Raw genomic sequence first — 57,070 nt, forward strand, 5'->3', positions numbered from 1 at the left:
TAACATTCCGAACCCGGAAGCTAAGCCCTCCAGCGCCGATGGTACTGCACTCGGGAGGGTGTGGGAGAGTAGGACGCCGCCGGACAACCATTCCAGTAGGCCCACCCCAACAGGGGTGGGCCTACTGTTGTTCCACACCTTTTTGCTCCTGACGCTCAGTGTGGCCCCCCCGGACGGCGGAGGGGTCCACTACCGGTCCCGCCGGCCGTCGGCGATGTCGTCACCGCCGGGCGCCACGTCCTCATCGGACCGCAGCCGGGGCTAGGAGGCGTCGCTCGATGGAATTCGGGATGAGGCTGCTGCCGTTGGCAGGTGACGGGAAAGTTCGGTACGCAGGGCGCCGGTCCCGGGCCGAAGCAGACCGACCTTGACCGAGTAGACAGGCTGACCGGCACGGATGCGTGAACGAAGCGTCGTGGCGGAAGGAACGACCGCCCCGGCGAGCAAAGTGACCTCGAGGACGGCGAGCGAACGGGCCAGGACGGCGGACCGTCGCCGACTGGATCGCCTGCCATGGGAAGATCGCCGTCCGCCCCCGCTCGACGATCCCCAGCGCCGAATCGGTGACGTCGACCGATGACCAGTTCCTTCGTTGCAGGACGAGCGAGAAGGCGCTGAACAGGACGGCGTAGAGGACACCTGACGCGGCAATGTTCGTCAGATCGGCCGGCGTCCGCCCAGCGACGAGCGACAGCACGACGTTGACGAGTATCCAGGCCAGCAAGCCGATCAGCAGCAGAAGACCGAACATGAGGCGGGCGGACGTACGGAACCTCGTCCCGTCGCTTCCCTCCATGAATGGTCCTCCCGTCGACGGATTCCTCGACTCTAAGCGACGTCTCGTAACTGGGTGAAGGCGTTTCCCAGCGCCGGCCCGGTGGTCAGCCGGTGAGGATGATGTTGTGGAGGTTGGCGATGCCGGAAGCGACGTCGGCCAATGTGTGGGCGGCGCGGCGGTAGTCGCGCAGGATCTTGAAGCACTTCATCCTGGCCAGGGCGTGTTCGACCCCTGCTCGGACGGTTCGGTGCTCGACGTTGAGGGCTTCCTTCCAGTCCGGCAGCGAACTGCCGTCGGTGGGCTTGCGGTACGGCATGATCACCTCGGGGTTGCGGCGGTAGCCGCCGTCGGCCATCACCGGCCGTCCGGCCAACTTCTGGTCGATCCCTGAGGTGCGGTAGACGATCGTGTCGTTGCGGTTGCCGGGCTGCGGGTCGCCGACGGCGATGACCAGGCGGGTGCTGGCGTCGATGGCGACCTGCAGGTTCGTCGAGTACCGGTAGTTCTTGCTCCGGGCGGCCACGCGGTGATCGCGGGTGGGGATCAGCGTCCCGTCGACGATCGCGATCTGCTCGACGGGCCGCTTGCGCACCGGCGCCAGGGCCAGCAGCGGCGCGAGGGTGTCGATGACCCGGTGGGCCGCGGAGTGCGACACCCCGAACAGCGGGCCGATCTGGCGCATCGTCAGGTTCGTGCGCCAGTAGGTTGCCACCAGCAGCACCCGGTCAGGCAGGTCAAGGGCCCATTGCCGGCCCGGCCGGCCGTCAGCGATGGCGTCACCGCCACGCTCGGCGACCAGGCGGACCAGCTTGCGGAACTGGGCGGGCTGCAGCCCGGTGAACGGAAAGATCCACTCAGGGTGGGCTGCGGTGATCACCTGCACCCAGGCATCCTGACCGATCGTCCTCAGCAGACAGACGCCAGGGTTACGAGACATCCCTTAGGGCAGCGGATCACCTCGCCCGCCGCACACGGGTGGGATGAGTACCTGCCTGCTACCCGGCCCCGCCAGACTCGGGCTGGTCGGGCGGTTGATGCCTAGCGTTCGTTGTCGCAGCCCGACGCCCATCCTTCGGGCGGCACTGTTCGACGTCGGCGCAGCGTCGGGGCTAGGTGTCGGATGCTCGGATCGTGCGGAGCAGGAAGCCGGGCAGAGAGAGCTCTTGGCCGCCCGTCTCCGCGGCCACCTCGATCTCCCCGACCTTCGTGCCGACCCACTCCGGCTCGGCGAAGTTGGCCCGCAGCAGCTCTTCGGTCACGCCCCAGCCGTGCCCCGCCGTCCAGGACACCGCCAGCACGAAGACGGTCGCGCCCGGCGCGGCGAGGCCCGGCAGTAGCGCGAGATATTGGTCCATCTCGTCGCCGCCGCGGCGGTGGAGGCTGTGCAGCAGGCCGGAGTCGAACACCGAGTCGAACGGCGCGGACGGCAACGACAGGGCCGTGGCGTCCTGCACCTCGAAGTGCACGGTCAGGCCCTCGCCGGCGGCCTTGGTGCGGGCCATGTCGATCGCTACCCGCGAGATGTCGACCGCCGTCACCTCGTAGCCGCGGCGGGCGAGGGCGATCGCGAGATCGCCTGTGCCGCAGCCGATGTCGAGCACCGTCGGGCCTCGCACCCCGTCGTCGAGCACCTCGGCGAGTGCCGGCTGCGGACCGCGGATCTCCCAGGGCGGCCCGCCCGACTCGGCAGTGTCGCGGTAGAGCTCGTCGTAGTTGATGTCATAGGGCTCGTCGCCGTCGACCTCGGCGCTGCGTGCGGTCACCGCAATCCCCCTGGAGTTCGCCGGCAGGAACCTGAACCCGACCAACACCGGCACATGCCCCGGCAGGACCCGGGTACGGAGACGATCCTACGTCGCGGAGGGTGAAGCAGCCCGCCGCCTCGGTAGCCGGCCCGGGCGTCGACGTCACTCGTTGCTTCGGCGAGCCGCCCGGATCCGTCGGCACGGGCCGCGGTCCGCGCGGCCCGGTGGGCCCGACCCTGGGAGGCTGACGGGCGGGCGGGGCGCGGCGAGCGGCGGGGCGTCCTCCTGGATAGACTGCGCATCGCGATCTATGGGTCCTACGTGGGCCGCCTCCGTGGAAGCCGGCGACAGCCGCGACGCGGTGCTCGCCCACGCCGACCTGGCGCTGTACGAGGCCAAGGAGGCCGGCCGCAACCGGGCCCGGCTCTACCTGCCCGAGCAGTACCGGCACGCGGTGCAGCGGGTCAACGTGGTGACCTGGGTCCGCAACGCCCTCGACGAGCGTCGGATGCACCTCGACGCCCAGCCGATCGTCGACCTGCTGACCGGTGAGGTGGTCAGCCACGAACTGCTCATCCGGCTGCGTGACGGCCGGCAGCCACCGCTGTCGCCGGCCGACTTCCTGCCCACCGTGGAACGCGACGACCTCATCGCCGAACTCGACCGGTGGGTGGTCGCCACCGCCACGTCGGCGCTCGCCGAACCGTCGGCCTGCGTCGCCGGGATGCGGCTGGATGTCAACATCTCCGCCCGGTCCCTGGAGTCGCCCGGGTTCGGCGACTGGGTGGTGGGCCGGCTGCGGGCGGCCGAGGTGGACGCCTGCCGGCTGAGCCTGGACGACTTCGGCGCCGGATTCGGCTCGTTCGCGTACCTCAAGCACCTGCCGTTCAGCACCGTCAAGATCGCCGGGTACTTCGTCCGGCACGCCGACCGCGGCGGCGCCGACCCGGTGCTCATCGACGCCGTGGTGCGCGCCGCGCACGGGCTGGGCATGCGCACGGTGGCCGAGTCGGTCGAGCACGGCGCGCTGGTGCCCGCCCTTCGTCGGCTCGGCGTCGACGCGGGTCAGGGCTACCACCTGGGTCGCCCCGTCCCGCTGGACATCCTCCTCGACCGGTTCTGCCACGAGCGGCACCCCTCCGCCGCCGCGGCGGGACACCCCGACCGCTGACCCACCGTTGGGAGACCCAGGTGAACGCATCCCCCTCGCCGGCGGTGCCCGACAGCGTCACGCTGGTCACAGCCGACGTCGCCGCCGCCCGCGCCTTCTACGCCGACCTGCTCGGCTGGACGTACGTCGACTCGGCCGACGGGACCGCCGCGCTCGCCGGCGGCCAGCCGGCCGCCGAGCTGCGCGTCGGCGGCGGGCCGGCGCGCTGGTGGACCACCTTCGCCGTCGACGACGCCGAGGCCGTCCGCGACGCGGCCGCCAAGGGTGGCGCGCGTCGACGGGGACGACATTCACGACCCGTTCGGCGGGGCCTTCCGGGTCCGCGTCGGGTCGCCGGTCGGCGTGCCGGGGCCGGGACGTCCCTGCTGGTACGAGTACATGACGACCGCCCCCGGCGACGTCGAGCGGTTCTACGCCGACACCCTGGCGTTGCGGGCCACCGTGCCGCCCGCTGCGCCCGACGACTCGTACGCCCTGCTGATCTCCGGCGGCCGCCCGGTCGCCGGCCGGCTGGCGCTGCCGGCGCCGCTGGACACCCTGCTGCCCACCGGTTGGATGGTCTACTTCGCGGTGGCCGACCCGGACGGTGCGGCCGAGCAGGCGCAGCGGCACGGCGGACGGCTGCTGGTCCCGCCGCGGGACGTGGCCACCGGTCGGGTCGCCGCGCTCGCCGACCCGACCGGCGCGGTGTTCACCGTCATCCGACCGGCGGCCGGCCCGGCGTAGGCAGGACGACGCTCAGGTCCGGCGCGACGACTACCGCGAGGTGGCCGTGATCTTGCGCGAGATCCGATCCGGGACGGTCGGGGCATCGGTACGGGGAGCGGCGTCCGCCCCGACCGCGGCGAGGACGCCGTCACCCTGGCCGGCCTGACCGCCGGACGCGGCCTCGCCGATCATGCGTCGGCGCGCTCGTACGACGGCGCCTGCCGCCGCCACCGCGGCCAGCGAGATCACCGCCGCCTGCAACAGCGGTCCCTTCCTGCTGCGTCGACGCTTCATGTCGGTCACCCTTCTCCCTGTCGCGATCGGTCTCGCTCCCCATCGTGCGAAAACCCGCGGGGCGGCAGATGCTCCTTCCCCGCAATCAACCCGGTCGTGTCGCCGACGCCGGTGTCGGGGGTCACCCGATCGGAGCCGGAGCATCGGCCGTTCGGCTGGTATTCCGGGGTCCTTGTGGTCTAGTCTCGGCCTCGACGGATTCCGCTGCGACTGCCGGCGGCGTCCGGCGGGTTGCGGAGGACCCGGCATGACCACCAACATCACGTCCGACGTGTCGCGCTTCCCGGCCGCCGGCCCCTGGGGCGTCCCGGCGGACCTGGTTCGCGCCGCCTGCCCGTCCGGCGCGGCCCGGATGCGGGGATGTGTCGAAGCGCGAGGTCGACGATGAGGTGTGGCCCCGGGTGACCAACCTCAACGAGGAACTGTTCGACGTCGGCAGCGCCACCGGCCGGCTGATGGCCCGGCTCGACTGGTCGGCGACCCCGCTCGGCCCGGTCGAGGCCTGGCCGCAGAGCCTGCGCGCGGCCGTACGGCTCGTCCTCTCCTCCCGGTACCCCATGCTGCTGCTCTGGGGGGAGCAGTTCACCCAGCTCTACAACGACGCCTACTCGGCGCTGATCGGCGACAAGCATCCCGGGGCGCTCGGGGACGACGTCCGGACGACGCTCGCCGAGGGGTGGGACGTCCTGGCGCCGCTGATCGACGAGGCGATGGCGACGGGCGTGGCCAGTTGGGTGCCCGCCCTGCAGTTGCTCCTCGACCGGTCCGGCTACCGGGAAGAGGCCTACTTCAGCGTCTCCCATGCTCCCGCGCGGGACGACGACGGCAGTACGGTGGGCATCTTCACCGTGTGCAGCGAGGTCACCGAGCAGGTGGTGGGGGAGCGGCGGTTGCGGCTGCTGCGGGACCTGTCGGTTCCCGGCGACGGCCGCACCGTCGACGTGACCAGCACCTGCACGAGCCTGGTCGAGGCGATCGGCGGGCACCGGCTGGACGTGCCGTTCGCCGCGATCTACCTGCGCGACGGTGCGGCGCTGCACCGGGTCGCCGCCACCGACGACGACGCGGTGACCGCCGCGCTGCCCGAGGTCGTGCTCGACGGTGATCCCGCCTGGGGGCTCTGGGCCGCCGCCGGTGGCGCCGCCGCCGAGCTGGACCGGGTGGCCGACACGCTGACGTTGCCCGCCGGGGCGTGGGGCGAGCCGGTGGCCGGCGCCCTCGCGCTGCCGCTACCCCCCGCCGGGGCCGGCCAGCCCCTCGGGGTGCTGCTGGCCGCGGTCAGCCCCAGCCGCGCTCTCGACGAGGCGTACCGGTCGTTCTTCCAGCTGCTGACGCAGCAGGTGGCGGTCGCGGTGCGCAACGCCCGGGCGTACGAGGAGGAACGCCGACGGTCCGAGGCGCTGGCGGAACTCGACCGGGTCAAGACCACCTTCTTCACCAACGTCAGCCACGAGTTCCGCACCCCGTTGACGCTGATGCTCGGCCCGTTGGCCGACGCGCTCGCCGACGATCAGCATCCGCTGCCGCCGCAGCAGCGGGAACGGGTGGACATCGCCCGCCGCAACGCCACCCGCCTGCTCACCCTCGTCAACAGCCTGCTGACCTTCTCCAGCCTGGAGGCGGGACGCGCGAGCAGCCACGTCCGCCGGGTGGACCTGGCGGAGCTGACGGCCGAGTTGGCCGGCGTCTTCCGGTCCGCGGTGGAGCGGGCGGGGCTGCGCCTGGAGGTCGACTGCCCACCGCTTCCCCGACCGGTGAACCTCGATCCGGCCAACTGGGAGCGGATCGTCACCAACCTGCTGTCCAACGCGCTGAAGCACACCTTCGTCGGGGGGATCAGGATCGGGTTGCACGCCGACCCGACCGAGCTGCGGTTGACCGTGGCCGACACCGGTGTCGGCATCGCCGAGGAGGAACTGCCCCGGCTCTTCGAACGCTTCCACCGGGTCAAGGGCGTCCGGTCCCGCAGCCACGAGGGCAGCGGCATCGGGTTGGCCCTGGTCCGCGAACTCGCCCGGCTCGAGGGCGGTGACGTGCGGGTGCACAGCCGGGTCGGTGCGGGCAGCACCTTCACCGTGGCGTTGCCCTGGGCGACGGTGGCGGCCGGCACGGACAGCTTGGCGCCGGCCGGCGGCCTCGGTGACTCCGCCCGGGCCGCCGCCGAGGAGGCCACCGGCTGGCTGGCGGACCACTCCGGCGGAAGCGGGCTCACCGCTGCCGTACCGGGCGAGCCGGGTGGGACGGGTGAACGCGGGGCCCGGATCCTGGTCGCGGACGACAACGCCGACATGCGCGCGTACCTGACCCGGCTGCTGACCGAGCGCGGGTGGCAGGTGCAGACGGTCGGCAACGGCCGGGAGGCCCTCGCCGCCATCCGGCGGGACCCGCCGGCTCTGCTGCTGACCGACGTGATGATGCCCGAGGTCGACGGCTTCGCGCTCGTCCGCGCGTTGCGGGGCCGTCCGGAGACGCGGGCGCTGCCGGTGCTGGTGCTCTCCGCCCGCGCCGGCGCGGACGCCGCCGCCGAGGGGCTCGACCTCGGTGCGGACGACTACCTGGTCAAGCCCTTCACCGCCGCCGATCTGGTGGTCCGGGTACGCGCCGCCCTGCACGCCGCGGCCCGGCGGCGGTCGGCCCCCCCGGCCGATGGCGCGGAACCCCTGTCGCCTCCGGCCGGAGTCCCAGGCGGCGTCCCGGCGGCACCCGCCTCGCCCGCCCCGACGGAGCGCCGGACGGGCGACACCGGTCCGACCGTGGCGCGGACGGGCACGGTGACGCCGGCAGGCACGGTGACGCCGACCGTCGAAGGTCAGCACCTGCCGGGCGCCGGCGCTCCGGGCGCGAACGGGTCGCCACCGGCCGACACGGTCTGGAGCTACCCCTCGGCGGCCATCTCCGCCTCGGCGATGCGTCGCGACCTGCGTACCCTGCTCCAGACCTGGCAGGTGGATCCGGACGTCGTGCAGGACCTGCTGGTGGCCGCGTCCGAGGCGTTCAACAACGCGGTGGAGCACGCGCAGCAGCCGACCCGACCCGAGGTCCAGGTACGGCTCGAGATGGTCCACGGGACGGCCCGCGTCACCGTCCGCGACTTCGGCACCTGGCGGGACCGCCGGCCGGCGATGGACCGCGGGCGCGGCGCCACCCTGATGAACGCCTACGGCGAGGTGCGACTGGTGCCGGGCGCCGAGGGCACCACGGTGACCATCGAGCGTCGGCTCGTCGCCGACCCCGGCTGACCAGGGCGGGAAGGTTTCGCCTCCACGGCGCCGGGTAGCCGTCGCCGGACAGACCCGCCACCGACGGGAGACGACCGTGGGGTACCAGGCGCGCCAAGGAAAGCAGCCGGTCGATCCGGAGCATGCCGAGGACGAGGCCGGCCAGGCCCGGCTCGTCCAGGTGGAGGCGGACACCGACGTACCGGCAGCCGAGGGCGTCGGGCCGGACGTGGTGACCGAGGACGACGGTTCGGGTGTCGCCGGTGGCGCGTCGGGCGGCAGCGCGGGCGGCTCCGGCATGCCCGGGCATCCGGACGCCGCCCGCTGAGCCGTCCGTGCGCCGGCTCGCCGGGAGACAGCCGACGGCGGCTGCGGTGAACGCCCGCCGACCGTCGTGTCTTCTCCGCCGGGCCGGGTAACCGGTCGTCACCCTGTCCTCGGCCGGTGGAGGTCCGATGTCGCAGCAGCCGCACGAGAGCGAACGGACGATCGAGGAGGAGGCGGACGACCTCCGGCGTCGCCTTCCCCGCTCCGGTGAGCGGTCGAACGATGCCCTGACCGACGAAGACGCCCGGACGTCGGACAGGGCGCCGTCGGAGGACGAGGAACAGTAGGACCCGAGTTGGCTCAGCTTAGTGCGCCGGCTCCGGCGTGGCTGTTGATGCGTGCGAGGGCGGGTCGATGGAGCCCGCGCGGCCGGCCAGCTGGTCGCGGCGACGGATGAGGTACGCCGTCTCGGCGGTGTTGCCGGCCAGCCCGATGGCCCGGTCGTACGCCGCCCGCGACTCCTCGCTCCGGCCCAGCCGGCGCAGCAGGTCGGCGCGGGTGGCGTGGAAGGCGTGGTAGCCCTCCAGCGGCAACCCGTCCACCTCCGCCAGGGCGACCTCCGGGCCGTCGAACTCGGCGACCGCGATCGCCCGGTTGAGCCGCACGATCGGCGAGGGGTCGAGGCGGACCAGCTGGTCGTAGAGCGCGACGACCTGCGACCAGTCGGTGTCACGGACGTCGCGGGCGTCGGTGTGCACGGCGTTGATCGCGGCGAGGATCTGGTAACGCCCCGGCGGCTGGCCGGAGGCGAGGCGCGCGCGGACCAGGGTGTGGCCCTCGGCGATCAGCTCGCGGTCCCAGGCGCCGCGGTCCTGCTCGCCGAGGGTGACGAGTTCACCGCTCGCCGACACCCGCGCCGCCCGGCGGGCCTCGGTCAGCAGCATCAGCGCCAGGAGTCCGGCTACCTCGCCGTCGGCCGGCATCAGGGCACGGACCAGCCGGGTCAGCCGGATCGCCTCGGCGGTCAGGTCGCTGCGGACCGCCTCCTTCTCGGGGTCCGAGGCCAGGTAGCCCTCGTTGAAGATCAGGTAGAGGACGGCGAGCACCCCGGTGACCCGGGCCGGGAGGTCCTCCCGCAACGGCACGCCATAGGGGATCCTCGCCGCCTTGATCTTCGCCTTCGCGCGGGTGATCCGCCGGCCCATGGCGGTCTCCTGGACCAGGAACGCGCGGGCGATCTCGGGCACGGTGAGCCCGCCGACCATCCGCAGGGTCAGCGCAATCCGTACCTCCATGGCGAGAGCGGGGTGACAGCAGGTGAAGACGAGGCGGAGCCGATCGTCGTCGATGGCGCCGAGCGGCGCAGGGGTGTCGGACAGCATCAGCGCCTCCTTGTGCTTCTCCTCGCGCCTGACCTCGCGCCGGATCCGGTCGATGGCCTTGCGGTGGGCGGTGGTGGTGAGCCACGCGCCGGGACTCGGAGGGACGCCGTCGACCGGCCAGCGCTCGACGGCGGTCGCGAACGCCTCGGCGGCCATCTCCTCGGCGATGTCGAGGTCGCCGAAGCGCCTGGCCAGGGTCGCGACCACCCGGGCCCACTCCTCGTGGTGGACCCGGGCGATCACCTCGCCGACGTCGGTCATGCGCCCAGGATCGGCCGGAGCTCGACCTTCCGGTTGCAGCTCTTCGACCCCAGGGCGGCGAGCCGGAGCGCCACGTCGAGGTGCGGAGCCTCGATGATCCAGAAGCCGGCAACGTGCTCCTTCGATTCCAGGTAGGGCCCGTCGGTGAACACCGGCTCCGTGTCCCGACCGTCGATGACGGTGGCCGTGCTGGGCGACGCGAGGCCGCCGGCGAAGACCCAGTGGCCGTCGGCCTGGAGCTGCTCGTTGAAGACGTCGATCGCGGCCATCTCCTCTGCGGTGGCGAGGCTGGTCGTGTCGAAGAGAACGGAAATCAGGTACTGCGCCATCGGGATGATCTCCTGTCGTCGCGTGGCCGCCCCCTTGGGCCGCCTTCCACCCCTGCTACGAACGCCGCCGCCTCGATCCGACACGCTCCGCGGAGATTCCTTCGAGTATTTTCGTACGCCGCGCGGCGCGGCGGGCGCTCGGACGCGTCGGCGCGTAGTTTGTGCTGGTCCGCGGCCTGTCTGTAGACCGAGTTGGCTCAGATCCGATCGAGTCGCGTTCGTGGTGGTGGATCGGCCGTGCCTGAAGGTCGCAGACCGCGCATCGGCCGCACGGGACCGGTCGATCGAGGGGATCAACCGGCCCGTGCGGCCGATGCGCGCCCGAGGGTCGCCGGGCCCGAGCGGAACCTACGTCAGAACTTGTTCTTCAGGAAGAGGCCGGCTGCCGACAGGTCGGCGTCCGTCCAGGGGCCGCTCAGTGACGAGGTCGGCGTGAGGAAGGCGGATCCCTCGTTCTTGGTCGTCAGGGACCAGGTGGCCCAGCTGATCTTGTTGGCCGTCATGAAGTCCTGGCTCCGCTGACGTACTGCGCGTTGTTGATGGCCCGGGATGCGGCGGAGCGGGACACCCCGGCGCGCTCGGCGACCTCGGCGAGCGTGGGCCGTCTCGGCACGGGCCTGTCCATGGACCGGTGGCACCTCTCTGCGGTTCTGGACGAGCTGCTGTTCCGTCGTGGACTCCGCCGCGTTGGTGCCGAACAGCCTAGCGTGCGCTCACCGCCTGCCGGCGACCCTCGCCGGTGGGGCGTGGGCCCCCCGCTCGCGGCGACCACCAGACGCGGCAGCGAAAGTTTGCGGGTCGGGGCCGGGGGAAGACACCGCTGCCGGGCGGGCCGCGTCGCCCGCCCGGCCGCACAGGGACCGGGCCCGCCGGCCGCATCATCGGCGCGGGCTTCAGCAGCACACCCGGAGGAGGAGCGACGATGGCCGACGCTCGACGGAGCACGACCGGGGCCGCCAGCCGGCCCACCGGCGCCCGGAAGTCCACCGGGGCGCCCAAGGCCCCGATGAATCGGAAGGCGGCGGCGAAGAAGGTCGCGACCGCCACGAAGCGGGCCACCGGGGCGAGCGCGGCCAAGACGCCGGGGGGAAAGCCCACCCCGACCACGGCGCGCGTGGCCCGCAAGAAGGACACCGCCGCGACGGCGGCCCCGACGCGCACCGCGAAGGCGCCCGCGACGAGGGCGCCGGCGAAGAAGGCGCCGGCCAAGAAGGCCGCGCCGGCACGTGCCCGGACGACCACGGCCACCCGGGCGCCGGCGAAGAAGGCCACCACCATGGAATCCTTCGGCAGCCGACGGACGCCCCGCACGACCCGCTGACCCGGAGTGGGTCACCCGACACGAACGGCGGGCAGTGCGCGCGGCACCGGCGGGAACCGCCATGATGATCCGGTGAAGATTCTGTCCATCCAGTCCTCGGTCGCCTACGGCCACGTCGGCAACTCGGCGGCCGCCTTCCCCCTCCAGCGACTGGGGCACGAGGTCTGGCCGGTACTGACGGTCCACTTCTCCAACCACACCGGGTACGGCGCGTGGCGTGGGCCGCTGCTGGCGCCGGCCGACGTGGCCGAGGTGATCGCCGGCATCGCGGACCGCGGGGTCCTCGGCAGCGCCGACGCGGTGCTGTCGGGCTACCAGGGTGACCCGGCGATGGGCGCGGTGATCCTCGACGCGGTGGACAAGGTCAAGGCGGCCAACCCGGACGCGGTGTACTGCTGCGACCCGGTGATGGGCGACGCCGGCCGGGGGATGTTCGTCCGGCCGGGCATCCCGGAGTACCTGCGGGACACCGTCGTCCCGCGCGCGGACATCATCACCCCGAACCAGTTCGAGCTGGAGTTCCTCGCCGGCCGTACGACGAACTCGCTGACAGATTTGCTGGAGGCGGTCGACGTGGTGCGCGAGACGGGACCGCGGCACGTCCTGGTCACCAGCGTGCTGCACGGCGACGTCCCGGCGGGGTCGCTGGAGGTGGTGGCCGTCTCGGACGAAGGCGCCTGGGCGGTGACCACGCCACTGCTGCCGATCAGCCCGAACGGCGGCGGCGACGTCACCGCGGCGCTGTACCTCGCCCACCTGTGCACGACGGGCTCGCCCGCGACGGCACTGGAACGCACCATCGCCTCCGTCTTCGCCGTACTCGAGGCCACCCTCGCGGCGGGCACCCGGGAGATCCAGCTGATCGCCGCCCAGGACGCGATCGCCGAGCCACCAGCCACGTTCACCGCACGACGGCTGCGCTGACGCCACCTGCCCCGGTCGTTACCGCCGCAGGCCGCCACCTGGTAGGACGGTTCACCGCAGCCACCCGGCCGGCGACGAAACACCGGTGAAACATTGACAGTCGACCCTGCGCGGGGCATCGTCGGATGGGCTGCGGGAACGCTCCCACAGCCCGACCTGTCGCTGATCAGGAGCAACCACGTGGCCCTGACCCCCTTGCGCCGGCGAGCCGTGACCGGTCTCGCCGCCGTCGCCGCGACGCTCGCCGCGGCCGTACCCCTCTCCGCCGCGCCCGCCGGCGCGGCCATCCCCGACGACACCACCTTCTACACCCCGCGCCCGGATCACGGGGCGGTCGAGCAGATCGCCGCCCTCACCGCGGCCGGGCAGCACGCCCGCGCGGCTGAGCTGCGCGCCATGATCCGTACACCGCAGGCGGTCTGGGTGACTGGGGGTTCCGGGCACGCGCTCACCCAGTCGGTCAGGGCCGAAGTGAAGCGGGCCGCCGGTAAGAAGACCGTGCCGGTCCTGGTGGCCTACAACATCCCGTTCCGCGACTGCGCCCAGTACTCGGCCGGCGGCGCCACCTCGGTCGCCGAGTACGAGGCATGGATCGATGCCTTCGCCGCCGGAATCGGCGACGGCGAGGTGGCCGTCATGCTGGAGCCGGACGGCCTAGGCATCATCCCCTGGTACACCACCATCAACGGCAATCAGGAGTGGTGCAGGCCGGCCGAGGCCGACCCGGCCACCGCCGCCGCCGACCGTTTCGCGATGCTCAACTACGCGGTCGACGTGCTGACCGCGCTGCCCCGCACGAGCGTCTACCTCGACGGCACGCACAGCGCCTGGCTGGGCGTCGGCGACATCGCCGACCGGCTGGTGAAGGCGGGCGTCCGCAAGGCCGACGGGTTCTTCCTCAACGTATCGAACTACGAGACCACCGAGCGGCAGCTCAAGTTCGGCAACTGGATCTCCAAGTGCGTCTACTACGGCACCGAAGGTCCGCAGTGGGCGCGGGGCCACTTCGACTGGTGCGCCAGTCAGTACTACCCGGCCGATCCCACCGACTTCAGCACCTGGGGCCGCACCGACGCCTGGTACGACGAGAACGTCGGTGACGTCTCCGACGACCGGCTCGCCCACTTCGTGGTGGACACCAGCCGCAACGGCCAGGGCCCGTGGACCGCGCCGGCCGGGGTGAGCTGGCCGGACCCGCAGACCTGGTGCAACCCGCCGGACCGTGGCCTCGGCCTGCGCCCCACCACAGCGACCGGTGAGCCGCTTGCCGACGCGTTCCTGTGGATCAAGACACCCGGTCAGTCCGACGGGCAGTGCGACCGGGGCACCGGCACCGGTCACGACCCGGCCCGGGGCGGCATCGCCGACCCGGCCGCCGGAGCCTGGTTCGACGAGCAGGCCCTCGAACTGGTGACCTACGCGAACCCACCGCTGCGCTGAGCGACGCCCGACCGGGGGCGGTGCTGACCGCCGGTGCATGAAGGGGGCCGCCGGACGCAGGTCCGGCGGCCCCCGGACGGTCAGTACGTCAGACCGTAGCCCTGCGCGAAGAGCGGCAGTTGCCCGTCGCCGGCGTTGATCGGCTGTTGGCTCACCGAGTTCATCCAGGTCATCGGGAGCTTGCCGGTCGGTGCCGCGGCGCCGAACAGGACGTCCGCGACCCCGTCACCCTCCGTGCCGGGCAGCCAGGACGCCAGCAGCGCGTCCCAGCGGGGCAGCTCGGCGGCGATGTCGAGCGGGCGGCCCGACACCAGCACCACGATCACCGGGACGCCGGCGTTGCGCAGCGTCGAGATGGTCCGCAGGTCGTCCCGGTCCAGGCTCATGCTGCCGGTCCGGTCGCCCTGTCCCTCTGCGTACGGTGTCTCGCCGACCACCGCGATGGCGGCCCGGTAGGTGCGGTCGATGCCGGTGCCGCGCTGGTTGTAGGTGACCGTCGTGGTCGGACCGACCGCGGCTCGGATGCCCTGCAGGATGGTGGTGCCGGGGGTGATGTTGCCGGAGGACCCCTGCCAGGAGATGGTCCAGCCGCCGCTCTGGTTGCCGATGTTGTCGGCGTTCTTGCCGGCCACGAAGATCTTGTTGTTGTCCCGGGCCAGCGGCAGCACCCCGCCGGTGTTCTTCAGCAGCACCTGGGACTCCCGGACCGCCTGGCGGGCGAGTGCCCGGTGCGTCGTGCTGCCGACGCTCGGCGTCCAGCTCCGGTCGGTGTACGGGCGCTCGAAGAGACCCAGCTCGAACTTCTTGGTCAGGATGCGCCGATTCGCGTCGTCGATCCGGCTGAGCGGGACGTGGCCGTTCTGCACCTCCGCGCGCAGCGTGCTGATGAAGGTCTTCCAGGCGGTCGGCACCATCACCATGTCGATGCCGGCGTTGACGGCGGCGGTGACCTCGGCGGCGGTGAAGCCGGAGGCGCCGTCGATCTGGTCGATGCCGTTCCAGTCCGAGACGACGAATCCGGTGAAGCCGAGCTCTCCCTTGAGCACGGTGCTGATCAGGTACTGGTTGCCGTGCAGCTTGACGCCGTTCCAACTGCTGTAGGAGATCATCACCGAACCGACGCCGCGCTGCACGGCTGCCTGAAACGGCGGCAGGTGGATCGCCCGCAGCTCCGCCTCGGACAGCTCGGTGTTGCCCTGGTCGTCGCCGCCGGTGGTGCCGCCGTCGCCCAGGTAGTGCTTGGCGGTGGCGAGCACCGACGTGGGCCCGTTCAGCGTGGTGCCCTGCAGGCCGGTGACCATGGTGGTCATGTCCGACGGGAGGTCCGGAGTCTCGCCGAACGACTCGTACGTACGACCCCAGCGGTCGTTCCGGGCCACGCAGAGGCAGGGCGCGAAGTCCCAGTCGATGCCGGTGCCGGAGACCTCCTCGGCGACCGCCTGGCCGATCCGCTGCACCAGGGCCGGGTCGCGGGTCGCGCCGAGCCCGATGTTGTGCGGGAAGATCGTCGCGCCGACGACGTTGTTGTGCCCGTGCACGGCGTCCACGCCGTAGATCATCGGGATCCCCAGCGGCGTGGCGAGGGCGGACCGTTGGAACGTGTCGTACATGTCCGCCCAGCTGGTGGCGGTGTTGGGGGAGGGTGCGGAGCCGCCGCCGGAGAGGAGCGAGCCCAGCCGGTAGGTCGTCAGGTCGGTGGCGGTCACCGACCCGCGCTCGGCCTGGGTCATCTGGCCGATCTTCTCGTCCAGGGTCATCCGGGAGAGCAGGTCGGTGACGCGGGTGGCGACGGGCAGCGTCGGATCCTGGTAGGGGTAGGTCGCGGCGGTGGCCGGCACCGGCACGGCCAGCGCGGTGACCGCGACGAGGAGCAGGGCGAGGATGAGTGGACGGCGGACGTGGCGGTGGTGGGTCACGGGTCACTCCTCTCGGAGGAACGTTCATGCCGTTGATCGGCACCCTAGGCCACCCCGACAGCGATCGACACCGCTGATTGGTTGGAGCTGTGAACAATCCTCCCCGTTTCCGGATACGCACACCCTGCCGGAACGCTAGGTCCGATCGCCGCCAGCAGCCGTCGCCTGCTTCAGGGAGAGTCGCTGACGGCTCGCGCGCCTCGTGGCGAGCCTCTTCTGCTCACATCCCGTGAAAGGCTGACGAATGCACGTGGTCCCCGGGCTCAAGGTGTTGTACTTCGGGACGCCGGTGGTGCTGATCAGCTCGCGTAACGAGGACGGCACTGCGAACCTCGCACCGATGTCCTCCGCGTGGTGGCTGGGCCAGTCCTGCATGCTCGGTCTCGGCAACAGCGGCCAGACGACCGCGAACCTGCTGCGCGAACGCGAGTGTGTGCTCAACCTGCCGTCATCGGCGATGGTCGACGCCGTGGACCGGATCGCCCTCACCACTGGCAAATCGGCCGTGCCGGAACACAAGGCGGCGCAGGGCTACCGGTACGAGCCGGACAAGTTCTCGGCCGCGCAGCTGACCGAGCAGGCAGCAGAGCTGGTCCGGGCGCCTCGGGTCGCGGAATGCCCGGTCCAGTTGGAATGCAGGGTCGTCTCGACGTACCCCTTCGGCAGTCCCACCGCTGATGCCACCGCCTTCCAGGTCGAGATCCTTCGCGCCCACATCGAGGAGGACCTGGTCATCCCGGGGACGCACTATGTCGACCCGCTCGGCTGGGACCCGCTGATCATGAAGTTCTGCGAGTTCTTCGGCGGTGGACGCAACGTGCATCCGTCGAAACTCGCCGAGGGCTGGAACATGCCCCATCAGCTCCAGCCGGCGGTCGTCTGAGCTGGTCGTCCCGGCCCGGGGTCCGGGCCGGGACGACCGATCGGCGATCAGAAGGTGGCGACGTTGAGCAGCTTCTCCTGGATGCCGTCCGGGTCACCGGCCGGCCAGCTGTAGTTGGTGGTACCGGCAGCCTGGAGGGCCGACTTGACGGCGCTCGGGGTGGCGGTGGGGTGGGTCGCCTTGTAGAGGGCGGCGCCACCGGCGGCGTGCGGGCTGGCCATCGAGGTGCCGGAGATGGTGTTGTAGCCGCCGCCCTTCCAGGTGGAGTAGATGCAGACACCCGGCGCCATCAGGTCGACGTCCGCGCCGAAGTTCGAGAAGTCGGCGATGGTGTCGTCGACGTCGCTGCGGCAGGTGGACGCCGCGCCGCCACCGGGGAGGCCGTTGAAGTCGGCGAGGGCGCTCACGGTGATGACCTCGTCGTAGGCGGCGGGCACGTGGTTGGCGGCGTTGTCGGTCTCGTTGCCGGCCGCGACGACGTAGGTCACGCCGGAGGCGACGGACCTGCAGATCGCCTCGTGCATGGCGTCCTTGTTGCTGCCGCAGGCGCTGTCGGAGCCGGACCCGCCGAGGCTCATGTTGGCGACCTCGATCTCGCTGGCGTGCGCGGTGACGTAGTCGATGCCGCAGATGATGTCCGAGAACGTGCCGCTGCCGGCGTTGTTGAGGACCCGGACGGGCCAGAGCCGGGCGCCCGGGGCCATGCCGACGACGCCGATGCCGTTGTCGAGCGCGCCGATCGTGCCGGAGACGTGCGAGCCGTGGCCGTTGCCGTCGTTCGCGCTGGCGCCGGTGGAGCAGTTCTTGGCGCCGGCGGTGTAGACGTTCAGGTCCGGGTGGGTGAGGTCGATGCCGGTGTCGATGACCGCGACGTCGACGTTGACCCGCTCGTCGGCACCGTTGATCTTCGCGGTCGGGCTCAGCTCGGCGTCGGCCCGGTTGATGCCGGTCGGCGTGGTCTGGGCGTCGGCCGTCGCCACTCCGTCGGCCTGGACGAAGAGCACTCGGGCGTCCCGGGCGATGCGGGTAGCGGCGGTGGCGCTCATCCGCGCGGAGTAGCCGCGCAGCGCGTGCTCGTAGACGTGGCCGACCGTGGCGCCGTTGGCCCGGGCCTGTTCGGCGGCGATCGACGACGAGTTGGCGTCGGCGCGGAGGACGACGATGTAGCCGCTGTCCGACTCGGCGCGGGGGGCGGCGGTGGCGCCGGTCGCCGAGGCGGCGACGACGATGCCGGTCAGCATCGCGACGCCCAGTGTCTTGCGCATGGGGGTTCCTCTCCACGTGCGGTTGGGGCGGTTGGCCCATGCCGAGGCTGTCGCAGCCGGAGCGTCCCAGCCAGGGAGAAGAAACATTCGTTACTAGAAATATATAAATACGGACAAAGCGACCCACGGCACTGGACCCGGCGTGCGGCGGGCCGGGTGGACGGGGCGCTCTCGCCTCTCTCGTCCGGGTTATCGGCGGATGTCGCCGCGGTGTTACATCAGCGACCTGTTGGCGACGGAACCTGAGACAGCTACCGTCGACCCAGCTGCAGCAGAAGGGCCAGCGACCGCGATGGATACACCGCCTCCCGACGTCGTGCGCCGCGCCGCCGCCGGTGACCCGGCCGCCGTCGCCGAGGTCCTGACCCGGATCAGACCGATCGTCGTGCGGTACAGCCTCGCCCGGCTGGGACATGTCGGCGCCGGCAGCGCCACCGCCGAGGACGTCGCCCAGGAGGTCTGCCTCGCCGTGCTGGGCGCCCTGCCGCGCTTCACCGATCAGGGTCGTCCCTTCCTCGCCTTCGTCTACGGCATCGCCGCCCGCAAGGTCGCCGACGCCTACCGGGCGGCGAGCAGGGACCGCGCGGAGAGCGTCCCCGACGTCCCGGACGTTGCGGACCCGACCCCCGGCCCCGAACTCCGTGCGGTCACGGCCGACCTGGGCGTCAGGCTCAGCGGACTGCTGGCGCAACTGCCGGCGACACACCGGGAGATCCTCGTGCTGCGGCTGGCGGTCGGCATGACCGCGGACGAGGTCGGTACCGTGCTCGGTATGACCGGAGGTGCCGTGCGGCTGGCGCAGCACCGCGCCCTGACCCGGCTGCGCGCCCTCGCCGGCGACACCCTCGCCCGGGTGGTCATATGAGCGACGTACCCCCTCCGTCGCCGACGGACCCGGTCTCGCGCGACGACGGCCTGCTCGACGCGCTCTGCCGCGGCGAGCAGCCACCTCCCGACCACCCCGGCGACGACCCGGTGACCGCGCTGCTGGCCGACTGGCGCGCCGAGCTGGTGGCGAAATCGGAGCAGGTGGAGCAGGCGCTGGAGCAGAGCCAGCCCCGCGGGGACGTACCGACGGCACCGCCCACCACGCCGCGCCCGACCCGGCCGGTGCTCCGGCGGCGGAGCGCCGCGACCAGCGGACCTGCCGCGCCGCGACGCCGGCGGACGGCGCTCACCGCCGCCGCCCTCAGTGTGCTCACCGCCGTTGGTGGCCTCTGGCTGGGTGCGGCCCGGGCCCAGCCGGGCGGCCTGCTGTGGCCGGTCGCCGAGCTGGTCAACGCCGACCGGGTCCAGTCGGTCCGCACCGAACAAGAGATCGGCCGGACGCTGGACAAGGCCCGAAAGGACCTCGCGGACCACCGGTACGCCGAGGCCCGGATCCACCTGGAGCGCGCCGCGGGGCTGCTGGGCACCCTCGGCGACGACCAGAGCCTCACCCGGCTGAGGGCCGACATCGACGAACTCCGGCACCTGCTGCCGCCCGCGGCCCCGACCACCCCGTCGACACCCGACGCCCATGCTTCCCCCGGCGCCGTGCCGGTGCCGCCCGTCCCGGACCCCGCCATGTCCACCGCGATGGAACCCGCGTCGGTTCCACCCACCTCGGCCCAGTCGACACCGACCGGGCCGGCACCGGCGGGCCGGTCGCCGAAGTCGCCAGCCGGAACGTCCGCCGGTCTGCCGAGCACCCCGTCGGCGGGCCGGCGCGGGCAGCAGCCTCCGTCGCCAACTCGCCCCGCCCCGGAGCCGACCGCGAAACCTCATCGGGACGACAGCGCCGCAGCCCGCCCGCCGGCGCCCGGTCTGCGCTCCGCCGGCATGGCCGACAAGATTCGTCCGCGCCAGGACGCCGCCGACCGGATCGGGCCTGGCCAACCGGCCACCGTGGACCCGACCCGCCGAGCCGTCGACAGTCAGGACGAATCGGCGGACCCCGGGGCTTCCACCGCGGGGTCGGATCTCGGCTGAGTGACGGATGAACTGTCCGGTCGGCCGCCGGGCCGCCCGCAACCCCTTGCGCCACCGGCGTACGCTGCCGCGATGAACGCGCCGTCCCGCATCCTGATCTACGGGGTGTACGGGGCCGGCAAGTCCACCCTCGCGGCGCGGTTGGCCGAGCGCCTCGGGTTGCCGTGGCATCCGGTCGACGAACTGCTCTGGCAGCCCGGCTGGGTCGAGGTGCCGGTCGCGCAGCAGCGCAGCCGGATCGAGGCGATCTGCCGACGCGATCGCTGGATCCTCGACGGGGCGTACCACGGATGGCGGGACGTGCCACTGGCCCGCGCCGACCTGGTCGTCGGCCTGGACTACCCGCGCTGGCGCTCCTTCGGCCGGCTGCTGCGCCGCACCCTCCGCCGGCTGTGGACCGCCGAGGAGATCTGCAACGGCAACCGCGAGTCGCTGGGCAGTGTGCTGTCCCGGGACTCGATCCTGCTGTGGCACCTCACCGCGTTCGGCCGGGCCCGCCGCCGGATGCGGGCCTGGCAGGCCGACCCGTCCGGGCCGCCGGTGCTGCTGTTCCGCTCTCCGGCCGCCCTGAACCGCTGGCTGGCCGGCCCGCCCGGCCGGTGAGATGTTCGCTCAGGCGTTGCCCTGCCGCTGGACGCGCCCTTCGCGGTCCACCTTCGAACGGTCCTGGTCGCGTTCGGTGCCCGACGTCCCGGTCGCTGTGCGATCACGCCGTTGGTGCGGGGAATGCTCGACCGGGGAGCCTTGGCGGCCTGCCGCGCCGCTGCCCGAGTGCCGCCCCGCGCGGGCCGACTCGCCGCCGCTGTCGTGCTTGTTCTGCTTGTGGCTACCCATGCGCCGCGGGTACCCGGGCAGTGCGGAGATAGTCCCGGCACCAGCGTGGGGGCGGTGGAGTTTCCGCGTGTAGAGAACGGTGCGCCCGGATTGCGCTGTTCCGTCTGGTTGTCCCTGGACCGCGGGCCGGATGCGCCGCGGACCACTAGGCTCGGTGCGGAGGTGCCGACAGTGAAGCTCGGGCTGCACTACTGGACATACTCGACGCCGGCGGACCCGGCGGCGATCGCGCCGACCCTGGCCGAGACGGCCGTCACCGCCGAGCAGGCCGGTGTCGCGTCCTTCACGGTGATGGACCACTACTTCCAGATGGACGCGCTGGCTCCGGCCGAGGAGCCGATGCTGGAGGCGTACACCACCCTGGGCTATGTCGCGGCGAAGACCGAGCGCATGACGTTGGGCGTGCTGGTCAGCGGGGTGATGTACCGGCACCCGGGGCTGCTCGCCAAGATCGTGACCACGCTCGACGTGCTCTCCGGCGGCCGGGCCCGACTGGGCATCGGCGCCTCCTGGTACGAGCGGGAGCAGCGTGGCCTGGGCGTACCCGTGGTCCCGATGGCCGAGCGGTTCGAGCGGCTGGAGGAGACGCTGCGGATCTTCCGGCAGATGTGGAGTGACGACGACGGTCCGTTCGACGGCCGGCACTACCAGCTCGCCGAGACGCTCAACTCACCGCAGTCGTTGAGCCGTCCGCACCCGCCGATCATGATCGGCGGCAGCGGTGAGAAGAAGACCCTGCTCCTGGTGGCCAGGTACGCCGACGCCTGCAACCTGTTCGGCACCAGCCCCGCCGAGGTGGCGCACAAGCTGGACGTGCTGCGGAGGCACTGCGCCGCCGAAGACCGCGACTACGACAGCATCGAGAAGACCGTCATCGTGTCCCGGCCGGCGCTGGCAGACGTCGACGGGTTCCTCGCCGAGGTGGCCGAGTACGCCGCGCTCGGGGTGACCGAGGTGCAGGTCACGCCGGACCGCCACCCGGTGGAGTTCACCCGGCGGATCGGCGACGAGGTGCTGCCGAAACTGGCCACCATCGGCTGAGCCGTGTCTCGACCTCGGGGGAGCGCCGTCAGCTCTGCTGGTAACAGACGGCGGCGAGGCCGCATGGGGCGTGCAGTTGCAGATAGTAGGCGCCCTCGCCGAAGTCGAGATCCGCGCCGCCGACCAGGGCGACGTAGTCCATCGGCTGGCCGCATGCCGGGCAGTCGGCGTGCTCGGCATCCTGGATCCACTGGGGGTGGCCGCCGAGCGTGGAGCCGCCCTCGTCCCACGCGCTGGCCTGGTACGGGGTGGCCCGCGGCTCACCGATGGTGGGCAGCAGGGCCGGCGGGTCCTCGGTTGAGCGGGGCAGGTAACTCGGCGGCGAGTTGTGCGGCGACCAGACCGACCCTCCGTCCGGCGTGACCCGGCTGTAGAGCGTGGTGTAGCAGGCACAGAGGGAACAGGTGGTGATTCGCAGGCGTCCCTGCCAACCGGTGTGCGCCAGTGCCTGGGCGGCTCGCGGATCGCCAGTGTCGAGGTTCAGGATCGGCCACAGCGGCGAGTCGCACCATGGGCATGTCGCACCCCCTGCCACCTGCGGTGCGGCTATCGGGACGAGGCGGTAGGCGACCGGCCCGCACAGCTCGCGGCGGGTGCCATCGGGGTGCAGCGTCCAACCGCCCTGCTTGGCGTATTCGAGCGGCGCGACGTGGAGCTTGTCCGTGCCGGGCGGGGGTACCGCGGACCAGCGTCGGAACGCGGCCTCGGCGAGCGGGTCACGGGTGTGGGCGAGAACGAGCAGCAGGTGGTTCAGTTCAGCGTCATGCCGGCCGCAGTCGACGCGGTCGATGACGCGCTGGACCACGCCGCTGTCGGCCGCCCGGTACAGCGTCGGCGGCCACACGATGCCGAGATCCAGCAGCTGGTGCAGGTGCGGGGCCAGCCTGTCGGGCCCAGCGGCAGCGATCTTCTCCAGCTCGTCGATGGCGTCGTAGTCGCCGTGTGCCGCAGCCGTCAGCAGATCCTGGATCATGCGCCGGATCGTAGCCGCGCCGCCTGACATGGCCTCCTGCGAGCCAGCGGTTCGGACAAGGCGACGTGGTCACGGCAGGCGTGGCCGGGTGGGCCGCCGCCGTCGCTGCTGTGGGGCCGTGTCGTCCTCCGCCGGTTGGGGACGTTCGACGCGGGTGGGGTTGCCGCGGACGAGCTGGTCGTGGATGTGCCACCGGGCGGTGGTGACGGCGCGCCGCGCCGCCTCGTCGCCGTCCTCGATGCGCTGGCGCAGCAGTTGCAGGGCGATGCGCCGGTTGAGGCTGAACTGCCGCTCGGTGTCGACCACGACGACGATGCCCGAGGGACGGTGGGTCGCCCGTACCGCCGTGCTGGCCTTGTTGCGGTGCTGACCGCCCGGGCCCCCGGTACGGCAGCCGACGATGTCGACGTCCGCCTCCGCGAACGTGGTGGCCGGGATGCCGACCTGGCACGGGCGGGCGGTGACGTACCAGTTCTTCCGGCCGGTGCTCGTCCGGTAGGGGCTGGCGGCCTGCCAGCACAGGGTTCCCGTCCACGAGGCGGCGAACGCCTCGGCCCCGGCGCCGGCGATCCGGATCAGTGCCGATCGGTAGGTGTCGGGCCGGTCACCGGGAACGGTCTCGACACGATCGGTCGTCAGATCCCGACGGAGGGCGTCGGCTTCCAGTCGGTGCAGCAGCCGGGCCAGCGCCCAGGCGCACTCCTGCGGGCCACGCCCGGCTGACATGAGCAGGTGGACGGTCACGGCCGACCTCGCTTGCGGCGGGGCTCCCGACGGTCCGGGCGGGGCGCGGAACCGACGTCGGCCGTCTTGTAGGTCACCAGTGGAACCGTGGTGGCCACGGGCGTGGCCAGGTCGTGGTCGACGAGGTCCGTGATCACCTGCTCGATGCGCTTGTAGGCCGTCGGCGCCTCCTCGAAGAGCAGCTGGCGGTCGCCGCACACGACCAGCGACCCCACCGGCGTGCGGCGCAGCTCGTCGACGGTGTGCTTGGCCCGGCCCCGCCGCAGGGCGTCGGCGCGCGACATCTTGCGGCCCGCGCCGTGCGCCACGGAATGGTTGGCCTGCGGGCCGGCGTGGGCGGCGACGAGGTAGGAACGGGTGCCTCGCGTACCGGCGATGAGCACGTCGCGGCCGTCACCCGGCGCGGCGCCCTTGCGGTGCAGGTAGCTCCCGTCGCGAAGCTCGACCAGGTTGTGGCACTGGTCGACGATCGGCTCGGTGGGCTCGGCCCCCAGGGCGTGGGCGACCCGGGCGGCCATCAGCCGCCGGTTCAGCGATCCCCAGCGTACGGCGTCGTCATGCGCCGCCAGGTAGGCGGCGGGATCGGCGGCGGGACCCGCGCCGTGGACCTCGGTGTGCGCCCGCAGGATCCGCTCGCCCAACCCGCGGGAACCACTGTGGACGATGAGGACGAGGTCACCGACGTCGAGCCCGAGACGGCTCGCGTGGCTCGGCTCGAAGACGGTCTCGATCCGCGCCAGCTCGACGAAGTGGTTACCCCGGCCGACCGTGCCGAGGCCCTCGAGGTGACCGGCGGGCACATCGCCCGCCACGACGGCCCAGGCCGGGTCGTCGGCGTCCCGCTCGGGGTCCAGCGCGCGGTCGAGGTCGGGGAACCGGGCGGCCAGCCTCTCGGGTACGGCGCGCTTGAGCCTGATCGGGAACACGGCGATGCCGCAACCGATGTCGGAGCCCACCAGGAACGGATACAACACGGTCGACGCCATGGCGGCGCCGATGGGGGCGCCCTTGCCCGGGTGCAGGTCCGGCATCGCGGCGACGTGGATCATGCCGTCGAGGGCGGCCACCTGCTGGCACTGGGCGAGGGCATCGGACTCGATCCAACTGGTGGGGGAGGCGAACACGGTCACGGTGGCCGGGGTGGACTGCGGCAGGGAATCCTGCCGGGAGTGCTGCGGAGACAAGGACGCTCGCTTCTCGGGAAACGGTATGGACGGACGGCATGACGGCACCGGTCGGCGCCGTGGAGCCTGGGAGCTACGGGGTGCTGTCCATCAGAACGTCATGGCCACACCCTCCCGGAGCCCACCGTGCCCGGCAAGCGACTTTCGGTCGTACGGGCGGAGGCCGGCGAGCGCGAAACACCGGTGCGGAACGGTTCGTCCTCGTCGATGATGGCGGCGTGACGGAGCAGGGGGACGGGTACGCCGAACAGCGTCTGTACGACGCGGTGGCGCGCTGGGATGCCGACACCGGGCACGGCCCGGCGGGCGTCCGTCGGCTCGGCGTCGACGTACTGCGCCTCGCGGTGACCCGCGAGTCCGCCCCTGCCGGCAGCGGTTTCCAGGTCCAGGTCCACGTCAACGACCGGGAGATGACCGCGGCGGGGGCCGGTCTCGGGATGGACCCGTACGAGCTGCTCGTACCCACCAACCACCTGGTGGCGACGTCGGAACCGCACACCGTCCCGATCGCCCGCTGCGACTGTGGCGTCTACGGCTGCGGCTCGACCGACGTCACCATCACCCGCGACGGTGACCTGGTGCACTGGGACTGGTCGCTCGAGGTCCCCATGAGCCGCCGCGCCTCCTTCGCCGCCGCGGCGTACGACGTGGAGGTCGCCCGGGTGGCCGCCGACCACTCCTGGGAGACGGCGGAACGGACCGCGGGACGTCTGGTCCTGACCGGGATGGACCGGGACCGACTGCTCGCCCACGGCCTCGTCGTCCAGTGGGCCGGCAACAATCACCGTGATCCCACGCTGTTCCGGGTCGCCCTGGGACTCGGTGACCATCAGGTGTTCGTCGACACCCCCTGGCACGGGCGCACACCGAAGGCGTTGGCACACCAGGTGTGTGCCACCCTGGCGCTGCCTCCCCAGCGGTGGCGCGCCAGCTGGCATCCCACCAGCCCCGGGCTGAGCGAGCCACCCGGGATCAAGGGAGCGGCCTGGACGCCCGCGACGTTCTGACCACCGAGACACCGACCCCGCGCCGTTGCCGCTTCACCCGGTAGAGGCGCTGGTCGGCGACCTGCATCAGGGTGTCGAGGGTGTTGCCGTCGTGTGGGGCGGTGGCCGAGCCGATGCTGATGTCGGCGTGCTGGCGTACCGCCGCGTCGATCCGCGTCGTGACCGTCCGGGTGGTGGCCTCGTCGGCGTCGACCAGGACGACGACGAACTCGTCGCCGCCGATGCGGGCGATGGCGTCCCCGGCGCGCAGCACCTCCCGCGTCGCCGCCACCGTCCGCCGCAGCAACTCGTCGCCGGCGGAATGCCCGAGGCGGTCGTTGACCAGCTTGAAGTCGTCGAGGTCCAGGCAGAGCAGGGACGGGCCGGGGCGGCAGCCGGTGCGGAACAGGTGGCTGGTGAACTCGGCGAGACCGCGCCGGTTCAGGGCCCCGGTGAGCGGGTCCAGCGACGCGAGGGCGCGCAGCTGGGAACGCTGCCGCGCCAGCACCCGGGTCTGCGTGGAGCAGACCGAGGTCAGGACCACCATGCCCGCGACGTAGATGAAGACGTGACCGGGCGGCGCCGGGCGGCCGGTGGCGGCGACGGCGAGGTACGCCCCGAGGGTGAGCGCCTCGAGCCCCATCATCAGGCGCAGATGGGGGGTGTGGCTGGCCACGAAGACGGTCGTGGTCACGAAACCGAGGGCCGCCGGTGAGGCGGCGCCGCCGTCCCAGTACGCGCCGATCGCCACGATGAAGAGCGCGATCAGCAGGATCGTGAACGAGATCCGGTACCCCCACGCCTTCGTGGTCACCCGTTTCGCCGCCCACAGACCCGCGATGCCGCACGCGATGCCGGAGCCGTAGGCGGCGAGCATGGGCACCCGGTGTGCCTCGCCGAGGGTCAGCAGGCAGTAGACGACGGCGACCCCGTTGGAGACGACGTGCAGCGCCGCGCTGAACAGCATCCGTCGACGCCGCTCGTTCATCACACTGTCCATCGCACGCACGGCACCCTGACCACTGCTCCAGGCGGCGCTCGGGAAGATCGGCTGACGTGGCCCTGCCGGCGGTCCGTGTTCAGGGACGCTCCGGCGAGACGCCTCGCCATCTGGTCATTGAATGGCGTGCATCACACCTCAGTCAACACCCGTACCGCATCTTGCACGCGGCCGTCACCAGGCGAAACGTGGACGTGACCCATCGTGGTGAAACCGCTGCGTGTACGGGCCGCGCGAGCGGGTAAGGACGCCTGTCCGACCCGGCCCACGGCGGGGCCGTCACCGCAGAGCAGGGGGTGCTACCGATGCCACCCGCGCAGGCAGCACCCGGTCACCGCGCCCGGGCCGCCCCCGTCGACGTGCCGTCGCGCCGGCCGCGCGGCCGATGAGCGGGGTCCGGAACCTGCGCGTCCGCCCCGATCTGCTCTACGTGGCGAGCGGGTGGAGCACGCTGGTCACCGACGTACGCGGCCGGATCACCGGCGCCGACCCGCAGGGCTTCTTCGCCCGCAACACCCGAGTGCTCAGCGCGGAGCGGCTCACGATCGACGGCCGCGAGCCGGTCCCGTTCAGCACGGCGAACGTGGGAGCACACGCCCAGCTCTCGTACGCCGAACTCGGCGACGGTGAGGTGCTGCCCGGGCGGGCGGCCTACCTGCTGACGGAACGCTTCGTCGGCGAGGGGCTGCGGACCAGGCTGACCGTGGTGAGCTACGCCCAGCAGTCGCTGACCCTGCGGATGCGGATCCACCTCGCCGCCGACTTCGCCGACACCAGCGAGGCCGAGACGGGTCACCGCCTCCAGCGCGGCGACACCGACGCCACCTGGGACCCCGACGGCCAGGAACTGTTCCTGACCTACCTGCGCGACGACCTCGACCGGGCCGTCACGATCCGGGTACGCGCCGACGCGACGGTGCGGTACGAGGATCAGTCGCTCGCCGTCGACATCGCGGTGCCGCCCGGCGGGAGCAGCCGGGTGGAACTCGTCGTCGAACCCGTCTTCGACGGGCAGCGGCTGGCCGCGCCCCCGCCCACCTTCACCGAACCCGACGACCTCGCCGCCACCGCCCGCGCCCGCCTCACCCGCGAACTCACCCGGCTGAGCAGCACCAACTTCGACGTCACCGCCGCCTGGCGGTGCGCCGTCGACGACCTGGCCGTCCTCCCGCTCGGCGAGCCGGCTGGACCGACGGCGCCGATGGCCGGGCTGCCGATCTACCAGGAGATCTTCGGCCGGGACACGATGACCGCGTCGTGGCAGGCCCTGCTCGCCGGGCCGACGATGCTGGGGGACAGCCTGCGGCTCAACGCCCGCCACCTCGGGCAGCGCGTCGACGACCGGCGCGACGAGGAGCCGGGCAAGCCGCTGCACGAGGCCCGCCTGGGGCCGGTGTCCGTGCTCGGGATCAACCCGTTCACCCACTACCACGGCGACTGGTCCACGGCCCCGGACTTCCTGGTCTTCCTCGGGCAGTACCTCGCCTGGACAGGCGACCTGCACACCGTCCGGGAGCTGCTGCCGACGGCCCGTCGAGCCCTCGGCTGGATCGACCGGTACGGCGACCCGGACCACGACGGCTTCCTCGAGTACCACTGCCGCGCCCGCTCCGGCCTGAAGAACCAGGGGTGGAAGGACTCCGACACCGCCATCGTCGACGAGCACGGACAGGTGGTGGCGAACCCCATCGCCACAAGCGAACTCCAGGCCTACTGGTACGCCGCGCTGCGGCACGCCGCCGTGGTGTTCGCCGCGACCGGCCACCCCGCCTTCGGCGCCACCCTGCTGGCCAGGGCGCGCGCGTTGCGCCGCCGCTTCCACCGCGCCTACTGGATGCCCGATCAGGGCTGCTACGCGATGGCACTCGGACCGGACAAGCGGCAGGTGCGGTCGGTCAACTCCAACGACGGCCACCTGCTCGCCTCCGGCATCGTGCCGACCCGGATCGCGCCCGTGGTGGCCCGCCGGCTGCTCGCGCCCGACATGTTCAGCGGCTGGGGGGTGCGTACCCTCTCGGCGGCCCATCCGGCGTACAACCCGTTCAGCTACCACCGGGGCAGCGTCTGGCCGGTGGAGGCGGGCACCATCGGTCTCGGCCTGGCCCGGTACGGCTGCTGGCCGCAACTGCACCGGCTGGCGGAGGGAATGTTCGCCGCGGCGGCGCTCTTCGAGGACCACCGGCTGCCCGAGGTGCTCAGCGGCCTGCCCCGCGACGCCACCCATCCGCACCCCGGCATCTATCCCGACTCCTGCTCGCCGCAGGCATGGTCGGCCAGCTCGGTGATCGCGCTGATCCAGGCCCTGCTGGCGCTGCGCCCCGCCGCGACGCTGCGGACGATCTTCGTGGACCCGCACCTGCCCGAGTGGCTGCCCGACCTCACCCTGGAGGGCGTACAGGTCGGCCGCGCCACCGTCGACCTCACCGTCCGCCGCCGGCGCGGGGGCCGGACCTCGATCCGCGCGCGGGGCGGCCGGATCGCCGTGGTCCGCCGCCCCACCCTGCAGGCAATGTCCGCCGACCGGCACCGTCACTGAGCCGGCGGTACGCCGCAGATGCCCTCGGTTGGGCCTTGGCGCCGGTTAAAAGGTGTAGCGACGACGTCGAGGGGAATCCGCACCCGCCTGGGGGAGACTGGAGGACTGCAATGGAAAGCCGCGCCAAGGCGATGGGTCACGGGATCCACCCGATGCTGATCGTGTTCCCGCTGGGGCTGCTCGCCACCTCGGTGATCTTCGACATCCTCTACCTGATCACGGATCGGGTGGGTTTTCAGATCTCGGCGGCGTACACGATCGGTGCGGGCGTCATCGGCGGTCTCGTCGCCGCGGTCTTCGGCCTGATCGACTGGCGGTCCATCCCCGCGGGCACCCGCGCGAAGCGGGTCGGCGCCGTGCACGGCGTCGGCAACGTCGTCGTCGTGGCGCTGTTCGCGGTGAGCTGGCTGCTGCGGGCGGCCGCGGACAACTGGGATCCGAACGCCCTCGCCCTGATCTGCAGCTTCGCCGGCATCATCCTCGCCGGGGTGACCAGCTGGCTCGGGGGTGAACTGGTCGAGCGGCTGGGGCTCAGCGTGAGTGACAACGCGAACGTCAACGCGCCGAGTTCCCTGTCGCGCCGGGGGTCCGCCCGTCAGGCGCCGTCGAGGGGCGTCTGACCTACAGCCGGTGGCGGACCCAGACGTTGGGTTCGACGTAGACAGCGTGGTCGTGCGCCACGTCGCAGTGCACCGGCACCAGCGCCCCCGGCACGTGCACCGGCCCGCTGGTGTCGAACGGCAGGCCCGTCCACGAGCGCCACTCCGCGAGCGTCCCGCTGATCATCATCGACCGGGTGGCAACGCGCTCGATCCGCCCGCCTGCCCGCACGTGCACCCGCAACCACGGGTCGACGGGCAGGCCGTCGTCGCGGACCTGCGCCGCGTACTCCGTCATCGGCAGGTCGGGCCGGGTGTGCTTGCCGCTCGGGCGGACCGGGGCGACCAGAGTGTCGTAGCCGAGTTTGGCGACGGCCTGCCGCATGGCGGCGAGCATCAGGGCGGAGAGCCCGGCGCCGCGCCGGTCGGGTCGGATGCAGATCTCGATGGCCGAGACGATGTTCGGGGTGGCGCCGGTGAGGCGGGTGATGGCGGCGCGCTGGATCGCCCGGTCCCAGCCGCCGTCGGGAAGCTCCGGCTCTGTCCAGCGCAGCGGCACGGCGTACGCCCGGGCGACCGCGCGACCCGGCTCGACGGAGTCGACGGCGGCGAACACGAACTCGGGGTAGAGGTCGTGGGCGACGTTGTAGTACACCGCGCCCATCGGGTCCCAGAGCATGAACTGCGGCCACGCCCCGTCGAAGTCCTGGTCGAGCAGCGGTGCGAGGTCCGGCCGGTCCGCCAAGCTCGCGATGTCGATCGTCACGGGCGGAACCCGTAGAGCGCCGCGCCGCGCACCGCACCTCAATTCGCCGCGGTTTGGGGACATCGCCGCCGAGATGCCGAGTTATGATCTTCTCCTGTGTGAGGCCCCTCCGGGGCCTTTCGTCGTTTCCGGGGACCAACGCCGTTTACACGGCCCGTGAGGAGGCTGCCGGTGGGCTACCACGTGATGATCGAGACGGACACCGCCAGCGGTGAGCCGGTGGACGACTACCGGGCGGACGAAGCCGGCGGGCGGCTGGCCCCGCTGTGCCCGAGCTTCAGTGCCTCTACGCACGGTCCGCAGGTGACCGTGACCCTGTACGTCGAGGGTGACGACGTCGGAGACGTGTTGCGGTCCGGGGTCGAGGCGGCGCTGCGGGCTTTCGAGTCGGTGGGGGAGCCGCTGCACTTGCGCTCCGCGGCCCTCTACACGGAAGCGGAGTTCGATCGGGTGTTCCTGAGTGAGGGCGTGTCGTAGCGACCCCGGGCCGCGTCAACGGGCGGATCCGTGGCCGTCCCGCTGGCGGGCCGCGTCGAGCAGCCGGTCGAGGGCTTCCCGCGACCGTCCGGTGGCCGTGGCGAGCAACCCGAGCGGGTCGGCGTTCCCGCGTCCGGTCAGGTCCGCGAAGACGGCGAGCAGATCCGACTCGAAACCGTCGGCCGTCGCGCCCCGGACCCGGGCCAGCTCGGCGAGCCGTCCGTCGATGTACCGCCGTACCATCACCTGGTACGCCCCGGCGCTCGGCAACTCGTTGAACTCGGTGATCATGTCGTCGACCTGCCGTCCGATCCGGTGCAGGACTTCCGACGTAATGCCTCGTTCCCCAACCTCGGGCGCGGCATCGTCGGCGACGCGGACGACGACCTCATCCGGCCCGGTGATGCTGGTCGGACCGGTCTCGGTGTGCCAACGCGCGGTGATGACGCAGCCCGTCTCCCTTCGGGACAGCTCAGCGGACGGAACGAGCACTGTGGGATCGTTGTTCTCCGGGGACATCGCGTACCTATCCTTCCGGCGCCTCGATGGCGCCTCGTTCGCCGGCCACGGTGGCGGCCGGTGTCGGACTCGTTGCTTCGCCCGGCTCAGGACGGAGGTCAGGGAGTCGGGGTCGGGGTTGCCGCGCCGACGACGCTGCCGAAGAACGCCATGACCGTGAAGGCGATCATCGGGCCGACGAAGACGTAGCCCAGGACGAGGCCGGCGACCGCCATGCCGTGCCCCGACCTCGTGCCGTCCCGGGTTTCCCGCAGGGCGAGGTGGCCGAGAATGACGGCCAGGATGCAGGGCAGCCCGAACAAACACCAGCCGCCGAGCACGCCGAGAATCCCGAGCACCAGGGACGCCGTCGCCATGCCCGAGGTCAGCGGCGGCTGCACGGCGACCCGCTGCGCAGCCTGGAGGTAGCCGCCGGGCTGGTAGGGCACAGCCGGGACCGGCGGGTACACGCCGGGAGGTCCGGACACCGGCGGGTGCGGCCCGGGAACGGCGGACACCGGCGGGTACGGCCCCGGGACGCCGGAGACCGGCGGCTGCGGGCGGGTGGGGTCAAGACCGGGCTGCGGGTACGTCATCGTTCGGCTTCCGTTCTTCCGTCAAGCTGGGTGAGCAGGCCACTCACCTCGGTGTGCAGGCGACGCAGCTCGGCGGCGGTCGGCGCCAGCTCGTAGCAGTGGTGGTGGGCGGCGGCCGACAGGGTTGCCCACGCGAACGCGACGCGGCGCGCGACGCTGACGCCGGGACCGAGGCGTCCGCGCAGCATCAGCTGCTTCGCCCGACCCTGCCGGCACTGCGCCACCGCCGGCCTGGTCCGTCGCCAATAGGCGTCGATGCCGCCTTCGAGGGCGAGCCGGATCAGGCAGGCGCAGGCCCGCGGCCACCAGCCGGCGGTCATCGCCGACGCGCCGAGCGGGCCGGCGCCGCGCAGCAGCTGGTCGGCCGCCGCCAGGCAGCGCTGGGGCGTCGGCGGGGTCACCCCGGCGGTCACGACAGGGCCTTCGCGAGGTGGCGGGCGTCCGCGACCAGGCCGGGCAGGTCCGCGAGGTACGCCCCGTGCACGCCCTCCTTGCACGCCTTGTACGCGTCCGCCGCCCGCGACCCGTGCCGGCGGCTCAGATACCCGAGCACGTCACCGCCGCGGTCAGGGTCGTCGAAGAGCGCCAACGCGACCGTGGTGGTCAGCCGCCGGGACGCGTCCACGATGGCCGCCTCGATCTCGTCGTGTGGCACCCCGCGGGCCACCCGCCGCCGCCACACGATCCGGTGGCAGGCCGCCTCGATCGCCGAGCGGCACAGCTCCGCCACCACCGGGCCGCGCACCTCGGCGGCGATCTCCTCGTTGCGCGCCAGCGCGTACGCGTCGTCAAGGTAGCGGGTCGCCGGGTCGGAGCCCGGCCGCAGCGTCACCACCGACCGCTCGGCGCGGGTCACCTCGATGATCCGGGCCTGGCCCAGGTTGAGCCGTTCCACCGCGTCGGGCAGCCGGGTGTCGTGGGTGAAGACCACCACCTGCCGCTGCTCGGCCAGTTCGGCGAGCACCCGCGCCAGCCCGTCGACCTTGGCCGGGTCCATGCTCTGCACCGGGTCGTCGACCACGATGAACCGGAACGGGCTCTCCGGCGCGCAGCCGCGCGGCAGGAACGTCGCCAGCCCGAGGGCGTGCATCTCGCCCTGACTCATCACGCCGAGGGCCGTGCCGTTGTCGGCGCCGTCCACGCTGACCGGGATCACCACCCGCCGCCGGGTGTTCGCGCCCTCCAGGGTCATCGCGCCCAGCTCGACGTTGCTCTCCTGGCGTAGCTGCTCCCAGATCCGCTGCGAGTGCTCCGCGAACGGAGCCACCCGCTGGTTGCGCAGCTCCGCCCCGGTCGCCCTCAGCCAGGCCCGCGCGGCCTTCAGCCGGGCGAGGGCCCGCTCCCGCTCCGGAAGCTTTCGGGCCGCCTCGACCCAGGCCCGCAGCTCGCCGGCCGCCGCCTGCCAGCCGGTGTCGCGCTGGCGGAGCAGACCCTTCGCGTACGCCTGCGCGTCCTGCGCCGCCGCGATCACCGCCGGGTAGCGCGCGATCAGGTGATCGGCGAGCTCCTCCGGCCCGCCCGGCGCGTGCCGCAGCGCCGCCGCGGTGGCGTGCAGCCCGTCGACCGGCACCCCCGCGGCGCCGCCGCCGGGGACGTCCAGGTCGTCGATCAGGTAGTGCGCCCGCTGCAGCAGCGCGGTCAGCCGAGCGGCGGTGGCCTGGGCCGCCAGCGTACGGTCGCGCAGCTCCGCCAGGGACGCCGCCGCGCTGGTGCGCCAGTCGCCGTCGAGGTTGCCCGTCGCGCAGACCGGGCACGGCCCGTCACCCCGGTCGTCGTGGTGCTCGATCGCGAGCCGGAGCAGCTCGGCACTGCGCAGCGACGCCCGCGAGCGCCCGCCGTCGTGCCGGCGCGCATTGGCGGCGGCCGCGCGCAGCTGCCCGGCGAGCCCGGCCACCTCGTCGGCGTCGGGCAGCCGCATCGCCACCAGCCGCCGGCTGAGCAGCACGGCCTCGTCCGTGGTCGGCTCCACCGGCTCGTCGAGGATCGCGGTCAGCGCCGCCAGGTCGGGGCGGATCGCGGCGGACAGCGCCGCCGCCCGGCGCGCCCGGTCGTCCGGTATCTCGGCCAGCGTGGCGGCGAGGGCGGCGCGCTGTGCGCGTACCCCCTTGATGGCGGCGTCGATCGGTCGCGCGGCGGCCATCAGCCGGCGGTCGGCGTCGGTGATCGCCTCCAAGCCGAGGATCGCGGAGATCGCGTCGAAGAGCTGGCTCTGGGTGCCGGCGGTGAGCCGGCCCAGCTCGGCGGCGGTGAGGAACGGCCGGTACAGCTCCAGCGGGCGGGCCAGCCCCAGCTCGGCGAGGTCCTTGTGGCTGCCGCGCCCGCTGGTGACGGTCACCTCGGCCTCGCCCAGCTCCGCCCCGGATGGCCAGGAGCGGACCACCCGGGTGGGCGTGGCGACCCCGTCGACCCGCAGCTCGACGGCGATCCGGCACGGGTCGCCGGCGTGCAGGTTGCGCCACCCGGTACGCCAGACGCTGTTGCGGTCAGCCCAGCGGGCGCTGTCTCCGGTCAGGGTCAGCTCCACGGCCTCGGCGAAGCTGGACTTGCCGGAGCCGTTGCGGCCGACGACCAGGGTGATGCCCGGGCCGGGTCCGATCTCGACGGTCCGCTCCTCGCCGACGCCGCGGAACCCGGCGACGGTGACCGAGGAGAGCCAGATCCGCTCCCGCGGCACGTCCGCCGCCGCACGCTGCGGCTCCAAGGCGATCGGCTCGCCGGCGAGCGCCGCGTCCAGGTCGGCCTCCCCGCTGAGCGCGGCGAGGACCACGTCGGCGGTGTCATCGGGTACGAGGTCGGTGGCGAGCCGGTCGAAGATCAGCTCGATCAGGGGTTCGGTGCGGTTCATCAGGCGACCTCCGACGGGTGCTGATGCGGGCTTGGGGAGGGCGTGCGGTGCCGGCGGTTCCGGCTCGTGCCGGTTGGCCGGCGGTGGTGGTGCGGCGACTCTGTGAAGTTGCTCTTGTCTATGGATCGGCGGTCAGGCCGGCAGCGCAACGTGCCAGTCACGCAGGAACGCCTCGACCAGGCCGTGCGCCCGGGGGCGTACGTCGAACGACTCCTCGACCCGGCGGCGCGCCACGTGCGCCAGGCTGTCGGCCGCCTCGTTCAGGGCGTGGTGGGCGTGTGCCTTGGACTTGCCGGAGCCGTTACGGCCGACGACCAGGGTGATGCCGGGCCCGGGTCCGATCTCGACGGTCCGCTCCTCGCCGACACCGCGGAACCCGGCGACGGTCACCGACGACAGCCAGATCTTCTCCGCCGGCCCGTCGTCGACGGCAGGGGTGTGCGGGTCGAGGCGGGTGGGAGTGCTGGCGAGGGTGGCGGCCAGGTCGTCCTCGGCGGTGAGCGCGGCGAGGACCAGCTCGGCGGTGTCGGTGGATGCGTCGTCGGTGGCCAGCCGGTCGAAGATCAGCTCGACCAGGGGAGTGGCGGTGGGCTGCGGGGGCTGGTTCATGGTCGTCTCCAGGCGCGTGGTGTCCGCGGGCCGACCGGCTGGTCGGCCCGCCCGGGATGAGCGGTGGAAGCTGTCGGTAGTTGCGGCGGTGGTCGCCGGTCGCTGTGGAGCTGATGTCGCAGACGGATCAGGCGGTCGCGCCGCCCGGGTGACGCGGTCAGACGGTGGCGTTCGCGTGCCAGTCGCGCAGGAACGCGTCGACCAGGGCGTACGCGCGAGGGGGGAGGTCGAAGGACTCCTCGCGGCGGCGGCGGGCCATGTGGCACAGGCCGTCGGCGGCCTCGTTGAGCGCGTGCCCGGTGTGCCCCTTGACGTGGGCGAAGGAGAGATCCGGGCGGCGGGCCACCAGCCCGGCGAGCCGGACCAGGGTGGGCTGGGCGGACCAGCGGCGCTGCCGCAGGCTGTAGCCGGCGGGCATCGCCGCGGTGTCACCGGCCTGCCAGCGGTGCAGGTAACGCAGGGCGCCGAGGCTGTCCAGCAGCACGGTCATGCCGGCTGGCGGGTCGTCGGAGGCGGTCAGCAGGTAGTCGACCGCCCGCAGCTCGTCGACCAGCACCCGGGAGGCGCCGGTGGGGTCGAGGCGGCCGGTGCCCCGGCCGAGCAGTCCGTAGTGGCCGTCGCTGACCACGTACCCGATGCCGCCGGCGCGACCCTTCCATCTGGCGTCGGTCGCGGCCACCAGCGGCGCGGACGTCCCCGCCCAGCGGGCCACCCGGCCCCGCCCGCGCTGCGGGTCCGATCCGGCGTGTTCGCCGTGGTCGGCGGCGAGCCGCTCGGCCGTGTGGAGCAGGTCGGCGGCCGAGGTCAGCTCGTCGTAGTGGGCGGCGGTGAGGGCGAGGTTTACGGCGTCGCCGATGCGCTGGCAGTCGTCGCAGCCGGTGCGCCGGGTGTGCGGGCGCAGGGCAACGGCGCGGTCGTGCAGGGGAGCGGGGAGCTGGGACAGGGCGCGAAGGAACTCATCGGGACGCACGACGCCTCCTGACGTCTTTTCGATGGACTGCCGGGTTCGGAGTGGTGGCCTCATCGGACCGGGCGCCACTCACCGCACCGCTTTGAGCTGAAGGCGTAGTCGGAGGATCGGATGGTGACCTGGACGCGACGGGCGGCGTTGGTGAAGTAGTTGTCGATGATCCCGCCGGAGCTGTTCTGCCGCTCCCAGTAGCACCCGTCGACGTCGGTGGTGACGTACGTGCCGGGCTTGATCTCCTTGCCCACCCGGAACGTGCCCTCACCGAAGAGCCGGCCCTGCGCGGTCAGGTCCGCGTCGGCCTGGCCGCGCTTGACCGCCTGCCGCCACTTCGCGGCCTGCGGGTGTTTCGGGCAGAGGACCAGGGCCGCGTTGATCTCCGGGATCTGTGTGGGGCTCGCCGCGAATCCAGCCTCCGCATAGGTGTCGTCCGGGTCCGCTCCGGCACACATCTCGTAGAGCGTGGCGATGTCGTCCTCGGCGTACTTCGAGGTCTTGAATGCGGTCTTCTCCGCCTTGGTGACGGGGTGGATCGCCATCTCGGTGTCGCAGGACACCGGCTTCCTGGCCCAGATCGGGGTGAAGTCGGCGCGACCCTCGGAGCCCGTCGTGGTGATGGTGTAGGTGTCGCGTTCGTTGAAGTCGTCGGTGAGGGAGCAGGTCAGAGTGAAGGGTGCCTGCTGCGGCGTGTTCTTGGCGTCGTCCGGGTAGGTATCGGCGGAGTCGGCGATGCCGTCGCCGTCCTGGTCCGGCTCGGGGGTGGGGCTCGGCGTGGGCGACGGGCTGGGGGAGCTGGACGCGCTCGGGGAAGCGGACGCCGGTACGGCAACGCGTTCGTCGTCGCCGCAGCCGGAGAGCGCCGGCGCCAGCAGGACGGTCGCGAGCAGGACACCGGACACGCGGATCGCCGGCCGTCGGTGGAGGGCACCAATCACGGGGCGGCGGGTGCCGTGCGGGTGGGCGAGGGACATGGGCGTCTCCAGGCAGGGGAGGTTCCCGGACCGTGAGCAGCCGGACCGGAGAGGAACGGGATTCGGAAGCTACGAACTTGATGACGTGAACGAATCAGTCGGAGAGGGTCAGGATCATCTGCAGGCCGCTGTCCGGGTGGTAGCTCCACGACGCGTGGATGTCACCCCAGTCACCGGCCTGCCGCCCGTCGAGGGCCCGGGTGGCGCCGACCTCGGCCTTCACCGAGTCCGGCATGTCGAGCTCCGACCAGTAGCACTCCAGCGTGGAGTAGCTGAGACCAAAGGCCTCCTTGCCGTCGCCGTGCAGCGTGAGGGTCTTCCCTTCATCGCCCAGTTCTGCGCCTCCGGAGGTGGCGGTCCCACACTTCTCCTTCGCCGTCACGAACGGCTGTTTCGCTTCGGCGGAGGCGGGGGACGGCTCATCGCCGCGAGTAGCTGCGAAGACACCGAGACCGACCAGGAGAAGGGCGACAGCGCCGGCCGCGCCGATCAAGGGGAGACGCCGCCGTCCATTCTCGGACCCTTCGGCATTTAGCTCCTGCGGCCCGCTCTGAGCGGTCTGCTCGCCTACCGGAACAGCCGACAGGTTCGTGGTGGGATGCGCTGCCTGGTCCTGTGGCGTCGGGGTGTTCTGGTCGGTCATGGCGGCGCTCCTTCTGTGAAAAGGTGGGGGTGCGAACAGCTGGGGCGGACGGGTCGGCGTCCGCCCGGGGAACCGAGGGGGAGAGGTCAGCCGAGCGCGACGTCAACGCCGCCGGAGAACGCCGAGTCGTGGAGCTCGAGCTTGGTGAGCTTCACGTTCTTGGGGATGTCGAAGACGAACACGCCGGTCACCTGGTTGCCGGGGTTGATGTCCTCGAAGAAGGTGCTCCCGTCCTTGTTGGCGTAGAGGCCGGCCTCGGTGTCGGTCGAGTACTCGGTGCCATTGGCGGCGTAGGCCTTCTGGCTGCTGCCGTCGAGGGTCTGCGCCTCCTTGCCGATGTTCTTGACGTTGACCGTGATCAGGCAGAACTGGCCCTGGGCCTTGTCGCCGATCATCGAAGTGCCGACCTTCGCGACCCCGCACTTGGCGGACTTGACGGTGAACTCGAACTTGCCGTCGCGGGCCGCCTGGCCGACCTTGGCGGTCTTCGCCGGGGTGTCGCCGTCGGTGCCGCTGTCGCCGGAGCTCTTGCTGGTGTCGGTGGCGCCGGAGCCGCAGCCCAGCGCGACGAGGCCGGTGGCGATCAGGGCGAGGGTGTTGGTCTTGCGCATCGTGTTCCTCCAGTGATTGCTGTGGCGACGTCAATGAGAGCATCGTCTGTGAAGGCTGTCAACACACATGATGCTTGACGGGTGTGACACACTGCGGAGGTGCAGGAGACACCGACCATCACGGCTGCGGAGATCGCCCGGCTCGCCGGGGTCGGTCGCGCCGCAGTCAGCAACTGGCGCAAACGGCACGCCGACTTCCCCGCCCCGGTGGGCGGCACCCCGGCAAGCCCCGAGTTCGACCTGATCCAGGTCGAGCAGTGGCTCCGCGGTCAGGGCAAGCTCCCCGAGGTCTCCGCCGCCGACCGGCTCTGGCGACGCCTCGCCGCCGCCAGCGACTCACCGGCCGCCGGCCTCGCCGGCGTCGCCGCCCTGCTGCTGGCCCGACAACGCGGCGAACGCCCCGACCCTCGGCAGGCCGACCCGCACCTCGCGCCGCTGCTGCCCGACGTCGACGCCCTGGTCGACGAGCTGGGCCCACAGCGCGCGTTCGACGGGCTGTGGCAACGGTTCTCCGCCCCCGGCCCGGGCCGCCCCTTCGCCACCCCCGATGACCTGGCCGACCTCATGGTCGGGCTCGCCGGCGTCGCCGGTGGCGCCGTCCTCGACCCCGCCGCCGGCTCCGGCGCCATCCTCCGGGCCGCCGTCCGCGGCGGCTGCACCTCCGCGTACGGGCAGGAGCTCGACCCGGACCTCGCCCGGCTCGCCGGGCTGTGGCTGGCCCTGCGGGACGTGCCGGGGGAGGTGCACGTCGGTGACTCGCTGCGCGCCGACGCGTTCGCCGGTCGCACCGTCGACGCCGTCGTCTGCCACCCGCCGTTCGGTGTCACCAACTGGGGCGACGAGGAGCTCGGACACGATCCGCGCTGGATCGTCGGCACCACCCCGCGTACCGAGCCGGAGCTGGCCTGGGTGCAGCACGCCCTCGCCCACCTGCGGGTCGGCGGGCACGCTGTACTGCTGATGCCGCCCACGGTGGCCAGCCGGCGCGCCGGCAAGCGGATCCGCGGCGAGCTGCTGCGCAAGGGCCACCTGCGTGCCGTCATCGCGCTGCCGTCGGGGGTGGCCGCGCCGCACGGCGTACCCCTGCACCTGTGGGTGTTGCGGCGGGCCGCGACCGACGCGACCGCACCGACGCGGGCGCTGCTCGTCGACGCCGCGGAGGGTGACCTCGGCGCGCTGTCCGCGCGGGTGCTCGCCGCGTGGCGGGCCTTCACCGCCGCGCCCGACGACGAGCTGGAGGAGGTCGGGTTCGCGCGCGCGGTACCGGTGATCGACCTGCTCGACGAGGAGGTCGACCTCACCCCCGCCCGCCGGCAACCCGCCGTCGGGGGCGAGGCGACCGGAGAGCATCTGGTACGCACCAGAGAGCGGCTGGCCGCCGTCGTCGGCGACCTGTCGGCGCTGATGCCGCAGGTCACGCCCGCACCCGACGGGGTGGAAGGCCTCTACCTCACCGTCGGTGAGCTGGCGCGGGCCGGCGCGTTGCAGTTGATCGGGCCGGTCCGGGCCGGCACGTCGGAGCCGTCGCCGGACGGGCCGCCCGTGCTCAGCGTGCAGGACGTCCTCGCCGGCGCGGAGGCGTCCGGTCGGATCGACGACCGGTTCGGGCAGGAGATCCCGCTCGCCGTGGGGGATGTGGTGGTGCCGATGATCGCTCGGCAGCTCACCGCCCGGGTGGTCACCGCCGAGGGGACACTGCTCGGGCGGAACCTCTACCTGCTGCGGCCCAACCCCGCGGCCCTCGACGCGTGGTTCCTGGCCGGGCAGTTGCGGACATCGGCGAACGAGAAGCAGGCGTCGAGCCTGTCGGGGACGCTGCGGTTCGACATCCGGCGGGCGCAGGTGCGGCGGCTGGCGTTGGACGAGCAGCGGGCACACGGGGCGGCGTTCCGGCGGCTGGACGCCTTCGAGTCGACTATCCGACAGGCCTCAGAGCTTGGGGAGACGTTGGTGAAGCTCATGGCGGATGGTCTCGCCCGTGGGCTACTTCAGCCCTGATCGCCTTCGACGCGCAAAGCCGCTTCTGTCCGATTCCGACGAGCCGCCATCATCGAGTTGATCGCCGGAATGGCTGCTCAGACGACATCAGCGCCTCGGAGGTGGCCGTTCATGATCGACCGATAGCGGCATAGACCCAGCGAGATGTGGCCCAAGTGGACGCCTAAGCATCGTTGTCAAGGCCTGCGACGATCGGATGATCATTTCCGCCGACTGGAGGATTCTCCGCTGCCCACGGCCAGCGATACTCCACGGACGGCATCGCGAACAAACCTTCGCAATCCAAGTACCGGAGCGAGTCCTGTGGGCAGGACCGAGGTGGCTGAGTGGGCAGCCGACGTCCCGGTTTGTGATGGATAGCGCGTTCGCCGTGGACAACGAGCTGGGGGGCGTTGAGGGTGACGGGGACAAACGAGTGGGTGGCGGGCCGGTTCCGCCTGCAGAGTGCGATCGGCAAGGGCAACATGGGCGAGGTCCATCGCGCCGAGGACATGGCCGCGGCGGAGGGCTCCACCGACCGCATGGTTGCGCTGAAACTGATCCTCCGGAGCCGCTCCGGGGCCCTCATCGACACGTCCGCGGACAACAAGGCCAGGCAACGGTTCGAGCGCGAGGTGCGCATCATGCGCAAGCTCCGCCATCCCCACCTGCCGCGCATCATCGCCGGCGCCGCGGGTGCCGACGAACTGCCGTACATCGCGATGGAACTCCTCAACGGCGAAACCCTGCGGGATCTGGTGTCCGAGCATCCGCAACTGCCCATCTCGTGGGTTGCCGCGGTAGGGGCCCAGATCGCGGACGGATTGTCGGCGGCGCACGGTGCCGGCGTCGTGCATCGGGATCTCAAGCCGTCCAACGTGATGCTGCTGCGTACCGGAGCGGTAAAGGTCCTCGACTTCGGCATGGGCCGGATCCTCGAGGACGGCGACGCCGGCAAGCTGACGAGCACGGGCGTCACTGTCGGGACCGCCCGCTACATGGCGCCGGAGCAGTTCCTCGCCGCGGCAGTCACCCAGGCGGCCGACCTGTACGCGCTGGGCTGCGTGTTGTTCGAACTCCTGACCGGTGTGCCGCCCTTCCTCAGCGAGTCCGCTCACGAGCTGTACCAGAAGCACCTCGAGGAGCCGGTGCCCTCGCTCCGGCTGATGCGCTCCGACGTGCCGACCGACATGGCGAGGCTGATCGACCGCCTGCTCGCCAAGGACCCCGCGGACCGTCCGGAGGACGCGGTGACCGTCCGCGAGGCGCTGCTGCCCGTCGCCAAGGGCACCGCCACGGTCCCGGGCTGGAACAGCTTCGACCCGGTGCGGTACCTGGCGAGCCTGCGCGAAGAACCCGGCGCCGCAATGCCGCCGACCCAGACCCAGGAGGATGCGTCCGCTGACACGAGCGGCGCCGGCATGGACGTCTTCGGGGTGCACGAGCGGCTGCTCAAGGACTACCGCGCGTTCACCGAGGGCGGCACGATCATCCGGGATGACCGGATCGCGGCCTTCGTCGAGGACGACCTGGACGCCAAGTCGCAGTGGCCCGATCCGTGGGTGTCGCTCAACCCGTTCTTTGCCTCGGGCGGTTCGGTGCTCGAACTGGTCAGCCAGGGCGTGCTGCACGAGGAATGCGCCCGGATCTTCCAGGCCAGGAAGACCGAGGGTGGCAGGGTCTGCGACGGTCGTTCGCTGACCCTGCACCAGCATCAGCGTGAGGCTATCGCCAAGGCGCAGTCCGGCGCGTCCTACGTCCTCACGACCGGCACCGGCTCCGGCAAGTCGCTGTCGTACATCGTGCCGATCGTCGACCAGGTGCTCAAGGCACGCCAGCAGGAGGGGCCGAAGGCGACGAAGCGGGTACGCGCGATGATCGTCTACCCGATGAACGCGCTGGCCAACAGTCAGCTCAAGGAACTCGACAAGTATCTCCAGGACGGCTACGGGCCCGGCCGTGAGCCGGTCACCTACGCGCGGTACACGGGCCAGGAGAGCGACGAGCGGCGTAAGGAGATCCGGGACAGTCCACCGGACATCCTGCTGACCAACTACGTGATGCTCGAGCTGATGCTCACCCGCCCGGACGACCGACGGTCGCTGATCAAGATGGCCAGCGGGCTGGAGTTCCTCGTCTTCGACGAGCTGCACACGTACCGGGGCCGGCAGGGTGCGGACGTGGCCCTGCTCATCCGCCGAGTGCGTGAGGCCTGTCGGGCGGCAAGCCTCCAGTGCATCGGCACCTCCGCCACCATCTCTAGCGAAGGCACCGCCGACGACCAGCGTGCCGTCGTCGCGCGGGTCGCCACCACCCTTTTCGGCACCGAGGTCACGCCCGCGAACATCATCGGGGAGACCCTGGTCCGCGCCACCGCTGACGCTCCGGAAGCGGTGCCGGCCGAGCGGCTGCGGGCGCCCGGTGCCCCCCGCGCGTACGGCGACCTGGTCAACGACCCGCTGGCCCGCTGGATCGAGACCCGTTTCGGTCTCGCGGTGGACGAGGCCGGGCGCCTCGTCCGGCAGAAGCCCGCCAAGATCGAGGAGGCCGCAGTCGAACTGGCCGAGGCCAGCGGCCTGACGGCCGCCGACTGCGCGAAGGCGATCCGCCGCACGCTCAAGGCTGGCTCCGAGGCGCGGCACCCGGTCACCGAGCGGCCCCTGTTCGCCTTCAGGCTGCACCAGTTCCTCTCCAAGGGCGACACGGTCTACGTGACCCTCGAAAACGAACTCACCCGTCATCTCACCCGCGACTACCAGCTCGTCCTGCCCGGCTCGGACGGCAAGATCCTGCTGCCGCTGGCCTTCTGTCGCGAGTGCGGGCAGGAGTACCTGACGGTGTGGCGGACCACCACCCGGGACCCCAGCGTCGTCTACGAGCCCCGCCGGGACACGTTTGCCACGGGCGGCCGGGCCACCGACGGCTACCTCTACATCGACTCGGACCGACCCTGGCCGAAGACCAGGGAAGAGGCGATCGAGGCTCGTCGTATCCCGGAGTCCTGGTTGGAACCCGACGACAACGGGCAGGAAACCGTCCGCAACTCCTTCCGGGACCGGCTGCCGACCGCCATCACGGTGGACCCCTACGGCTACGAGGGTCGGGGTGATCTACAGGCTGCCTTCATCCCGTCGCCCTTCCTCTTCTGCGCCCACTGCGGCGTGAGCTACGAGCAGACCCGGGGCAAGGACTTCGCCAAGCTCGCCACCCTCGACCAGGAAGGCCGGTCGTCGGCGACTTCGCTGGTCTCCGCCTCCATCGTCCGCTCCCTGATGAGCGCGCCGGCCGAGGCGTTGGACAAGAAGGCCCGGAAGCTGCTGACGTTCGTCGACAACCGGCAGGACGCCTCGCTGCAGGCCGGCCACTTCAACGACTTCGTGCAGATCACCCAGCTGCGCGGCGCTCTCTACAAGGCCGCGGTGGACGCCGGTGACGAGGGCATCAGCCACGAGGAGCTCGCCGCTCACGTAACGGCCGCCCTGGGCCTTCGGGAGGCTGACTACGCACGCGGTGAGGATCTACCCCCCTCGCTGGCAAAGAACGCGGCGAAGACGCTCCGGGACGTTGTCGCCTTCCGCCTCTATCTCGACCTCGAACGGGGCTGGCGCATCACGATGCCCAACCTCGAGCAGACCGGCCTGCTGGAAATCGACTACCAGGACCTCGACTGGCTCGCCAACAACCAGGAGCGTTGGTCGAAGACCCACGAGACGCTGCGCAACGCGGAGCCCGGCCAGCGTGCCGAGATCATGCGCGCGCTGCTCAACGAGATGCGTCGGTCCCTCGCCATCGATGTGCAATATTTCCGGGATGACTTCGACTCGCTCCAGCGGGCGAGCGAGGAGCGGCTGACCGACCCATGGGTGCTGTCGCTGAGCGACAGTCCCAAGGTCGGCACCGCTTACCCACAGTCGTCGGGCCGGGGCATGGACCGGTCGGGGCTGTTCCTCTCCGGCAGGGGCAAGTTCGGCAAGTATCTGCGCAGGGTGCACTTCGGCAAGGACCTCACCTTCGATGACGCGCAGACGGCGATCGCCGACCTGCTGGAGGTGCTGGCGAACGCCAGTGTGGTCACGAGGATCGACGCCGCGCCGCAGCGCGCGGGACGCTTCCGTCGCCCGGCCGGACCCAGCATCACCGGCTACCGGGTATCGGCCGCCTCGATCATCTGGCGGGCCGGGTCGGGGGAGACGGGTGCCCACGACCCTCTGACCCGTACCTACGCCAGCGGCGACGGCCCCCAGGTCAACACCTTCTTCCGTAACCTGTACCAGGAGGCCGCCGGAACCCTCGCCGGCCTGACAGCACGCGAGCACACCGCCCAGGTCGACCCGGCGGAGCGGGAGAGGCGTGAGGACGCCTTCCGTAGGGCGGAGCTCAAGCTGCTCTACTGCTCGCCCACCATGGAGCTGGGCGTCGACATCTCCGAACTCAACGCCGTCATGATGCGGAACGTGCCGCCCACCCCGGCCAACTACGCCCAGCGCAGTGGCCGGGCCGGCCGGTCCGGGCAGCCGGCGCTGGTGACCACGTACTGCGCGACCGGTAACAGCCACGACCAGTACTACTTCCGCCGGTCGGCCCGGATGGTCGCCGGCGCGGTTGCGCCACCACGTCTGGACCTCGCCAACGAGGACCTGGTCCGGTCCCACGTTCAGGCGATCTGGCTGGCAGAGGCGGGACTGAAGCTCGGCCGCGCCATCCCCGAAACCGTGGACATCTCCTACGCCGAGGACTCTCGGCGGCCGGACCCGGCGCTGGGTCTGCACGACCACATCATCGCGGCGTTGACCGACACGCGGTCCCAGGAACGGGCCGCCCTCGCAGCGCGCCAGGTCTTCGCCGGGCTGCTCGGCGACTTCACCAGCTCCAGCTGGTGGGACGACCAGTGGATCGAGGACACCGTCCGCACCACGCCTGAGCGGTTCAACCAGGCGTTCGACCGATGGCGTGACCTGTTCAAGGCCGCCCTGGTCGACCAGGCCGAGCAGAACCGTCGGGTCCTCGACCACACCCTGTCGGAGCGGGACCGGCGGATCGCCGTGGGCCGCCGCAAGGAGGCCGAGACCCAGCTCAACCTGCTCAAGAACGAGAGCGTCGACAGTAAGTCGGTGCTGTCGGACTTCAACCCGTACCGCTACCTGGCCAGCGAGGGTTTCCTACCCGGCTACTCGTTCCCGCGGCTGCCGTTGGCCGCCTACGTCCCCACCACCGGGCGCAGGTTCGGTGATGGTGACTACCTCCAACGTCCCCGTTTCCTCGCCATCCGCGAGTTCGGCCCCGGCGCGCTGATCTATCACGAGGGGGCGCGCTACCAGGTCACTCGCATCCAGCTCCCGCCGGACGCGGCCGGCGACGTGGTCACCGGTGCGGCGCGCCGGTGCGCGCAGTGCGGATACCACCACGACGTCAAGGAGAGGGCCGACCGCTGCCAGATGTGCGATGAGCCGCTGGGCGAGGAGACAACTGGCCTGCTGCACCTGCACACCGTGTACACCAAGCGTCGGGAACGGATCTCCTCCGACGAGGAGGAGCGCCGCCGGGCCGGGTTCCGGCTGGTGACCTCGTACCGGTTCCACGACCACGGCGCACGCCCCGGCCGGCGGGACGCGATCGTCTCCGACTCGACCGGGAGACTGGCGACCCTGTCCTACGGTGATTCGGCCACGGTCCGCATCACCAATGTGGGCCGGGTGCGGTCCAAGCAGGACGAGCCGGACGGCTTCTGGCTCGACCCCGCCGACGGTCGGTGGATGAACGAACGCGACGCCGGCGAGGCGGCCGGCGATTCCAGCGAGATGCCGCTCATCGACGCCGACGGCAACGACAAGCGCCGCAAGAAGCGGGTCATCCCCTACGTGGAGGACCGGCGCAACATCCTGGTCCTCAAGCTCGACGAGCCATTGGACCAGGACGTGGCGCTCTCGCTGATGTACGCGCTGGAGCGCGGCATCGAGGCCGCGTTCGAGCTGGAGGACTCGGAACTGACCACCGAGTTGCTGCCGCCGAACGACGGGCCGCGCGAGCGAATGCTGTTCACCGAGGCGGCCGAGGGTGGCGCCGGGGTGTTGCGCCTGATGCAGGCCGACCCCGACGCCCTGGCCCGAGCAGCCGCCGAGGCCCTGGCGATCTGTCACTTCGCCGCCGACGGCACCGATCTGAAGGGACCGCATCCCGACCGCCCCTGCGCGCTGGGCTGCTACGAGTGCCTGCTCACCTACGGCAACCAGCTCAACCACCGGTCCATCGACCGGCACAGCGTGCGGGACCTGCTGCTGCGCTTCGCCGCTGGCAGGGCGGCGCCGACCGGTCAGGGTGAGTCGCGGACCGAGCAGCTCGAGCGGTTGACCGCCCAGTCGGACACCGCGCTGGAGGCCAAGCTCATCACCTGGCTCAAGCAGCGCGGTCTGCGGCTGCCCGACGAGGCGCAGACCCTCGTCACCGAGGCGCTTGCCCAACCCGACTACGTCTATCGGCTGCCCGGCGCCACCGTCGCGGTCTTCGTCGACGGGCCCGTCCACGAACACGACGAGGTCGCCCAGCGCGACCGCGACGCCGAGGAACGGCTCCGCGACGCCGGCTGGGACGTGATCCGGTTCCCACACGACGCCGACTGGGCCGCCATTGCGGCGGACAACAAGTTCTGCTTCGGCACCAGCGCAACCGGCTGACCCTCAGGCCACCCACAACCACACATCACGACGCGCGAGGAACCCCTCATGACCACCTCCTTCAGCGCCGGCACGCTGGTCTCCGCCCGAGGCCGCGACTGGGTCGTCCTGCCGGAAAGCGCATCCGACATGCTCGTGCTGCGCCCCTTGGGCGGCGCGGACGACGACATCGCCGCCGTCTTCCCCGCCTTCGAGCGCGTCAAGAGCGCCCGGTTCGCGGACCCGTCGCCGACCGACCTCGGCGACGCCCAGGCGGCCGGCCTGCTCCGCTCCGCGCTGCGGATCGGCTTCCGCTCCGGCGCCGGGCCGTTCCGCTCGCTCGCCGGCATCGCCGTCGAACCGCGCGCCTACCAGCTCGTGCCGCTGATGATGGCGCTGCGCCAGCAGACCGTCCGGATGCTGATCTCCGACGACGTCGGCATCGGCAAGACCGTCGAGGCCGGCCTGATCGCCAGCGAACTGCTCGCCCAGGGCAGCGCCCGCGGGCTGGCTGTGCTCTGCGCGCCCGCGCTGGCCGAGCAGTGGCAGGCGGAGCTGCGTACCAAGTTCGGCATCGACGCCGAACTGGTCCTCGCCTCCACCGTCTCCCGGCTGGAACGGGGCCTGGACCTCGGTCAGTCGCTGTTCGACCGGCACCCGCACGTGATCGTCTCCACCGACTTCATCAAGTCGACCCGGCACCGCGACGACTTCGTGCGGCACTGCCCCGACCTCGTCATCGTCGACGAGGCGCACACCTGCGTCGCCGCCGACGACAGCACCACCACCCAGAACCAGCTCCGCTTCGAGCTGCTCCAGCGGGTCGCCGCCGACGCCCAGCGGCACCTGCTGCTGGTCACGGCGACCCCGCACAGCGGCAAGGAGGGAGCCTTCCGCAACCTGCTGGGCCTGCTCAAGCCGGAACTGGCCACCGTGGACCTCGGCTCGGACGCGGGCCGTCGGGCGCTGGCGCCGTACTTCGTGCACCGCAAGCGCGCGGACGTGCGGCAGTACCTGACCCGGGAGGACGGGCTGGCCGACGACAGCCTTGCCGAGGAGACCTCGTTCCCCTCCGACCGGCTGTTCAAGGACGAGACGTACAAGCTCTCCCCGGCGTACCGGGCGCTGCTCGACGACGCGATCGCGTACGCCAGCGAGCGGGTGAGCGCCGCGGACAGCAAGGGCCGGCGGGAGGCCCGGATCGCCTGGTGGTCGGCGATCGCGCTGCTGCGTTCGCTGGTGTCGTCGCCGCGCGCCGCCGCGCAGACCCTGCGCACCCGGTCGGCGACCGCGGCGGCGAACAGCCCGGAGGAGGCGGACCGGCTCGGCGCCCCGCTGACCAGTGACTCGTCCGACAACGACGCCCTGGAGGGGTTGGACGTGGCCCCCGGCGCGGAGGCCGCCGAGGTGGAGCACGCCGGGGGCCGGCTCGCCGAGCTGGCCGAGCAGGCCGCCAAGCTGGAGGGCCCGACCGAGGACCGCAAGCTTGCCGCCCTGATCACCCACCTGAAGGCGCTGCTGAAGGACGGCTACCACCCGATCGTCTTCTGCCGCTACATCCCCACCGCCGAGTACGTCGCCGAGCACCTCGACGGCAAGCTCGGCAAGAAAACCGTGGTGCACGCGGTCACCGGCACGCTCTCCCCGCAGCAGCGCATCGAACGCATCGAGAAGCTCGCCGAGGCAGCCGGCGACGACCCGGCCGCCCGCCGGGTGCTCGTCGCCACCGACTGCCTCTCCGAGGGCGTCAACCTGCAACACCACTTCGACGCCGTCGTCCACTACGACCTGGCCTGGAACCCCACCCGCCACGACCAGCGGGAGGGCCGGGTCGACCGGTACGGCCAGAAGCGCGGCGTCGTGCGGGTGATCACCCTCTACGGCAGCGACAACGGCATCGACGGCAAGGTCCTCGACGTCCTCATCCGCAAGCACCGGCAGATCCGCAAGGACCTCGGCATCTCCGTCTCGGTGCCCGACGAGGCCTCGTCCGGGGTGACCAACGCGATCGTCGAGTGGGTGCTGCTGCGGGGCCAGCAGGTCGAACGCGGCGAGCAGGGCAGCCTTTTCGACGCCGACGAGTACCGCGCCATCGACTCCAAGGCCAGCGCGCTGGCCGCCGACTGGCAGTCCGCCGCCGAACGGGAGAAGACCTCCCGCTCCCGGTTCGCCCAGCACAGCATCCGGCCGGAGGAGGTGGCCCGCGAGGTCGCCGCCGTCCGCGACACCCTCGGCCGCGCCGGGGAGATCCGAGCCTTCGTGCGCCGGTCGCTGCGCGCCCTCGACGGCGTCCTGCGCGACGCCCAGGGCGGCTCGGGCGACTTCACCGCGGAGGTGAGCGGCACCCCCGCCGGACTGCGCGACGCCCTCGCCCCGGTGCTCGGCGGCGACGTCGTCGAGCTGGGCCGCCCGGTCCCGTTCCGCAACACGGCGGCCGTCGCGCGCGGCGAGGCCGCCCTGGTCCGCACCGACCCGACGGTGGTGGCCCTCGCCGGGTACGTCCTCAACGCCGCCCTCGACGAGCAGGCCACCGGCCCCCGCCCGGCCCGCCGCTGCGGCGTCATCCGCACCCGGGCCGTCGCCGGCCGCACCACCCTGCTGGTGGTCCGCTACCGCTTCCACCTCACCCTGCCGTCGCGCACCGGCACCCGGCAGCTCGTCGCCGAGGACGCCCGGCTGCTCGCCTTCGCCGGCGCCCCCGCCAACGCGAAGTGGCTGTCCACCGACGACGCCCTGGCGCTGCTCGACGCCACCGCCGACGCGAACACCGACCCCGGGTTCGGCGAACGCACCATGCGGCGGGTCCTCGACGAGCTGCCCGCCGTCACCGACCACCTCACCGGGTACGGCGAGGAACTGGCCGCCGAACTGCTCACCTCGCACCGCCGGGTGCGTAGCGCCTCCGGCGAGATCGTCCGAGGGCTCACCGTCACCGTCCAGGACCGCGCCGACATCCTCGGCGCCTACGTCTATCTGCCCGCCCCCACCGCCGGAGCCGTCGCCTGATGTCCGCAACCGCCCGCAACCAGGTCTTCACCGCCGTCCACACCATCGGCGGCCTGCTCCCCGCCGACATGCTGGTCCGCATCGCCGACGGCCGGGACGTCAGCGGCTGCAAGCCCGCCGACTATGGCGTCATCGTCTCCCGATCGGTGCGCGACGACGCCGAACGCCACTGGGACTGGCTCAAGTCGGTGTGGAAGGAGCTGCGCGGCGCGCTGCCCCCCGCCCCCGAGGCGGACATCCCCGCCGACCCGACCGGCCGTGCCGTCACGCAGTGGCTGGAACCGCTGTTCAACGCCGTCGGCTTCGGCGTCCTCACCGGCATCGGGGCCACCGGCATCACCGCCGACGACGGCGGCAAGACGTTCCCGATCAGCCACCGCTGGCAGCACGTCCCGGTGCACCTGGCCCCGTGGAACGCCACCCTGGACAAGCGCCCGGCCACCGGCGGCGTCCCGCCGCAGTCGCTGGTGCAGGAATGCCTGAACCGCTCCGACGCCCACCTGTGGGGAGTGCTCACCAACGGCCGGCAACTGCGGCTGCTGCGCGACTCCAACGCCCTCGCCACCGCCGCCTACGTCGAGTTCGACCTGGAGGCGATCTTCGACGGCGAGCTGTTCAGCGAGTTCGTCCTGCTCTACCGGCTGCTGCACGTCTCCCGCTTCGCGGTGGGGGAGGGGGCCGCGCCGTCGACCTGCTGGCTGGAGAAGTGGCGCACCGAGGCGATCTCCTCGGGCGTACGCGCGCTGGACCATCACCGCCAGGCGGTCAAGAACGCAATCGAGGTGCTGGGCACCGGGTTCCTCAGGCACCCCGCCAACGGTGAGCTGCGGCGCAATCTCGACGTCACTGCCTACCACGCCGCGCTGCTGCGCCTGGTCTACCGGCTGATCTTCCTGTTCGTCGCCGAGGACCGCGACGCCCTCCATCCGGGGGGTACGACCCAGGAAACCCGCGATCGGTACGCGAAGTATTTCTCCTCTGGGCGGCTACGCCGGCAGGCGCTGCGCCGTCGAGGTACCAGCCACGCCGACCTCTACCAGGCGCTACGGATCGTCCTCGACGCGCTTGGCGACGTCAACGGCCGCCCTGAGCTGGGATTGCCGGGCCTTGGCGGTCTCTACGACGACATCGACGCCGATGCCCCGCTGCACGGGTTGTCGCTCGCCAACAAGGACGTGCTCGAGGCGGTGCGCCTTCTCAGCCGGGTCCGCGACGGAGCGTCTGGTCGCTGGCGTCCGGTCGACTACCGGAACATGGGCGCCGAGGAGCTTGGCTCCATCTACGAATCGCTGCTGGAGTCGGTGCCGAAGCACAGCGCCACCGACAGCACCTTCCAACTGGTCGACCGGGCCGGCAACGACCGTAAGAAGACCGGCTCGTACTACACGCCGAGCTCGTTGATCGAAACCCTGCTCGACTCCACGTTAGACCGGGTCATCGACGACGCGCAAAAGCGCGGCGAGGTGAAGGCGTCGGCGGCTGGCAAGCCTGATGCAACCGAGAGCATCGTTGACGAGCTCCTGTCGCTGACGGTCTGTGATCCGGCCTGCGGCTCCGGCCACTTCCTGGTCGCCGCCGCCCGCCGGATCGCCAAGCGGGTCGCCTCCGTCAGGGAGCGCAATCCGGAGCCGACGATCGTGGCTGTACGTCACGCCCTGCACGAGGTGATCGGCCGGTGCATCTACGGTGTCGATCTCAACCCGATGGCGGTGGAGCTCGCCAAGGTGTCGCTCTGGCTGGAAGCATTGGAACCGGGCCGCCCGCTTGACTTCCTCGACGCGCACGTCAAACGTGGCAATGGACTGATCGGAGCGACGCCGACCCTGATCCGGGACGGGGTTCCGAGCAAGGCGTTCAAGCCGGTCGAGGGCGACGACCCCGCTTGGGCGCGGGCACTGGAGAGGCGCAACGAAACCGAACGGGGAGAGCACCCCGTCCTCTTCGGCTTGGACGAGGGCATGACGCTGACCAACGTCGCCTTCGCGACCAGCCTGCGCCGGTCCACCCGGACTGCCGCCGGCAACCTGCGCGACGTCCGTAAGCAGGCCGCTGCCTACCGCGACTGGGCGGCCTCTCCGGCATACGGGCATGCCAAGGACGTCGCCGACGCTTGGTGTGCCGCGTTCGTGTGGCACAAGGCCAAGGACGCGCCCGCGGCTATCACGCACGAGGTGTTCCGCATGCTACGAGATCCGGCTGGCGCGGGCGCTCTCCAGGAGACCCGCGATGAGATCACCCGGCTACGCGAGCAGTACACCTTCTTCCATTGGCACTTGGAGTTTCCTGACATCTTTGTAGTGCCGGAGGGGTCCGCGTCTTTCACCGACGTGGACCCGGGCACCGGCTGGGCGGGTGGCTTCTCCTGCGTCCTTGGCAACCCGCCCTGGGACAAGGTCGACTTCGAGGACAAAAAATACTTCAGCGTGGTCGACCCGGCCATCGCCGCCATCGCCGGTACCGCTCGCCGCACCCGTATCACTGCTTGGGCCGAGGAGTTCCCGGAGGAGGGCGAACGCTACCGGGCCGAGCGTCGGCGGGTAAAGGCCACATTCCACTTCGCGGGTGATTCCGGTGCATTTCCCCTCTGCGCGAAGGGCCTCACGGTCAAGGGGGTCACCATGCTGCAGACCGACCAGCTCTTTGCGGAACGCTTCGCGTCGATCGTCGCTCCTATGGGTCGATTTGGGTGCCTTATTCCCACCGCCGTAGCGACGAGCGCCGGTGCGCAACACCTGTTCGGCGGCCTCAGCGAGAGTGGCCGGGTGGCATCGCTCTATGACTTTGAGAACCGCAAGCCGCTGTTCGTCGGGGTGCACTCCAGCTACAAGTTCTGTCTGCTGTCGGCAACAGGGCGGGACTCAATCGAGCCGGCTGCCCGGTACGCGTTCTTCCTAGAGGACCCAACAGACCTTGACGATAGCGATCGGGTCTTCGCCTTAGCCCCCGACGAGATCAGCTTGATCAACCCGAACACCGGTACTCTGCCGGTCTTTCGAGGACGGCGAGACGCAGACCTTACGGCCGCCATCTACCGTCGGGTTCCTGCCCTGTGGAACGAGCGTGATGGCCGCGGTAACCCGTGGCGGGTGACCTTCAAGGCCACGATGTTCCACATGACCGATGACTCTGATCTCTTCCGTACTCGTGAGCAGTTGGAGGGTGAGGGCTGGGAGTTGCACGGGAATGTATTTGTCCGTGGCGAGGAGCAGATGCTGCCCCTGTACGAGGGCAAGATGGTCCACCACTTCGACCACCGCTGGAACACTTACCATGGCGAAGGCAGCGAGGACCGGACACGCCTCAGCGTCTCGGCGAAGGCTGCTCCATCAGTTGCTGCAATGCCACGATACTGGGTGAGGCGAACGGGGACCATCGCCACGGTCAGGCGAAATCAAGAGCTGCGGGTTCCCGGGGTCGACCAACGGTTGCGGGACCTGGGCTGGGATGCAAGTTGGCTATGTGGTTGGCGTGACGTGTGCCGCACAACTGACGAACGCACTGCCATACCGGCTTTCATTCCGCGGGTCGCGGTCGGGCACACGTATCCGCTGATGCTTCCGGGAGTTGAGCCCGCACTGGCGGTTGCGCTGGTTGCGGCTCAAAGTTCGCTGGTTTTCGACTTCGTCAGCCGGCAGAAGGTTAGTGGCGCTCACATGGCGTTGATGACCTGGAAGCAGCTTCCGGTGCCTGCTCCAACAACTATGCAAATACATGCATCATTTATCGCGCCGCGAGTCATGGAACTTGTTTACACTGCCGAGGAAATGGCTCCGCTTGCACGGGATCTTGGGGACCGAGGCGAGCCGTTCCGCTGGGACGAGTCGCGCCGCGCCCGCATCCGCGCCGAGCTTGATGCCTACTTCTTTCATCTGTACGGCATTGAGCGTAGCGATGTCGACTACATCATGGGGACCTTCCAAACGGAGAATGGTGGACTGAAGCACAACGACATCGCAAAGTACGGTTCCTACCGCACCAAGGAGCTAGTGCTCGCTGAGTACGATCGGATGGCGAGTGCGGGCCTCGGCCAAACCAGTCCTCTTATCGACGGCCAGAATTACCAGTCAGCTCTGACTCCGCCGCCTGGTGTGGGTGCCCGTTATGCGGCAACCCCTGGTGCGCTCCAAAAAATTGGAACCAACTGATCCCACCCCAATCGATCGAGTTTTTTGCAAGACGGCCAGGGAGATGCTGAGTGGGCTACGAGGACCCGCTGCCTGAGTACGCTTTCTATGAAGAGAAGCAGCCGCCGGGCATCTCTTGGCGTAAGGCAAAGCGAGCGGTCGCTAGCGCCAGGGATATAGATCCGTTCGTCACGATAGAAGGATGGCGAACGCCTCGCTGGGATAAGGAGGGTTGGCGACAAAAGCCTGATGTCGAGCTTCGACCTTTGATGGGCGAGGCTCACAACGAACAACGAATTAAAAGGCTCCTATCCACTCGTCCCCACGGTGTTAGTGATGAAGGTCTACCCTGGTACGTAGGTGTTCTCTATTCGGCTCCGAAAGACCCGATCTTCGGCTTTGATGATCTTGTTGGGGTGGTTACGTGGGTTGGACACGTGGCGTGTCTGCTGCCCGGAGGTGGGAGACTTTTTCGGCCTATGGTTGAGTTGCTCGCCGAACAGTCGCGTCACTTTGTGGTGCCGCTCGTTCCATTGGACGGCGGACTGCGTGTGCTTTCACCCTCGTCCGGTTGGGACTGGAGGAGGCACTATCCCCGACGGTCCGGCGACAAGCCGGCCGGGGCCTCTTGAGTGGAACTCCCAAAGCGGGGGGAAATTACCCAGCTCTGGATGTCCCGTTTAAGGTCCGCCCGACCGTCAGATGGCGTACTTCTCGGCCAAGAGGCGAGCGATGGGGGGCCTACGCCCGGGGGCAGATGTCGGCCCGGATCTTCCCGCGCAGGTCGTCGCTGATCGGCACCAGGGCGGCTGGCGTACAGCACCCGATCAAGAAAGACTCCTGGCTACTCTTCCGCGTCCTGAAGGTCTGGCCGGTGGTCCTTGATCCACCGCTCCACGTCCTCGGTCCGCCAGATCCGCCCGACTGACAGGACCGCTGCCGGGTCAGGGAAGGACTTCGAGTTGGTGATCTGGTAGGCGCGCGTACGGGAGACGCCAAGCATCTCCTGTACCTCTTGGCTCGCCACCAGCCGAAGCTTCCCCACCCGATCACGGTAGGAGCAGCCGAACTGAACATCTGCTCTCTGCGCAAGTGCTCTCTTCACCTGTTCGCTTGTCATGTAGGCTGTTCACCTGTTCACCCCTTAAGTCGACGCGATACGCAGCGGGAGCGGGAGGCGGCATGGGTAGGCGGCGAAGGTGGTTCCTGCGGCCGAGGTCGGTCGCGGTTGACCTGGTCGGGCAGGTGACGCCGGACGGGGGCGTGCCGGGGCGCTGGCGGCGGGAGCCGGCCGAGGTCGGCGTACCCGATCAGGTGGTGACCTCGCGGTGCGACGGCGCGCTCGTCTACGGGCGACCGTCGGCGACCGGTGGTGGTCCAGCCGAGGGGAGGGGAGCGGATGGCTGACGGGGTGGGGTCGACGGTGCCGCGTCGGCAGCTCGGGCGGGCGTTGCGGGAGCTGCGGACCGAGGCGCGGATGACCCTCGACGGCGCGGCGGCGGCGTTGCAGTGCAGCCGGCAGAAGGTGTGGCGGATCGAGAGCGGCATCGGCGTGGTGCGCGGGCTCGACGTGCGGGCGATGTGCGAGCTGTACGCCGCGACGCCCGAGCTGACCGGCGCGCTGAACGGCCTGGCCGGCGAGACGCGGGCGAAGGGCTGGTGGCATTCCTACGGCGACACCGTCCCCGACTGGTTCGAGCTGTACGTCGGCCTGGAGGCCGCCGCCGGCCGGCTCCGCGAGCACGACGACACGCTGGTCCCCGGCCTGCTGTAAACTCGGGGGTACGCGTCCGCAGTGTGCCAGCCCCGCGCGGGCCGCAACGCCGACGAGCGGGAATGCCTGGTCGAGGTACGGCTGCAACGGCAGGCCCTGCTGCTGCGGCGACTGCCCCCGCCGCCCCGGCTCGACGTGATGCTCTCCGAGGCGGTGCTGCTGCGCGCCGTCGGCGGCCCGGCGACGATGGCCGACCAGCTTCGGCACCTGCTGGAGGTGGGCCGGCTGCCGCACGTCACGATCCGGGTGATGCCGCTCGCCGCCGGCCTGCACATCGGTGCCGTCGCCGGGGCGTTCGTGCTGCTCGACTTTCCGCTCGGCAGCCGCGTCGAGCCCGAACCGCCGGTCGTCTACAGCGAGTCGTTGACCGGCGCGCTCTACCTCGACCGTCCGGCGGAGCTGGCCGCGTACGAGGAAACCTGGGCCAGCCTCGACTCGTTGGCCTTGGACGAGGACCAGTCCCGACGACTCATCAACAAGATCCTTGTGGAGGTTCACCATGGCTGAGCTGACCGGTGCCCGGTGGCGCACCAGCACCCGCAGCGGCGACAACGGCGGCAACTGCGTCGAGGTCGCCGACAACCTGCCCGGCGTCGTCGCCGTACGCGACAGCAAGGACCGCGGCGGGCCGATGCTCACCTTCCCGCCCGGTTCCTGGGCGGCCTTCGTCCGGACTGTCGCCCACTGAGGGGCGGGACCGGCGCCTCAGCGGCGCTGGTGGGTGACGCGGATGGTGAGGACCGTGCCGTCCCGGCCGAGCGACACCACCCCGTCGCGCGGCCGGGA

General features: G+C 71.3%; 50 protein-coding genes, 1 rRNA gene and 2 pseudogenes (1 of these 53 cut by a window edge). 27 read left to right on the top strand and 26 right to left on the bottom strand.

Annotated elements, in window-relative coordinates; all coding sequences use genetic code 11:
* Window positions 1–85: ribosomal RNA gene (gene rrf, locus AC5RWQ_RS27110) — 5S ribosomal RNA — on the top strand; the annotation flags it as partial.
* A 156-nt stretch (window positions 86–241) separates the two neighbouring features.
* On the opposite strand, the gene AC5RWQ_RS27115 is transcribed toward rrf, so the two are convergent.
* The 3 genes from AC5RWQ_RS27115 to AC5RWQ_RS27125 all read right to left on the bottom strand — a co-directional run bounded on the left by AC5RWQ_RS27115 (window position 242) and on the right by AC5RWQ_RS27125 (window position 2,541).
* Entirely contained in the window at window positions 242–796 is a 555-nt protein-coding gene (locus AC5RWQ_RS27115) for a hypothetical protein (protein ID WP_494285465.1), read from the bottom strand.
* Window positions 797–881: 85 nt separating this feature from the next.
* Window positions 882–1,661 carry a transposase family protein gene (locus AC5RWQ_RS27120; protein ID WP_494285466.1) on the bottom strand — a complete coding sequence of 260 codons (780 nt, stop codon included), beginning with the start codon at window positions 1,659–1,661 and terminating at the stop codon, window positions 882–884.
* Window positions 1,662–1,887: 226 nt separating this feature from the next.
* Window positions 1,888–2,541, bottom strand: coding sequence for a class I SAM-dependent methyltransferase (locus AC5RWQ_RS27125; protein ID WP_494285467.1), 654 nt, complete (start codon window positions 2,539–2,541; stop codon window positions 1,888–1,890).
* 292 nt (window positions 2,542–2,833) lie between these two features.
* Between AC5RWQ_RS27125 and AC5RWQ_RS27130 the strand changes: the two genes are divergently transcribed.
* From AC5RWQ_RS27130 to AC5RWQ_RS27140, 3 genes and pseudogenes are all read left to right on the top strand, one after another.
* Window positions 2,834–3,694, top strand: coding sequence for an EAL domain-containing protein (locus AC5RWQ_RS27130; RefSeq protein ID WP_494285468.1), 861 nt, complete (start codon window positions 2,834–2,836; stop codon window positions 3,692–3,694).
* A 44-nt stretch (window positions 3,695–3,738) separates the two neighbouring features.
* Window positions 3,739–3,984, top strand: a pseudogene (locus tag AC5RWQ_RS27135) (VOC family protein); the annotation flags it as partial.
* Between the two features lie 88 nt (window positions 3,985–4,072).
* Entirely contained in the window at window positions 4,073–4,420 is a 348-nt protein-coding gene (locus tag AC5RWQ_RS27140; protein WP_494285530.1) for a VOC family protein, read from the top strand.
* Between the two features lie 30 nt (window positions 4,421–4,450).
* Here the strand turns inward: AC5RWQ_RS27140 and AC5RWQ_RS27145 are convergent, their stop codons facing one another.
* On the bottom strand, window positions 4,451–4,696 hold the full coding sequence (locus AC5RWQ_RS27145; protein ID WP_494285469.1) for a hypothetical protein: 246 nt from the start codon (window positions 4,694–4,696) through the stop codon (window positions 4,451–4,453).
* 247 nt (window positions 4,697–4,943) lie between these two features.
* Between AC5RWQ_RS27145 and AC5RWQ_RS27150 the strand changes: the two genes are divergently transcribed.
* The 4 genes from AC5RWQ_RS27150 (at window position 4,944) to AC5RWQ_RS27165 (ending at window position 8,528) form a co-directional block, all read left to right on the top strand.
* Window positions 4,944–5,084, top strand: a complete 141-nt coding sequence (locus AC5RWQ_RS27150) for a hypothetical protein (RefSeq protein ID WP_494285470.1) — start codon at window positions 4,944–4,946, stop codon at window positions 5,082–5,084.
* Between the two features lie 13 nt (window positions 5,085–5,097).
* On the top strand, window positions 5,098–7,935 hold the full coding sequence (locus AC5RWQ_RS27155) for an ATP-binding protein (protein WP_494285471.1): 2,838 nt from the start codon (window positions 5,098–5,100) through the stop codon (window positions 7,933–7,935).
* Window positions 7,936–8,011: 76 nt separating this feature from the next.
* The gene (locus AC5RWQ_RS27160; protein ID WP_494285472.1) at window positions 8,012–8,242 is read left to right on the top strand and encodes a preprotein translocase YidC; all 231 of its coding nucleotides are present in this window, start codon (window positions 8,012–8,014) and stop codon (window positions 8,240–8,242) included.
* 127 nt (window positions 8,243–8,369) lie between these two features.
* Window positions 8,370–8,528, top strand: coding sequence for a hypothetical protein (locus AC5RWQ_RS27165; protein ID WP_494285473.1), 159 nt, complete (start codon window positions 8,370–8,372; stop codon window positions 8,526–8,528).
* 18 nt (window positions 8,529–8,546) lie between these two features.
* On the opposite strand, the gene AC5RWQ_RS27170 is transcribed toward AC5RWQ_RS27165, so the two are convergent.
* The 4 genes from AC5RWQ_RS27170 to AC5RWQ_RS27185 all read right to left on the bottom strand — a co-directional run bounded on the left by AC5RWQ_RS27170 (window position 8,547) and on the right by AC5RWQ_RS27185 (window position 10,766).
* Window positions 8,547–9,824, bottom strand: a complete 1,278-nt coding sequence (locus tag AC5RWQ_RS27170) for an RNA polymerase sigma factor (protein WP_494285474.1) — start codon at window positions 9,822–9,824, stop codon at window positions 8,547–8,549.
* Entirely contained in the window at window positions 9,821–10,153 is a 333-nt protein-coding gene (locus AC5RWQ_RS27175) for a YciI family protein (protein WP_494285475.1), read from the bottom strand. The genes AC5RWQ_RS27170 and AC5RWQ_RS27175 overlap by 4 nt, the downstream gene beginning before the upstream one ends.
* Before the next feature lie 353 nt (window positions 10,154–10,506).
* A complete protein-coding gene (locus tag AC5RWQ_RS27180; RefSeq protein ID WP_494285476.1) occupies window positions 10,507–10,656 on the bottom strand; it encodes a hypothetical protein in 150 nt (49 codons plus the stop codon).
* Window positions 10,653–10,766, bottom strand: a complete 114-nt coding sequence (locus tag AC5RWQ_RS27185) for a LacI family DNA-binding transcriptional regulator (protein ID WP_494285477.1) — start codon at window positions 10,764–10,766, stop codon at window positions 10,653–10,655. The genes AC5RWQ_RS27180 and AC5RWQ_RS27185 overlap by 4 nt, the downstream gene beginning before the upstream one ends.
* A 309-nt stretch (window positions 10,767–11,075) precedes the next feature.
* On the opposite strand from AC5RWQ_RS27185, the gene AC5RWQ_RS27190 reads away from it, so the two are divergent.
* From AC5RWQ_RS27190 to AC5RWQ_RS27200, 3 genes are all read left to right on the top strand, one after another.
* A complete protein-coding gene (locus AC5RWQ_RS27190; protein ID WP_494285478.1) occupies window positions 11,076–11,474 on the top strand; it encodes a hypothetical protein in 399 nt (132 codons plus the stop codon).
* Window positions 11,475–11,546: 72 nt separating this feature from the next.
* Window positions 11,547–12,398: a pyridoxal kinase PdxY gene (pdxY, locus tag AC5RWQ_RS27195; RefSeq protein ID WP_494285479.1), complete on the top strand. Its 852-nt coding sequence runs from the start codon at window positions 11,547–11,549 to the stop codon at window positions 12,396–12,398.
* 180 nt (window positions 12,399–12,578) lie between these two features.
* Window positions 12,579–13,838: a glycoside hydrolase family 6 protein gene (locus tag AC5RWQ_RS27200; RefSeq protein WP_494285480.1), complete on the top strand. Its 1,260-nt coding sequence runs from the start codon at window positions 12,579–12,581 to the stop codon at window positions 13,836–13,838.
* Between the two features lie 80 nt (window positions 13,839–13,918).
* Here the strand turns inward: AC5RWQ_RS27200 and AC5RWQ_RS27205 are convergent, their stop codons facing one another.
* Window positions 13,919–15,754, bottom strand: a complete 1,836-nt coding sequence (locus AC5RWQ_RS27205; RefSeq protein WP_494285481.1) for a glycoside hydrolase family 3 protein — start codon at window positions 15,752–15,754, stop codon at window positions 13,919–13,921.
* Between the two features lie 244 nt (window positions 15,755–15,998).
* Between AC5RWQ_RS27205 and AC5RWQ_RS27210 the strand changes: the two genes are divergently transcribed.
* The gene (locus tag AC5RWQ_RS27210) at window positions 15,999–16,637 is read left to right on the top strand and encodes a flavin reductase family protein (RefSeq protein ID WP_494285482.1); all 639 of its coding nucleotides are present in this window, start codon (window positions 15,999–16,001) and stop codon (window positions 16,635–16,637) included.
* A 47-nt stretch (window positions 16,638–16,684) separates the two neighbouring features.
* On the opposite strand, the gene AC5RWQ_RS27215 is transcribed toward AC5RWQ_RS27210, so the two are convergent.
* Window positions 16,685–17,902 carry a S8 family peptidase gene (locus AC5RWQ_RS27215; protein WP_494285483.1) on the bottom strand — a complete coding sequence of 406 codons (1,218 nt, stop codon included), beginning with the start codon at window positions 17,900–17,902 and terminating at the stop codon, window positions 16,685–16,687.
* 292 nt (window positions 17,903–18,194) lie between these two features.
* On the opposite strand from AC5RWQ_RS27215, the gene shbA reads away from it, so the two are divergent.
* The 4 genes from shbA to AC5RWQ_RS27235 all read left to right on the top strand — a co-directional run bounded on the left by shbA (window position 18,195) and on the right by AC5RWQ_RS27235 (window position 21,748).
* Window positions 18,195–18,767, top strand: a complete 573-nt coding sequence (gene shbA, locus AC5RWQ_RS27220) for an RNA polymerase sigma factor ShbA (protein ID WP_494285484.1) — start codon at window positions 18,195–18,197, stop codon at window positions 18,765–18,767.
* Window positions 18,764–19,873, top strand: coding sequence for an anti-sigma-D factor RsdA (locus tag AC5RWQ_RS27225; protein ID WP_494285485.1), 1,110 nt, complete (start codon window positions 18,764–18,766; stop codon window positions 19,871–19,873). The genes shbA and AC5RWQ_RS27225 overlap by 4 nt, the downstream gene beginning before the upstream one ends.
* 72 nt (window positions 19,874–19,945) lie before the next feature.
* On the top strand, window positions 19,946–20,476 hold the full coding sequence (locus AC5RWQ_RS27230; RefSeq protein WP_494285486.1) for a P-loop NTPase family protein: 531 nt from the start codon (window positions 19,946–19,948) through the stop codon (window positions 20,474–20,476).
* 393 nt (window positions 20,477–20,869) lie between these two features.
* Entirely contained in the window at window positions 20,870–21,748 is an 879-nt protein-coding gene (locus AC5RWQ_RS27235; protein ID WP_494285487.1) for an LLM class F420-dependent oxidoreductase, read from the top strand.
* 28 nt (window positions 21,749–21,776) lie between these two features.
* Here the strand turns inward: AC5RWQ_RS27235 and AC5RWQ_RS27240 are convergent, their stop codons facing one another.
* From AC5RWQ_RS27240 to AC5RWQ_RS27250, 3 genes are all read right to left on the bottom strand, one after another.
* On the bottom strand, window positions 21,777–22,721 hold the full coding sequence (locus AC5RWQ_RS27240; RefSeq protein WP_494285488.1) for a hypothetical protein: 945 nt from the start codon (window positions 22,719–22,721) through the stop codon (window positions 21,777–21,779).
* Window positions 22,722–22,790: 69 nt separating this feature from the next.
* Entirely contained in the window at window positions 22,791–23,465 is a 675-nt protein-coding gene (prfH, locus tag AC5RWQ_RS27245) for a peptide chain release factor H (protein WP_494285489.1), read from the bottom strand.
* Window positions 23,462–24,649 carry an RNA ligase RtcB family protein gene (locus tag AC5RWQ_RS27250; RefSeq protein ID WP_494285490.1) on the bottom strand — a complete coding sequence of 396 codons (1,188 nt, stop codon included), beginning with the start codon at window positions 24,647–24,649 and terminating at the stop codon, window positions 23,462–23,464. The genes prfH and AC5RWQ_RS27250 overlap by 4 nt, the downstream gene beginning before the upstream one ends.
* Before the next feature lie 218 nt (window positions 24,650–24,867).
* Between AC5RWQ_RS27250 and AC5RWQ_RS27255 the strand changes: the two genes are divergently transcribed.
* Complete coding sequence (locus AC5RWQ_RS27255; protein ID WP_494285491.1) at window positions 24,868–25,656, top strand: hypothetical protein; 789 nt, start codon at window positions 24,868–24,870, stop codon at window positions 25,654–25,656.
* Here AC5RWQ_RS27255 and AC5RWQ_RS27260 read toward each other — a convergent pair.
* A complete protein-coding gene (locus AC5RWQ_RS27260) occupies window positions 25,622–26,635 on the bottom strand; it encodes a GGDEF domain-containing protein (protein WP_494285492.1) in 1,014 nt (337 codons plus the stop codon). The genes AC5RWQ_RS27255 and AC5RWQ_RS27260 overlap by 35 nt on opposite strands.
* 385 nt (window positions 26,636–27,020) lie before the next feature.
* Between AC5RWQ_RS27260 and AC5RWQ_RS27265 the strand changes: the two genes are divergently transcribed.
* Both AC5RWQ_RS27265 and AC5RWQ_RS27270 read left to right on the top strand, forming a co-directional pair.
* A complete protein-coding gene (locus tag AC5RWQ_RS27265; RefSeq protein WP_494285493.1) occupies window positions 27,021–29,171 on the top strand; it encodes an amylo-alpha-1,6-glucosidase in 2,151 nt (716 codons plus the stop codon).
* A gap of 110 nt (window positions 29,172–29,281) precedes the next feature.
* Window positions 29,282–29,791, top strand: coding sequence for a DUF2231 domain-containing protein (locus AC5RWQ_RS27270; protein ID WP_494285494.1), 510 nt, complete (start codon window positions 29,282–29,284; stop codon window positions 29,789–29,791).
* Between the two features lies 1 nt (window position 29,792).
* Here AC5RWQ_RS27270 and AC5RWQ_RS27275 read toward each other — a convergent pair whose 3' ends face one another.
* The gene (locus tag AC5RWQ_RS27275; protein ID WP_494285495.1) at window positions 29,793–30,536 is read right to left on the bottom strand and encodes an N-acetyltransferase; all 744 of its coding nucleotides are present in this window, start codon (window positions 30,534–30,536) and stop codon (window positions 29,793–29,795) included.
* A gap of 171 nt (window positions 30,537–30,707) precedes the next feature.
* Here AC5RWQ_RS27275 and AC5RWQ_RS27280 point away from each other — a divergent pair, with 171 nt between their 5' ends.
* Window positions 30,708–31,013, top strand: a complete 306-nt coding sequence (locus tag AC5RWQ_RS27280) for a hypothetical protein (protein WP_494285496.1) — start codon at window positions 30,708–30,710, stop codon at window positions 31,011–31,013.
* Between the two features lie 15 nt (window positions 31,014–31,028).
* Here the strand turns inward: AC5RWQ_RS27280 and AC5RWQ_RS27285 are convergent, their stop codons facing one another.
* The 9 genes from AC5RWQ_RS27285 to AC5RWQ_RS27325 all read right to left on the bottom strand — a co-directional run bounded on the left by AC5RWQ_RS27285 (window position 31,029) and on the right by AC5RWQ_RS27325 (window position 38,753).
* A complete protein-coding gene (locus AC5RWQ_RS27285; protein ID WP_494285497.1) occupies window positions 31,029–31,532 on the bottom strand; it encodes a hypothetical protein in 504 nt (167 codons plus the stop codon).
* 98 nt (window positions 31,533–31,630) lie between these two features.
* Window positions 31,631–31,960 carry a DUF4190 domain-containing protein gene (locus AC5RWQ_RS27290; RefSeq protein WP_494285498.1) on the bottom strand — a complete coding sequence of 110 codons (330 nt, stop codon included), beginning with the start codon at window positions 31,958–31,960 and terminating at the stop codon, window positions 31,631–31,633.
* Between the two features lie 143 nt (window positions 31,961–32,103).
* Window positions 32,104–32,520: a hypothetical protein gene (locus tag AC5RWQ_RS27295; RefSeq protein ID WP_494285499.1), complete on the bottom strand. Its 417-nt coding sequence runs from the start codon at window positions 32,518–32,520 to the stop codon at window positions 32,104–32,106.
* The gene (locus AC5RWQ_RS27300) at window positions 32,517–34,952 is read right to left on the bottom strand and encodes an AAA family ATPase (protein WP_494285500.1); all 2,436 of its coding nucleotides are present in this window, start codon (window positions 34,950–34,952) and stop codon (window positions 32,517–32,519) included. Before AC5RWQ_RS27300 ends, AC5RWQ_RS27295 begins: the two co-directional genes overlap by 4 nt.
* A gap of 132 nt (window positions 34,953–35,084) precedes the next feature.
* Window positions 35,085–35,561, bottom strand: coding sequence for a hypothetical protein (locus AC5RWQ_RS27305; protein ID WP_494285501.1), 477 nt, complete (start codon window positions 35,559–35,561; stop codon window positions 35,085–35,087).
* 157 nt (window positions 35,562–35,718) lie between these two features.
* Window positions 35,719–36,531 (bottom strand): ribonuclease HI, encoded by an 813-nt coding sequence (locus AC5RWQ_RS27310; RefSeq protein ID WP_494285502.1) that lies wholly within the window; start codon window positions 36,529–36,531, stop codon window positions 35,719–35,721.
* A gap of 50 nt (window positions 36,532–36,581) precedes the next feature.
* Window positions 36,582–37,427, bottom strand: a complete 846-nt coding sequence (locus AC5RWQ_RS27315) for an Rv1352/Rv1906c domain-containing protein (RefSeq protein ID WP_494285503.1) — start codon at window positions 37,425–37,427, stop codon at window positions 36,582–36,584.
* A gap of 166 nt (window positions 37,428–37,593) precedes the next feature.
* Window positions 37,594–38,142: a hypothetical protein gene (locus AC5RWQ_RS27320; protein ID WP_494285504.1), complete on the bottom strand. Its 549-nt coding sequence runs from the start codon at window positions 38,140–38,142 to the stop codon at window positions 37,594–37,596.
* 86 nt (window positions 38,143–38,228) lie between these two features.
* The gene (locus AC5RWQ_RS27325) at window positions 38,229–38,753 is read right to left on the bottom strand and encodes a DUF4352 domain-containing protein (protein ID WP_494285505.1); all 525 of its coding nucleotides are present in this window, start codon (window positions 38,751–38,753) and stop codon (window positions 38,229–38,231) included.
* Between the two features lie 99 nt (window positions 38,754–38,852).
* On the opposite strand from AC5RWQ_RS27325, the gene AC5RWQ_RS27330 reads away from it, so the two are divergent.
* From AC5RWQ_RS27330 to AC5RWQ_RS27345, 4 genes are all read left to right on the top strand, one after another.
* A complete protein-coding gene (locus AC5RWQ_RS27330; protein ID WP_494285506.1) occupies window positions 38,853–40,751 on the top strand; it encodes an N-6 DNA methylase in 1,899 nt (632 codons plus the stop codon).
* Window positions 40,752–41,149: 398 nt separating this feature from the next.
* Window positions 41,150–47,401, top strand: coding sequence for a protein kinase domain-containing protein (locus AC5RWQ_RS27335; RefSeq protein WP_494285507.1), 6,252 nt, complete (start codon window positions 41,150–41,152; stop codon window positions 47,399–47,401).
* A gap of 48 nt (window positions 47,402–47,449) precedes the next feature.
* Entirely contained in the window at window positions 47,450–50,386 is a 2,937-nt protein-coding gene (locus tag AC5RWQ_RS27340; RefSeq protein WP_494285508.1) for a DEAD/DEAH box helicase, read from the top strand.
* Window positions 50,386–54,531, top strand: coding sequence for an Eco57I restriction-modification methylase domain-containing protein (locus tag AC5RWQ_RS27345; protein ID WP_494285509.1), 4,146 nt, complete (start codon window positions 50,386–50,388; stop codon window positions 54,529–54,531). The genes AC5RWQ_RS27340 and AC5RWQ_RS27345 overlap by 1 nt, the downstream gene beginning before the upstream one ends.
* 823 nt (window positions 54,532–55,354) lie before the next feature.
* Here AC5RWQ_RS27345 and AC5RWQ_RS27350 read toward each other — a convergent pair.
* The gene (locus AC5RWQ_RS27350) at window positions 55,355–55,555 is read right to left on the bottom strand and encodes a helix-turn-helix transcriptional regulator (RefSeq protein ID WP_494285510.1); all 201 of its coding nucleotides are present in this window, start codon (window positions 55,553–55,555) and stop codon (window positions 55,355–55,357) included.
* Window positions 55,556–55,909: 354 nt separating this feature from the next.
* On the opposite strand from AC5RWQ_RS27350, the gene AC5RWQ_RS27355 reads away from it, so the two are divergent.
* The 3 genes and pseudogenes from AC5RWQ_RS27355 to AC5RWQ_RS27365 all read left to right on the top strand — a co-directional run bounded on the left by AC5RWQ_RS27355 (window position 55,910) and on the right by AC5RWQ_RS27365 (window position 56,972).
* Entirely contained in the window at window positions 55,910–56,284 is a 375-nt protein-coding gene (locus tag AC5RWQ_RS27355) for a helix-turn-helix domain-containing protein (RefSeq protein ID WP_494285511.1), read from the top strand.
* A gap of 12 nt (window positions 56,285–56,296) precedes the next feature.
* Window positions 56,297–56,791: pseudogene (locus tag AC5RWQ_RS27360) on the top strand (DUF5753 domain-containing protein); the annotation flags it as partial.
* Window positions 56,784–56,972: a DUF397 domain-containing protein gene (locus tag AC5RWQ_RS27365; RefSeq protein WP_494285512.1), complete on the top strand. Its 189-nt coding sequence runs from the start codon at window positions 56,784–56,786 to the stop codon at window positions 56,970–56,972. The pseudogene AC5RWQ_RS27360 and the gene AC5RWQ_RS27365, both read left to right, overlap by 8 nt.
* 17 nt (window positions 56,973–56,989) lie before the next feature.
* On the opposite strand, the gene AC5RWQ_RS27370 is transcribed toward AC5RWQ_RS27365, so the two are convergent.
* A protein-coding gene (locus tag AC5RWQ_RS27370; protein ID WP_494285513.1) for a hypothetical protein crosses the window boundary here: on the bottom strand, window positions 56,990–57,070 show its end. 1,338 nt of this gene lie beyond the right edge of the window; the window shows 81 of its 1,419 coding nt (coding positions 1,339–1,419); its start codon lies beyond the right edge, outside the window; its stop codon occupies window positions 56,990–56,992.

The sequence above is a fragment of the Micromonospora sp. BS32 genome, assembly GCF_059089345.1.

Excerpts from the sequence above, each read along its gene's own strand:
- AC5RWQ_RS27355 (WP_494285511.1), top strand. The coding sequence starts at position 55,910 with ATGGCTGACGGGGTGGGGTCGACGGTGCCGCGTCGGCAGCTCGGGCGG.
- AC5RWQ_RS27215 (WP_494285483.1), bottom strand. The coding sequence starts at position 17,902 with ATGCGCAAGACACTGGGCGTCGCGATGCTGACCGGCATCGTCGTCGCC.
- AC5RWQ_RS27165 (WP_494285473.1), top strand. The coding sequence starts at position 8,370 with ATGTCGCAGCAGCCGCACGAGAGCGAACGGACGATCGAGGAGGAGGCG.
- AC5RWQ_RS27190 (WP_494285478.1), top strand. The coding sequence starts at position 11,076 with ATGGCCGACGCTCGACGGAGCACGACCGGGGCCGCCAGCCGGCCCACC.
- AC5RWQ_RS27285 (WP_494285497.1), bottom strand. The coding sequence starts at position 31,532 with ATGTCCCCGGAGAACAACGATCCCACAGTGCTCGTTCCGTCCGCTGAG.
- AC5RWQ_RS27150 (WP_494285470.1), top strand. The coding sequence starts at position 4,944 with ATGACCACCAACATCACGTCCGACGTGTCGCGCTTCCCGGCCGCCGGC.
- AC5RWQ_RS27175 (WP_494285475.1), bottom strand. The coding sequence starts at position 10,153 with ATGGCGCAGTACCTGATTTCCGTTCTCTTCGACACGACCAGCCTCGCC.
- AC5RWQ_RS27365 (WP_494285512.1), top strand. The coding sequence starts at position 56,784 with ATGGCTGAGCTGACCGGTGCCCGGTGGCGCACCAGCACCCGCAGCGGC.
- AC5RWQ_RS27325 (WP_494285505.1), bottom strand. The coding sequence starts at position 38,753 with ATGCGCAAGACCAACACCCTCGCCCTGATCGCCACCGGCCTCGTCGCG.
- AC5RWQ_RS27265 (WP_494285493.1), top strand. The coding sequence starts at position 27,021 with ATGAGCGGGGTCCGGAACCTGCGCGTCCGCCCCGATCTGCTCTACGTG.
- AC5RWQ_RS27240 (WP_494285488.1), bottom strand. The coding sequence starts at position 22,721 with ATGATCCAGGATCTGCTGACGGCTGCGGCACACGGCGACTACGACGCC.
- AC5RWQ_RS27170 (WP_494285474.1), bottom strand. The coding sequence starts at position 9,824 with ATGACCGACGTCGGCGAGGTGATCGCCCGGGTCCACCACGAGGAGTGG.
- AC5RWQ_RS27180 (WP_494285476.1), bottom strand. The coding sequence starts at position 10,656 with ATGACGGCCAACAAGATCAGCTGGGCCACCTGGTCCCTGACGACCAAG.
- AC5RWQ_RS27140 (WP_494285530.1), top strand. The coding sequence starts at position 4,073 with ATGACGACCGCCCCCGGCGACGTCGAGCGGTTCTACGCCGACACCCTG.
- AC5RWQ_RS27260 (WP_494285492.1), bottom strand. The coding sequence starts at position 26,635 with ATGGACAGTGTGATGAACGAGCGGCGTCGACGGATGCTGTTCAGCGCG.
- AC5RWQ_RS27225 (WP_494285485.1), top strand. The coding sequence starts at position 18,764 with ATGAGCGACGTACCCCCTCCGTCGCCGACGGACCCGGTCTCGCGCGAC.
- AC5RWQ_RS27230 (WP_494285486.1), top strand. The coding sequence starts at position 19,946 with ATGAACGCGCCGTCCCGCATCCTGATCTACGGGGTGTACGGGGCCGGC.
- AC5RWQ_RS27210 (WP_494285482.1), top strand. The coding sequence starts at position 15,999 with ATGCACGTGGTCCCCGGGCTCAAGGTGTTGTACTTCGGGACGCCGGTG.
- AC5RWQ_RS27305 (WP_494285501.1), bottom strand. The coding sequence starts at position 35,561 with ATGAACCAGCCCCCGCAGCCCACCGCCACTCCCCTGGTCGAGCTGATC.
- AC5RWQ_RS27145 (WP_494285469.1), bottom strand. The coding sequence starts at position 4,696 with ATGAAGCGTCGACGCAGCAGGAAGGGACCGCTGTTGCAGGCGGCGGTG.
- AC5RWQ_RS27115 (WP_494285465.1), bottom strand. The coding sequence starts at position 796 with ATGGAGGGAAGCGACGGGACGAGGTTCCGTACGTCCGCCCGCCTCATG.
- AC5RWQ_RS27270 (WP_494285494.1), top strand. The coding sequence starts at position 29,282 with ATGGAAAGCCGCGCCAAGGCGATGGGTCACGGGATCCACCCGATGCTG.
- AC5RWQ_RS27320 (WP_494285504.1), bottom strand. The coding sequence starts at position 38,142 with ATGACCGACCAGAACACCCCGACGCCACAGGACCAGGCAGCGCATCCC.
- AC5RWQ_RS27130 (WP_494285468.1), top strand. The coding sequence starts at position 2,834 with ATGGGTCCTACGTGGGCCGCCTCCGTGGAAGCCGGCGACAGCCGCGAC.
- AC5RWQ_RS27340 (WP_494285508.1), top strand. The coding sequence starts at position 47,450 with ATGACCACCTCCTTCAGCGCCGGCACGCTGGTCTCCGCCCGAGGCCGC.
- AC5RWQ_RS27300 (WP_494285500.1), bottom strand. The coding sequence starts at position 34,952 with ATGAACCGCACCGAACCCCTGATCGAGCTGATCTTCGACCGGCTCGCC.
- AC5RWQ_RS27345 (WP_494285509.1), top strand. The coding sequence starts at position 50,386 with ATGTCCGCAACCGCCCGCAACCAGGTCTTCACCGCCGTCCACACCATC.
- shbA (WP_494285484.1), top strand. The coding sequence starts at position 18,195 with ATGGATACACCGCCTCCCGACGTCGTGCGCCGCGCCGCCGCCGGTGAC.